A 56,699-nucleotide genomic window follows, 5' to 3' on the forward strand; every position below is an offset into this window, starting at 1 on the left:
TATTTCAACCCTAAGCGTTCTAGATCCAAAGCCCGACACCGCAGCTGGTGACGCTGTGTCAGGATGCTGGCGGTGGTGGGGGCTTGTCCCGCGGAGCTGGCAGTGGACGGCCGGGGGTTTCGGCTCGCCCCGCGAGCCGCCGGCCGGGAGCGGTGCCCGCGGGAGCATACGGTCCGCAGCTGACGCGGACCTGGGAAAATTCCTGTCTCGGATTGACCGTGCATTGTGGCCGCCTGCTATAGGGGAGCAGAGCAAAGGGAACCGCGGAAACCTCACCGACCCCTGGCCGCCGACCCGGGGTAGCTCGAAAATTCAGGCGGCCGGGCCGTTGGGGCTGATGGCGCGGTAGCGGGAGAGCCACGCGACGAGCTCGTCCGCGGGCATCGGGCGGGCGTAAAACCAGCCCTGCGCGACGTGGCAGCCCGCCGAGTGAAGGAGGCGCCATGTGCGTTCGTCTTCGACGCCTTCGGCGACCACGCGGAGGCCGAGCGCGCCGGCCAGCTCGATCACCGAGCGGACGATCGCGGCGTCGTCGGCGTCGGTGGCCATGCCCAGGACGAACGAGCGGTCGACCTTGACCTCGGCCAGCGGCAGGCGGCGCAGGTGTTGCATGGACGAGTAGCCGGTGCCGAAGTCGTCGAGGGCGATCGCTACGCCGATCTTGTCCAGGCGGGCGATGGTGGCGAGGACGCGCCTGGGGTCGGCCATCAGGGCGCCCTCGGTGATCTCCAGCTGGAGGCGGTCGGCGGGGAGGGCGTAGCGGGTGAGGCGCTCGGCGATCTGGTCGGCGATCTCGCCGTCGTGGAGGTCGCGGACGCTGACGTTGAGCGCGGCGCGCAGGTTGAGGCCGGCGGCGGTCCACTTGGCGACCTGCTCGACCACGTCGTCGACGACCCGGCGGGTGAGCAGGCGCATCACCGCGCTCTGCTCGGCGACCCGGATCAGCTCCTCCGGGTCGACCATGCCGTGCCGCGGGTGGCGCCACCGCAGCAGGGCTTCGACGCCGACCACCTCGCCGGTGTCGATCGCGATCTGCGGCTGGTAGTACATGTTGATCTGGCGGTCGCCGGGGTGCTCCAGCGCGCGGCGCAGGTCGGCCAGCAGGCTGAGGCGTTCCGGGGAGTTGTGGTCGGACTCGGGCGCGTACACGGTGATGGTGTCGCCCCGGTGCTTCGCGTCGTACATCGCCACGTCGGCGTGCCGCAGCAGCGTGGCGAAGTCTTCGCCGTGGGCGGGGTAGACCGCGATGCCCATCGAGCCGGAGACGTCGAGTGGCAGGCCGTCGAGCGCGACCGGCTTGGCGAGCGCGCCCACCACCCGGGTGGCCAGGTCGCGCGCCTCGTCGACGCTGTTCAGGCAGGGTGCCAGGATCGCGAACTCGTCACCGCCGAGGCGGGCGACGACGTCACCGGGGCGTACGGCGCCGATGAGGCGGCTGCCCACCTCGACCAGCAGCCGGTCGCCGACCGCGTGGCCGAGCGCGTCGTTGACGTGCTTGAACCTGTCGAGGTCGAGCACCAGCAGCGCCAGGTGGCGCTCGGCCGCGCCCTTGGCGCCCCGCTCGGCATGTGCGGGCAGCTGGTCGGCCACCTCGCCGAGCAGGCCCTTGCGGTTGGCCAGGCCGGTGAGCGGGTCGACGCGGGAGAGGTGCTCCTGCTCGGCGGAGAGGCGGGCCATCCGGTAGACGGCGTAGAGCGGCACCACGACCAGCGGGATCAGCGCCGCGCTCGCCTCCGCGGCGGCCAGCAGCACCGGGCTGAGCAGCAGCAACGCGCCGATCGAGAGCAGCTCGAAGGCCAGCCCCTGGCGGAACATCGCCCACCATCGGCCGCCGAAGAGCAGGCGCACCGCGACGGTGACCGTGCTGTACTTGACCGCGAACCAGGCCGCCGCTGCCGCCCCCACCACGAGCACGTCGCCCCACCCGATGCGGGTGAGGTCGGCAAAGCGGCTCACCCCGTACGCGGCGGTGAGGGCGAGCGCGTACTGCGCGATGTTGAAAGCGGCCCGCCACCACACGTGGCGCATGCGCCACGAGGACACCACGACCGCCGCGGCCTGCACCGCCACCGCCGGCGCGAGGCCCCAGCCCAGCATGATGGCGAACGTGAAGCAGATGGACGGGAAGACCGCCGAGCTCTGCCGCCGCCCCGGTGGAGTGAAGGGCCGCGAGTCGACGAGCACGGCGAGTCCCGCCATCACCCAGAACGCGGCCGGAAGGTCGGGCAACTGCTCCGGCAGGCGGGCGAGCGGCGCCGCACACAGAAGGGCGGCCACCGTGATGACCGCCAATACGAATGAGAAAAATGGGCGAGCCCGTTCAGGGGGAACGGAGTTCCGCGACGCTGCGGCCTCCATGCACTCCTCCCGCCGACGCGCCTGTCCATGGCCGTCCACCACGATAGGTGTGGGAGCGTACCTGGCAGGGACCTTTCCCCATCAGCGTGACTGATTTGAGATCCAGGCGCGTCCTATTCGGCAGGTTGTTGCGCTATTTCTCGTGCCGCCTCCGGCCCCCGCTCGAGCAACACATCGAAACCGGCCTCGTCGAGCACCGGCACCTTCAGCGATACCGCCTTGTCGTACTTTGAGCCTGGATTGTCGCCGACAACGACGAAATCGGTCTTCTTCGATACGGAACCGCTCACTTTGCCGCCGCGCGTGGCGATCTCTTCGGTGGCCCGGTCGCGCGAGTACGTCGAAAGCGTGCCGGTCACCACGACCGTGAGCCCTTCGAGCGGGCGCGGGCCCTCGTCGACCTGCTCCTCCACCATGCGCACACCGGCCCGCCGCCACTTGTCGACCACCTCACGGTGCCAGTCGACCGTGAACCACTCGCGCAGGCTCTCGGCGATCGTCGGCCCCACGCCCTCGACCCCGGACAGCTCCTCCTGCGCCGCCTTCTCCACCGCGTCCATCGAGCGGAAGTGACGGGCCAACGCCTGCGCGGCGGTCGGGCCCACGTGCCGGATCGAGAGGGCGACGAGCACCCGCCAGAGCGGCCGCTCCTTCGCCTCTTCGAGGTTTTCCAGCAGCTTGACCGCATTGCTGCCGAGCGAGCCGTCCTTGTTGACGAAGAAGTCGGAGCGCTGGAGGTCGTCGGCGGTCAGCCCGAAGAGGTCGCCCTCGTCGTGGATGATGCCGGACTCCAGCAGCGCCACCGCCGCCTTGTAGCCCAGCACCTCGATGTCGAACGCGCCGCGCCCGGCCAGGTGGAACACCCGCTCGCGCAGCTGCGCCGGACAGGAACGGTTGTTGGGGCAGCGGATGTCGATGTCGCCCTCTTTGGCCGGCGCCAGCGGCGAATCGCACTCGGGGCACCGCTCCGGCATCTCGAACGCACGAGCGTCGTCGGGCCGCAGCTCCATGACCGGCCCCAGCACCTCGGGGATCACGTCGCCGGCCTTGCGGAGCACGACTGTGTCGCCGATCAGCACGCCCTTGCGCTCGACCTCGCGGGCATTGTGGAGGGTGGCCAGCGCAACCGTCGAGCCGGCCACCCGCACCGGCTCCAGCACCGCGTACGGCGTGACGCGGCCGGTGCGACCCACGTTGACCCGGATGTCGAGGAGCTTGGTGTTGACCTCCTCGGGCGGGTACTTGAACGCGATCGCCCAGCGCGGCGCCCGGCTCGTCGAGCCGAGCCGACCCTGGATGCCCACCGGGTCGACCTTGACGACCACCCCGTCGATCTCGTGCTCGACGTCGTGGCGGTGCTCGCGGTAGTACGCGATGTATTCGCGTACCCCATCCATGTCCGGCTTGACCTGCCAGCGCTCGCTGACCGGCAGGCCCCAGCCCTTCATCACCTCGTAGGCGGTGCTCTGCGCGGTCGGCTGGAACCCGCGCCGCGCGCCGATGCCGTGCACGACCATGCGGAGGCCGCGGGACGCGGTGATCCGGGGATCCTTCTGGCGGAGGCTGCCGGCGGCCGCGTTGCGCGGGTTGGCGAACGGCGCCTTGCCCTGCTCCACAAGGCTCGCGTTGAGGTCGCCGAAGGCGGAGACCGGGAAGTAGACCTCGCCGCGCACCTCGACGAGCTCGGGCACGCCGTCGCCGGCCAGCCGCTCGGGCACGTCGCGAATGGTGCGCACGTTGGGCGTGACGTCTTCGCCGGTGCGCCCGTCGCCGCGGGTGGCGGCGCGCACGAGGCGGCCCTTCTCGTACGTCAAATTGATCGCAAGCCCGTCGACCTTGAGCTCGCACAGGTAGGGCACCGGCCCGCCGGCGTCCCGCTCGACCCGCTCGGCCCAGGCGGAGAGCTCGTCGTCGTCGAACGAGTTGTCCAGCGACATCATCCGCTCGGCGTGCTCGACCGGCGTGAACTGCGTCGAGAACGTGCCACCCACGCGCTGGGTCGGCGAGTCGGGGGTGCGGAGCGCGGGAAACTCCTCCTCGATCGCCTCCAGCTCGCGCAGCATCCGGTCGAAGTCGGCGTCCGAGATGGTCGGCGCGTCGAGCACGTAATACCGGTACTGATGGTCGGAGAGCTCGGCGGCGAGCGCGGCGTGGCGCTCGCGGACATCGGCCGGCGGCTCTTTGCCCGCCGCCGCGACCTGCTCCGGGGTGACCTGCTGCGGGATGACTTCCTCAGACACCTCTGCACCGTAACCGCTGGGTACGACTAACGTGACTCACCATGAGTGAGCCGACCAAGATCTTGCTCGACGAGTCGGAGCTGCCTCGTCGCTGGTACAACGTGCTCGCCGACCTGCCGAGCCCCCCGCCGCCGGTCCTGCACCCCGGCACGCTCCAGCCGGTCGGTCCGGACGACCTCGCGCCGCTCTTCCCGATGGACCTGATCCTCCAGGAGGTGGCCACCGAGCGGTACGTGGACATCCCCGCCGACGTGCTCGACGTCTACAAGCTCTGGCGCCCGTCACCCCTCTACCGCGCGCACCGGCTGGAGAAGGCGCTCGGCACCCCCGCCAAGATCTTCTACAAGTACGAGGGCGTCTCGCCCGCCGGCTCGCACAAGCCCAACACGGCGGTGCCGCAGGCGTACTACAACGCGGCCGCCGGCATCCGCCGCCTCACCACCGAGACCGGCGCCGGCCAGTGGGGCACCGCGCTCGCGTTCGCCTGCTCGCAGTACGGGCTGGACTGTGAGGTGTGGCAGGTACGCGCCTCGTACGACCAGAAGCCGTACCGGAAGATCATGATTGAGCTGTTCGGCGGCGTGATCCACCCGTCCCCTTCGGACCTGACCGCGGCCGGCCGCGCGGTGCTGGCCGCGCACCCCGACTCGCCCGGCTCGCTCGGCATCGCGATCTCCGAGGCGGTCGAGGTCGCCGCCCAGCACCCGGACACCAACTACGCGCTGGGCAGCGTGCTCAACCACGTTCTGCTGCACCAGACCGTGATCGGTGAGGAGGCGATCGCCCAGTTCGCCAAGGTAGGCCTCACACCCGACGTGATCGTCGGCTGCACCGGCGGCGGCTCCAACTTCGGCGGCCTCGCGTTTCCCTTCCTGCGCGAGAAGCTGGCCGGCCGCATGGACGTCACGATCCGCGCCGTCGAGCCGGCGAGCTGCCCGTCGCTGACCAAGGGCGTATACGCGTACGACTTCGGCGACACCGCCGGCATGACCCCGCTGATGAAGATGCACACGCTCGGCCACGACTTCATCCCCGACCCGATCCACGCCGGCGGCCTGCGCTACCACGGTATGTCGCCGCTCATCTCGCACGTGTACGAGCTGGGCCTGATCGAGGCGGTGTCGAAGACCCAGCGGGAATGCTTCGAGGCGGGCGTAAGATTCGCCCGCACCGAGGGCATCGTGCCGGCCCCCGAGCCCACGCACGCGCTGGCGGCCTGCGTCGAGGAGGCGCTGCGCTGCAAGGAGACCGGCGAGGAGAAGGTGATCCTGACCGCGCTCTGCGGCCACGGCCACCTCGACCTGGCCGCCTACGGCGCGTACCTGGCCGGCGACCTCGTCGACCACGAGCTCTCCGAGACCGAGGTGGCGACGTCAGTCGCCGCCCTGCCCAAGGTGCCCGCCTAGATCGTGGTACCTGGCTGTGGCCCTGGATACAGCCACATACCACGATCCGCTCTGGTCAGACCTCTTGGAGGCGTTGGGCGGCCTCGCGGACGGCGGTCAGCGCGCGGCGGGCCTCCGCCGGTGACGAGCCGGCGAGGCCGCAGGCCGGGGTGACCACGACCTGGTCGGGCAGGCGCTGCTCGGGAAAGCCGAGCTGCCGCCACACGCCGCGCACCTGGTCGGCGACAGCGGCCGACGTGGTCTGGGCGGACCCGGCGAAGAGGCCCAGCCCGGCGTCGATCGCCTCGCCGAGCGGGTCGAGCTTGTCCACAAGGGACACGTCCAGCGCGACGGCCGCCGCTCCGCTCGCCCGCACCACGTCGAGGGGCACGGCCGGGGCGCAGCAGTGCAGGACGACCGGCGCACCGGCCGCCTCGACCACCGTGCGGAGCAGTGAGCCGGCGGTCGACGGCTCGATCGAGCGGTACGTGTGCAGCCCGCTGTCCGTCGCGATCCGGCCGGCCAGTGCGTCCGGCAGCGACGGCTCGTCGAGCTGGAGCAGCACGGTGGCGGCCGGCAGCCGGCGGCGGACGTCGGCCACGTGCGCGCGCAAGCCGTCGGCCAGCGACTCGCTCACGTCGCGTACCGCACCGTGGTCGCGCAGGATGCGGCCGCCGAGCGCGAGGTCGATGTTGGCGGCGAGGGTGAGCGGCCCGGCCGCCTGCACCTTGAACGTCCCGTCGAACTCCGCCGCCTGCTCGGCCATCTGGTCGAGGTCGCGTTCGAGCAGGTCGAGGGCGCGTCGGCGGTCGCGACCCGGGCGGGCGGCCACTCGCCAGCGGGCCGCGTACAGCTCGACGGGCAGCTCCACGAGGAACGCGGCGCTCCGCCCGATGATGTCCGCGCCCGGACCGCGGGCCGGCAGCTCGGGCAGGTGTGGGAGGTCGGGCAGCTCGCCGAGCACGGTCTTCTGCGCCTCGGTGATGTCGGTGCCGGGCAGCGAGCCGATGCCCGTCGCGGATCCGCGCGGCCAGGGGTAACCGCCGGCGCGAGCGTGCGCGGACGGTGCTTGCCCACGATCGCGGTGAGCGAGCGGGCCAGGAATGTCAGTCACGGCTGCCAATCGTCGCCGAACCAAGGACCACGTCGCCGGCCGGGTCGGGACGGTACGCGACGAGCGCCTGCCCGGCCGCCACTCCCCGCGCCGGGCGCCGCAGCGAGGCGAGCATGCGGCCGCCGGCCAGCTCCACCGTCGCCGGCACGACCTCGCCGTGCGCGCGCAGCTGCACCTCGCACTCGATCGGCCCGTCCGGCGCCGGACCGCCCGTCCACACCGGACGGTCGGCGGCCACCTCCGAGACGTCGAGCATGTCGGCCGGGCCGACGGTCACGGTGTTGGTGACCGGCGTGATCGAGAGGACGTAGCGCGGCCGCCCGTCGGCCGCCGGCTCCTGGAGGGCGAGGCCGCGGCGCTGCCCCACCGTGTACGCGTACGCCCCGCTGTGCGCGCCGAGCACCGCGCCGGTGCGCGCGTCGACGATGTCGCCGGGCGTCTCACCGAGCCGGTCGGCGAGGAAGCGGCGGGTGTCGCCGTCGGCGATGAAGCAGATGTCGTGCGAATCCGGCTTGTCGGCCACCGCCAGCCCGCGCTCGGCCGCCTCCGCGCGCACCTGCGCCTTGGTCGAGTCGCCGAGCGGGAACATCGACCGGTCGAGCTGGTCACGGCGGAGCACGGCCAGCACGTACGACTGGTCCTTGGCCAGGTCGACGCTCCGCCGCAGCAGGCCGTCCGCCCCGAGACGCGCGTGGTGGCCGGTCACCACCGCGTCGAAACCGAGGGCCACCGCCCGGTCGAGCACCGCGGCAAACTTGATCTTTTCGTTGCAGCGCAGGCAGGGATTGGGGGTACGGCCCGCCGCGTACTCGGCCACGAAGTCGTCCACCACGTCTTCGTGGAAGCGGTCGGCCATGTCCCACACGTAGAAGGGGATGCCGATCACGTCGGCGGCCCGGCGGGCGTCGCGGGCGTCTTCCAGCGTGCAGCACCCGCGGGCGCCGGAGCGGTAGGTCTGCGGGTTGCGCGCCAGCGCCAGGTGTACACCGGTGACGTCGTGCCCGGCCTCGGCCGCCCGCGCGGCGGCCACCGCCGAGTCGACCCCACCGGACATCGCGGCCAGGACTCTCACCCGACAACCGTAACCGGACCCTCTTCTTCCACGAAGTCGAGGAAGGCCTTGGCGAGGGCGGAGGGGCGGCCGCCGGGGCGGTGACCGATGCGCACGACGCGGGGCGCGCGGGGGCGGAGCGGGATCGCCACGACGCCCGGCGGGTCGCCCTCGAGCATGAGCGAGGGCAGCATCGACACGCCCATGCCGGCGCGGACCATCGTCACGATCGTGCTGAGCTGGGTGACCCGGTGCGCGGAGCGAAATGGCAGCCCATGGCTCGCGAAGATCGACTCGACCACCGGCTGGCATCCGCTCTTGCTGGTGACGAAGGCGTCGTCGACAAGCTCCTCGACGTGCACGCTCGCCTCGCCGGCCAGCGGATGCTCGGGGTGCAGCAGCACGACGAACTCGTCCTCCGCCAGCACCGGCCCCTCGACCGTGCCGAGGCCGACGACCACGCAGCTCAGGTCGACGAGCCCGCGCTCCAGCCAGTCGACCATCTCGTCGTCGGTGCCCTCCAGCAGCGACACGCGCGCCGCGGGATGGCGCTTGGCGAAGCGGCGCTGGAGAGCGGGGAGCACGGCGAGGTTGGTGCTCGGCATGCCGCCCAGCCGCAGCTCGCCGACCAGCTCGCCGGCGCTGGCGGCGGCCCGCTCGGCGACCCGGTCGGCCGCCCGCACCGCCTCGCGCGCGTCGTCGACCACCGCCTTGCCCACGGCGGTGAGCACCGCGCCCACCCGGTCGCGGTCGACGAGGCGCTGGCCGAGCTCGCGCTCCAGCGCGGCGACGGCGTGCGAGACGGCCGACTGGGTCAGCCCCAGGTCGACCGCCGCCCGGGTGAAGCCGCCCCGGTCGGCCACCGCGACAAGGGCGCGCAGCTGGGCGAGGTGCATGCAGACTCCTCATGCTGGCTATGAGTCACATGAGTTTGACTTGTGGATGCACCACAGCGTACCCCTGAAGGCATGTCTCGCAAGGACCTGGCGATCCTGCTGTCGGTCGCCGCCGTGTTCGGCGCCTCGTTTCTGTTCATCCGGGTCGCCTCCCCGGTCCTCGGCCCGCTGCCGGTCTCCGCCGGCCGGGTGGCGCTCGGCGCGCTGGTGCCGCTGGTGCTGATCGCGGTGACCCGCCAGCGCCTGGCCGCCGAGCTGCGCGGGCGCTACCGCGACCTGCTGGTGGTCGGTTTCCTGCTGGCGGCGCTCCCGTTCACGCTCTTCGCCGCGGCCGAGCTGCGCCTGCCCGCCTCGCTGGCCGCCGTGCTCAACGCCACCACACCGATCTGGGGCATCGTGGTGGCCCGCATCTGGCTGGGGCAGGCGGCCAGCGCCCGGCGCCTGATCGGCGGCGCGGTCGGCCTGGCCGGGGTCGCCGCCGCGGTCGGGCTCGGCACGCTCCCGCTCGACGCCGGCACGCTGGCCGCCACCGGCGCCTGCCTGGTCGCCTCCCTCTCGTACGCGGTGGGCAGCGTCTGGACCTCGCGCCGGCTGGGCGGCACCCCGCCGTACGTGCTCGCCGCCGGCCAGCAGATCGGCGCCGCGGTGCTACTCGCCGGCCCGGTCACGGTCGCCGGCACCGCGCACCCGCCCACGGCCGAGGCGCTGGCGGCGGTGGCGGCGCTCGGGCTGGTCTGCACCGGGCTGGCGTTCGTGCTGTGGTTTCGCCTGCTCGCGCGGGTCGGCCCGGTCGCCGCCGTGACGGTGACGCTGCTCGCCCCGGTCTTCGGTGTGCTGTGGGGCGCCGCGTTCCTGGACGAGCCGGTCACTCCCGGCCTGGTGGGCGGCATGGCCGCGGTGCTGGCCGGCGTCTACCTGATCGTCGGCAAGCCGCCGGCGGCACCCGTGAAGGCCGCGCCCGAGCAGGCCGTGGCCGCACCCGCCGCTACGCGGTGATCAGACCTCCAGCGGCACCGGGTGGATCTCGTCGGCCGGGTGCCCGGCACGCTCGTGGATCCGCTGCACGGAGGCCTTGTCCGGCGCCTCCGACAGGCAGTAGACGACGCCGGACTCCGGGTCGGCCCAGGCGTGTTCGAAGCGGACCCCTTCCTGGTCCTGGATCCGCAGGTCGGCCTCGTGCGCCTCGTGGAGCTGGTCCGGCGTGATGCCGACCATGCCCCGGTGGACGTCCATGAACTTGGCCATCAGTCCGCCCTCCTGTGATAGACGTCACCCTGAGCGTAGGCGCAGGCATGATCTCGTGACGCCAGGTTTGGCGAACGGGCCTCAGCGCGCGGCGGCCCGCCGGGCCCGCTCCACGGCGCCGGGGAGGGCGGCGACCAGCGCGTCCACGTCGGCGCGGGTCGAGGTGTGGCCGAGTGTGAACCGCAGCGAGGACCGTGCCCGGTCGTCGTCGGCGCCCATCGCGAGCAGCACGTGCGACGGCTGGGCCACCCCCGCGGAGCAGGCCGAACCGGTCGAGCAGGCGATGTCCTGCGCGTCGAGCAGGAGCAGCAGCGCATCGCCCTCGCAGCCCGGGAACGACAAGTGCGCGTTGCCGGGGAGGCGCTCGGTCGGGTCGCCGTTGTAGACGACGTCGGGCACCGCGTGCCGTACCCGGGAAACCAGGTCGTCGCGGAGGACGCTGAGCTTGCCCGCGGTCTCCTGCTGGGTCTTGACCGCGGCCTCGACCGCGACGGCGAAGGCGGCGATGGCGGGCACGTCGAGCGTGCCGGAACGCACGTCGCGCTCCTGGCCGCCGCCGTGCAGCAGCGGCGTGCACGCGACGTCGCGGCCGAGCAGCAGCGCGCCGACGCCGGTGGGGCCGCCCAGCTTGTGGCCGCTGATGGTGAGCGCCGCCGCCCCGCTCGCGGCGAAGTCGACCGGCACCTGGCCGGCGGCCTGCACCGCGTCGGTGTGAAACGGCACGCCGGCCTCGGCGGCCAGCGCGGCGAGCGCGGCCACCGGCTGGAGGGTGCCCACCTCGTTGTTGGCCCACATGGCGGTGACGACCGTCACCTGGTCGCCGGCCTCCTCCAGCACGGAGTGGAGCGCCTCGACCGGCACACGCCCCTGTGCGTCGACCGGGAGCCAGGTGACGTCGGCGCCTTCGTGCTCCTCCAGCCAGCGCACCGAGTCGAGCACGGCGTGGTGCTCGACGGCGCTGGCGACCACCCTGTTACGACCGGCGGCGGCGTCGCGGCGGGCCCAGTGGATGCCCTTGACCGCGAGGTTGTCGCTCTCCGTGCCGCTGCCCGTGAAGATCACCTCCGACGGGCGGGCGCCGAGCGCGGCGGCGATCCGCTCGCGCGACTCCTCGACCGTGCGGCGGGCCCGCCGCCCCGGCGCGTGCAGCGACGAAGCGTTTCCTACGTCGCGGGCGGCGGCGACATATGCCTCGATCGCCTCGCTGAGCATCGGCGTGGTCGCGGCGTGATCCATGTAGGCCATCGCATATCAGCCTAATGCGCCGGGCCGGGGACTAGCCCCGGCCCGGCGTGTGACGTACGCACGTCCTATTTACGCTTGCGGATCTCCTCGGCCGCCTGCGGCACCACCTTGAACAGGTCGCCCACCACGCCGAAGTCGGCCAGCTCGAAGATCGGCGCCTCGGCGTCCTTGTTGACCGCCACGATCGTCTTCGAGGTCTGCATGCCCGCGCGGTGCTGGATGGCACCGGAGATGCCCAGCGCCACGTACAGCTGCGGGGACACCGTCTTGCCCGTCTGCCCCACCTGGAACTGGTGCGGGTAGAAGCCCGAGTCGACCGCGGCCCGGGACGCGCCCACCGCCCCGCCGAGCAGGTCGGCGAGCTCCTCGACGAGCTTGAAGTTGTCTTCGCTGCCCACACCGCGGCCGCCGGAGACGACCACCGACGCCTCGGTCAGCTCGGGCCGCGCGCCCTTGGGCTCGACCTTCCGCTCGACCACGCGGGCGAGCTTGGCCGAGTCGTCGAGCGCGACCTCCAGCGGCGCCACCTCGGCGGTGGCCGGGGCCGGCGCCGGGGTCAGCGAGTTGGGGCGCACGGTGACCAGCGGCAGCCCGCGCGTCACGCGCGACTTTACGATCGTGGAGCCGGCGAACACCGTCTGCGAGGCCACCCCGTCCGGCGACAGCCCGGTGATGTCGGTGAGCAGCCCGTTGTCGAGCTTCACCGCGAGCCGGCCGGCGATCTCCTTGCCCTCCTGGGTGGAGCCGAGCAGCACCGCCGCCGGCGACACCGACCGCACCAGGTCGGCGACTGCGGCGGCCTTCGGCGCGACAAGGTAACCGTCCAGGTCGGAGCTCTCGCCGGCGTAGACCTTCGCGGCGCCGTACTCGCTCAGCTTGTCGACCAGCGGCGCGGCCGCACCGGGGCCGCCGAGGACGACCGCCACGGGCGTGCCCAGCTCACGTGCCAGCGTGAGCATCTCGAGGGTGACCTTCTTGACCTCGCCGCCGGAGTGCTCGACGACGACCAGAACCTCAGCCATTGAGCTCTCCTCAGACGAACTTCTCGGAGGCGAGGAACTCGACCAGCTTGACGCCGCCCTCGCCCTCGTCGTTGATCTTCTGCCCACCGGAACGCGGCGGCCGCTTGCTGTGCTCCACCACGGCCGAGGTGGCGCCGTCGGTGCCCACCTCGCTCGTCGCGATGCCCAGGTCGGCCAGTGAGAGCGTCTGCACCGGCTTCTTCTTCGCCGCCATGATCCCCTTGAACGAGGGGTAGCGCGGCTCGTTGATCGTGTCCCACACCGAGACGATCGCGGGCGTCGAGGCGGCCACCACCTCGTACCCCTCCTCGGTCTGCCGCTCGATCGTGAGCGACGTGCCGTCGACGGTGAGCTTGCGGGCGCCGGTGAGCGCCGCGATGCCCATCCGCTCGGCCAGCATGTGCGGCATCACCTGCACCCGGCCGTCGGTCGACTCGGCGCCGCAGAGCACCAGGTCGGCGTTGAGCGTGCCGAGCGCGGCGGCCAGCACCTTCGAGGTGGCCAGCGCGCACGAGCCGTGCAGCGCGTCGTCGAGCACGTGCACCGCCCGGTCCGGGCCCATCGACAGCGCCTTGCGGATCGACTCGGACGCGCCCTCCGGGCCCATGGTGAGGATCGTTACCTCGCCGCCGTGCGCGTCCTGGATCCGCAACGCCTCCTCGATGGCGTACTCGTCCATCTCGTTTATGACGTTGCTCGCCGACCCCCGGTCGACCGTGTTGTCGTCAGCACGCAGGGAGCGCTCCGCGCTGGAGTCGGGCACCTGCTTGACGAGTACGACGATGTTCATCGCGCTTCCAGGACCTCCTGCTTGGGTTAACGCACGTTAACTGAAGTTACCCACCGTCTAACTTACTCGCCAGTAATAGTGGGATCCGACACGACCCCCACCGCCGCCTTGACCTTGGCCAACGCGTCTGCTTCGCGGGCGTTGACTCCGTGCGCGGCGTGGGCGGCCTGCTCGACCGCGGCGACCACCGCGGCCTGGTAGTTGTCCACCTCGGACGGCGCCTTGGCCCGCAGGATCGCCACCGACCGCTCCAGCGCGGGCAGGACGAACGCCTCCACCTCGGCCGTCGACGCGCGCGGGAGCTTGGGCAGCGGCCCGGTGGTCAGCACCTCCTTGACCAGCCCGGTCGCACCGGCCAGCGCGTCGGAGGCGGCGAAGCTCTCCTTGAGCATCGCGAAGAACCCCGGGTCGGCGTCGGAGACCAGGTAGACCGCGCCGAACGCGGCCATCTTGAGCGTGGACTTTTCCTCGGTGGTCAGCTCGGTCACGTCCACAGGTTACGGCCGTGGCCGCCGGGATAATCAGAGGCGTGCTGGGCGCGATCAAGCAGTGGTTCGACCCGGAGGAGGTGCGCCGGGTCGGCACGACGCCCGACTACCGCTTCTCGCTGGCCAACGAGCGCACGTTCCTGGCCTGGATCCGCACGGGTCTGGCGCTTGTCGCGGGCGGGCTGGCCACCGCGCAGTTCCTGCCGCCGCTGCCGATCGCCCATCTGCGCGAGGTGATCGCTGTCGCGCTGCTGCTGCTCGGCGGCGCCGTGGCCGTACGCGCGGTGGACCGGTGGGCGCGCACCGAGCGGGCCATGCGCCTGGGTCGCGACCTGCCCGCCTCCCGCTTCCCCGCGCTGCTCGCGATCCTCGTCGGCATCGGGGCCGCCCTGCTCGTGGTGGCCGTCCTAGTGCAGGCCTTCGAGTGAGCGATCCCGGGCTCTCGCGCGAGCGCACCGGGCTCGCGTGGTTGCGTACGCTCCTTCTCGCCGCCGGCGTGGCGATCCTCGCCGCCCGGATGGCCGCCACGCACGGTGACCCGCTGATCGTCGCGCTGGCCCTCGCCGGCTGGACCGCGCTCTTCGCCGTGGCGTTCCGGCGCTACCGGTCGCGACGCGCCGGCCCTGGCCCCGCCCTCCCCCTCTTCGCGCTGTTCACCGCCGGGTACGCGGCCCTCGGCACGCTGCTGGTGCTGGACAGTTAGCCAGGGTGGCCATCAGGGGCCATCATTGCGGGATGGCCCGCCTGTACGTGCTCCTCTTCCTGGTGCAGATCGTCCTCGCCGTCATCGCGCTCATCAGCTGCCTGTCGGCCGAGGAAGACGAGATCCGGGCGCTGCCGCGCCTGGTCTGGGTGCTGATCATCCTGTTCTTCCCGCTGATCGGTTCGATCGCCTGGTTCCTGGCCGGCCGGCCGGCACGGGAGAGAGCACCGGGCGGCGGATGGCACGTGGGCGGTCACGAGCCCAGGCGGCGGCCGGCGGCGCCCGACGACGACCCGGAGTTTCTCAACTCGCTCGACGCCGGCACGTCGCAGCAGGACCGCGAGCTGTTCGAAAAGTGGGAGGAAGATCTGCGCCGCCGGGAGGACGAGCTGCGCCGACGCGACACCGGCGAGGAGAGCACCTCGTAGGAGCGCCTGGCCACGGGGGGAGAATCGTTGTCGTGCAGATCGCGCTGCTTGGTCCGCTCGAGGTGCGCGCCGGCTCCGGCGCGCCGGTCGAGGTCGGTGGCGCCCGCCTGCGCACCCTGCTGATCCGGCTCGCGCTCGACCCCGGCCGGGTGGTCACGACCAGCGCGCTGATCGACGCGCTGTGGGGCGACGAGCCGCCGGCGGGCGCGGCCAACGCGCTCCAGGCCCTGGTCTCGCGGCTGCGTCGGGCCCTGCCCGAGGGCGCGGTCGAGTCGACCCCGGCCGGATACCGGCTCGCGGTGCCACCGGAGGCGGTCGACGCCTGTCGCTTCGAGCGCGATGTCGCCGCCGCGCGCGCCCGACTTGCCACCGATCCCGGGGGTGCGGCACAGCTGCTAGCCGGCGCGCTGGTCCTGTGGCGCGGGCCGGCCCTGGCCGACGTGGCCGAGGCGGACTTCGCGCGGGCACCCGCGGCCCGCCTCGACGAGATGCGGCTCGCCGCGATCGAAGACCGGGTGGATGCCGCGCTCGCGCTCGGCGACGGCGCGGCTTTCGTGCCCGAGCTGGAGTCCCTCGCGCTCGCCCATCCGCTGCGCGAGCGCCTGGCCGGGCAGCTGATCCGGGTGCTGCGGGGTGCCGGGCGGCCGGCGGAGGCGCTGTCGGCGTACGACCGGCTGCGGGCCGCGCTGGCCGACTCGCTCGGCACCGACCCTTCGCCCGAGCTCGCGGCGTTGCACCTCTCCCTGCTCAAAGAAGACACCACTTCGCCGGCGCCGGAGGCGCTGCCGGTCACCAACCTGGCGGCCACCCTGACCAGCTTCGTCGGCCGCGACGACGACGTGACCAAGGTCACCAAGGTCGTCGCGGAGTCGCGCCTCACCACGCTGATCGGACCGGGTGGCGCGGGCAAGACCCGGCTCGCCATGGAGTCCGGCCGGGCCATGTTCGACCAGGCGCCCGACGGCGTGTGGCTGGTGGAGTTCGCGCCCGTGACCGACGCCGCCGAGCTGGCGTCGATCGTGCTGGCCACGCTCGGCCTCCGCGAGTACCCGCTGGTCACCCCCGCCGGCCGCGGGCGGGTGCCGCAGGAGACCGTCGACCCGCTCACCCGGCTGCACGGCGCGCTGGGCGGCCGGCGGGCGCTGCTCATCCTCGACAACTGCGAACACCTGGTCGGCGCGGCCGCCGCGCTGGCCGAGAGCCTGCTGGTCCGCTGCCCGCACCTGCGTGTGCTCGCCACCAGCCGCGAGCCGCTGGGCATCACCGGCGAAGCGCTCTTTCCCGTCGAGCCGCTCGCCCTGCCGCCCGACGGTGTCGACGCCGGCGACGCGCTCGCCTACCCGGCCGTGCGCCTGTTCGCCGACCGGGCCGCCGCGGTGCGCCCCGGCTTCGCGGTCAACGACGCGGTGGTGCGCATCTGCCACGCCCTCGACGGCATGCCGCTCGCCATCGAGCTGGCCGCCGCCCGCCTGCGCGCGCTCACACCCGAGCAGGTCGCCAGCCGCCTCACCGACCGGTTCCGGCTGCTCAACGCGGGCAGCCGCACCGCGCTCCCCCGCCACCAGACGCTCCGCGCGGTCATCGACTGGAGCTGGGAGCTGCTCGACGAGTCCGAGCGGGCGCTGTGGCGGCGGCTGGCCGTGTTCTCCGGCGGCGCGACGCTGGAGGCCATCGAGGAGATCTGCGGCGGCGACGCGCTCGACCAGCTCGCCGCGCTGGTCGACAAGTCGCTCGTCGTGGCCGACCCGGACGGCCGCTACCGGATGCTGGAGACCATCAAGGCGTACGGGCTTGAGCGGCTCGACGAGTCCGGCGCCACGGCCACCGCGCGGGCCGCGCACGCCCGATACTTCCTCCGCCTGGCCCGCCGCGCCGACCGCCGGCTGCGCACCGCCGACCAGCTGGAGTGGCTGGCCCGCCTCGACGCCGACCACGACAACCTGCACTCCGCCATGCGGTGGGCGATCGCCGCCCGCGACGCGCGGCTGGCGGTGGGCTTCGCGGCCGCGCTCGGCTGGTACTGGTGGATGAGCGGCCGCCGGGCCGAGGGCGGTGAGCTGGCCCTGGAGGCATTGGCCCTGCCGGGCGGCACGCCGCCGCCGGTCGTCGCCGCGGCCATGTCGGTCGCCGCGCTCAACGTCGTCGCCGGCCTCTTCCAGATGGAACGGGGACAGGAGCTGCTCCGCCGGAGCGCCGAGCTGGCCCGCGGCTACGAGCACCTGCACCCGATCCTCGGCCTGATCGGCCCGATCGCCGAGCTCTTCGGCCACTCCCGGACGATGGAGAGCGAGCGGGCGATGGCCGGCCTGGCGGAGCTCTTCACCAACCCCGACCCCTGGGTGCGCGGTGTGGCACGCATGCTGTACGGCCACTCGGAGGTCAACATCGGCCGCTACGACCGCGACTCGGAGGAGCATTTCACCGTCGCGCTGGCGGAGTTTCGCGCGCTCGGCGACCGCTGGGGCGCCGCGACCACCCTCGCCGGCCTGGCACACATGACGTCCGCGGACGGCGACCACGGCCGGGCGGCGGGCTACTTCGAGCAGGCGCTGTCGGAGCTGATCCCCCTCGGCGCCGCCGAAGACGTGCCGGAGATGCAGGCGCGGTACGCGTACGAGCTGTGGATGCTCGGCGAGCGGGAGAAGGCGTTCGCGACGCTCGACGAGGCGCGGCGTACCGCCGAGCGGGTCGGCACCGACGAGGGCCGGGCGGCCGTCGCGTACCACCACGGTGAGATCCTCCGCTCGATGGGCGAGTTCGCGCGGGCCCGCACGGAGCTGGTCCAGGCACACACCGTGGCGTCCGGATACACCTCCGCACCGCAGTGGGTCGCGCTCATCACCGCCGCGATCGGGCAGCTCGACGCCGCGGAGGGCGACCTCGACGCCGCCCGCACGCGCCTCGACGCGGCGCTGGAGCTGGCCATCACCTCGCGCGACATGCCCGTGGTCGGGCAGGTGCTGACCGGGTACGCCGACCTCGCCCTCCACATCGGAGCGCCGGAGCGCGCCGCCCGGCTGCTCGGCGCCGCGTTCAAGGTGCGGGGTGGCCCCGATCGGTCCACTATGGACGCGGGCCGGGTGGAGCAGACCGCGTGGGAACGCCTCGGCGAGGAGCGCTTCGCCGAGGCGTTCGAGGCGGGCCGCACGGCCGCGACGGCCGCCGAGGTGCGCGAGGTGGTGGCTCGGTCACTTTTGGAGACGGATAGGAGCCGCGTCGACCGCGACGGCGCCTGACCCGAATTCCGATTTGGATCTATACTCGGCGCTTGAAGGTGCGGACCGCGATCGGGGCGAAGACCGCCGCGATCGCCGCGGCCCACAGCAGTGACTGGCCCACGTGGGTCGCCGCCGGGCCACCGGAGAGCAGCCCGCGTACGGCGTCGGCCAGGATCGTCACCGGGTTGACGTCGACCCACTTCTGGAGCCAGCCGGGCATCGTGTCGGTCGGCACGAACGCGTTGCTGGTGAAGGTCAGCGGGAAGACCACCACGAAGCCGAAGATCTGCACCTTCTCCGGCTCGCTGGCGAGCAGCCCCACCAGCACCGCGATCCAGGACACCGCCAGGCTGAAGACGAGCAGCAGCAGGAACGCGCCGAGCAGGCCGGCCAGCCCGCCCTCCACGCGAAAGCCCATGACGATGCCGAGGCCGAGGATCAGGGCGATGGACCACGCCTGCTTGACGGTGTCCGCGACGATCCGCCCGGCCAGAGGCGCGGAGCGGGCGATCGGCAGCGACCGGAGCCGGTCGAAGACGCCCTTGGTCAGGTCGGTGTTCAGGCCCACGCCGGTGGTCAGCGAGGCGAAGAGCGCGTTCTGCACGACGATGCCGGGTAGGGCGAACGTCAGGTATTCGCCGGTGTTGCCCGAGATGGCACCGCCGAAGACGTACGTGAAGAGCAGTACGAACATGATCGGCTGGATGCTCAGGTCGAGCAGCTCCATCGGGTTGTGCTTGAGCTGCACGAGGCTGCGCCACGCGAGCGTGAGCGTCTGCCGCAGCCCTTCGGCCGGGTTCACCCGGCGCGGCAGATCGACGGCGAGGGTGGTCATGCGTGGATCCTCTCGGGCTCGTTCTGGTCTTCGGCGCGGTGGCCGGTGAGGGCGAGGAACACCTCGTCGAGGCTGGAGCCGCGCAGCGCGAGCTCACCGATCGCCACTTCGGCGTCCTCCAGCCGGCGTACGACCGCCGGCAGCACCGCCGAGTCCGTCACCGGTACGACGAGCAGCCCGCCCTGCGTCTCGGGCGCGCGGCCGGTCACCTGCGCCACGATCGACTCGACGATGGGGGCGTCCAGGGCGTGCTTCGGGCGGACGGCGAGGCTCTGCGCGCCGACCCGGCTCTTCAGCTCGTCCGGGGTGCCGGTGGCGATGACCTGCCCGTGGTCGATCACCACGATCTCGTCGGCCAGCAGGTCGGCCTCTTCCAGGTACTGCGTGGTGAGCAGCACGGTGACGCCGTCCGACACGAGGTCGCGGACGATGTCCCACATCTCGTTGCGGCTGCGCGGGTCGAGGCCGGTGGTCGGCTCGTCCAGGTAGAGCACCTGCGGGCGGCCGACGAGGCTCGCGGCCAGGTCGAGCCGGCGGCGCATGCCACCGGAGTACGCCTTGGCCGCCTTGTTGGCCGCGTCCTCCAGGCGGAACTCGGCGAGCAGCTCCCGGCCCCGGCTCCGCGCGTCGGCCCGGGACAGGCCGAGCAGGCGGCCGATGAGGATGAGGTTTTCCAGGCCGGTGAGGGTCTCGTCGACCGAGGCGTACTGCCCGGTGAGCCCGATCAGTCGGCGCACCTGGTGGGCGTCGCGGACGACGTCGTACCCGCCGACGGTGGCCCGCCCGGCGTCCGGCCGCAGCAGGGTGGCCAGGATGCGCACGGCGGTGGTCTTGCCCGCCCCGTTCGGGCCGAGCAGACCGAGCACGGTGCCACGGCGCACGGCGAGGTCGACCCCGTCCAGCGCGGTGGTGTCGCCGAAGCGCTTGATCAGCCCTTCGGCGAGGATCGCGTGAGTGGTCAGTTCGCTCATGACACCACCGTGCGGCGCGGCGCTGACGACCGGCTGACGGTGGGACGGGGGCGCTGACAGACCGCTGACAGCGCCCCCGCGTGCCTGTCAGGTGGTGGCGGTGCAGGTGGCCGTGGGTACGGCGTTCGTGCCGGTCGACGAGCCGATCAGGCCGAACGTCGTGCTCGCACCGGCGCCGAGGCTGCCGTTGTAGGCGGCGTTCGTGGCGGTCACGCTCGACCCGCTGGACGTTACCGTGGCACCCCACGACTGGCTTACGGTCTGCCCGTTCGCGTACGTCCACCGCACCGTCCAGCCGCGGATCGCGGCCGAGCCGGCGGTCACCCTGACCTCGGCCTGGAAGCCACCGCTCCACTGGCCGGTGATCGCGTACGACACCGAGCAGCTGCCGCTACCCGGCCCCGGCGTGGTCGGCGGAGGGGTGGTGGGCGGCGCGGTCGTGGGCGGAGGGGTGGTGGGCGGCGGCGTGGTGGGATCCGCCACCCCGCCGAAGTTCACGTCGCTACAGAAGTAGTAGTTCTGGTCGGCGTGGCTGGCCTTCCAGATCGCGTACACGATGTGCCGGCCGCTGCGGCCCGGCGCGGTGACGTTGGCGGAGATGGTGACGCCTTGGAGCACCGGGTCGTTCGGCTCCCGGGTACCGACGCCGGGCAGGATCCTGCCGGTGTCGTGGCGCAGCTCGAGGTCGGACCAGCGCAGGCGGGTGGTCAGCGGGTTGTAGCCCTGCCGCGAGACGTAGATCCGGATGTAGTCGGCGCCGTGCAGCGCCTGGTCGTGCATCCGCCAGGTGAACGAGGTGCCGATGTTCGCGGCCCGCCAGTTGCCCGGGTTGTCCAGGGCGGCGTACCGCGTGCCGCCGGTCTCCCCGGCACTGCACAGCTGGCCGTCAGGCACGTGCGCCTGGTGGTTGCCGGCGACCCCTTCCCGGTAGAGCCCGTTCCAGTTCCACATCGCGTTGGGGTCTGCCTGCCAGGCCTGCCAGCACATCGGGTCCTGGGTGGCCATGGCCGGGTTCTGGAAGTCGCTGCCCCAGCGCTTCCAGCAGCCGTAGTTGCGGGACTCGGGGCCGATCGCCGAGCCGTGTGCAGAGGCGGTGCCTGGCGTGCTCACGAGTGCGGTCGTGAGCAGGATCAGGGCGGCAAACACGACCGTCGCGGTGCGGCGCGCGTGCTTGACTGTCGACATTGGACCTCCACGGTAGACAAGAGGCGCGGAGAGTGCCCTTCTCCCCACGCCAGCTACGTTTCAGCTCCCACGCCGCGTGCGTTAACAATAGTTTGACGTATCGACAAACTCAAGTATTTAACTTGAGCAGATCAAGCCAGGTTGGAGGAGCGGGGGTAGGCGTCCGCGGGGTCGGTGAGCACGTTGACCAGATACGGCACGCCGGCGTCGAAGGCGCGGGTCAGCGCCCCGCCCAGCTCGCTCGCCTTCGCGACCGTCTCGCCGGCGCCGCCCAGCGCCTTCACCACGTCGTCGTAGCGCAGCTCGGGCTGGAGGTCGGCGGCCACGTCGTAGCCGTACATCGCGCGCATCGGGTGCTTCTCCAGGCCCCAGATGCCGTTGTTGCCGACCACGATCACGACCGGCAGGCGCTGGCGGGCCAACGACTCCACGTCCATCAGCGAGAAGCCGGCGGCGCCGTCGCCCATCAGCACGCAGACCTGGCGATCGGGGTACGTGACGCGGGCACCCATCGCATAGCCCATGCCGGTGCCGAGGCAGCCGTACGGGCCGGGGTCGAGCCAGGTGCCGGGCTCGGCGGGCTCCAGGTACTTGCCGGCGTACGACACGAAGTCGCCACCGTCGCCGATCGTCACCGCGTCGCGGGCGAGCACCTTGCGCAGCTCGCCGTAGACGCGGGCCGGGCGGATCGGGTCGGTCTCGGCGGCCATCTCCTCGGCGTCGCGGGCCTTGGCGGCGTCTTCGGCCGTGCGCAGGGTGGCGATCCACCCGGCGTGGTCCTCGCGCACACCCTCGTAGTCGGCGAGCGCGGAGAGGATCAGCCGCAGGTCGCCGGCGGGCGAGGCGGCCGGCGTCACGTGCGTCGCCCGCTGGGTGGGCGCGTCCACGATGTGCACGACCTGGGCACCGCCGAAGTCGCCGAAGCTGAGCCGGAAGTCGAGCGGCGTGCCGATCACCACGATCACGTCGGCGCCCTTGAGCGCGGTCCGGCGTGACTTGGCGAACGCGAGGTCGTGCTCGGGCGGCAGCGCGCCACGCCCCATGCCGTTGGTGAAGACGGGCACGTGGAGGGTCTCGGCCGCCTCGCGGAGGGCGGCGACCGCGTCACCGGCGTACACGTCGGAGCCGGCGATGATCAGCGGACGTTCGGCGGAGGCGATCAGCTGCGCGGCCCGCGCCACCTCGTCGGGGTCGGGCTCCACCAGGGGTACGTCCGGCGCGGCGGGCGCGTCCGCATCGGTGGCCGAGAAGATCACTTCGAGCGGCAGGTCGAGGAAGGCGGGCCCGCGGTGCGCGGTGAGCGCGGCGGTCAGGGCGGCGGCGACCGCACCCGGGATCTCTTCGCCGGCCCCGACCGTGGCCGCGTACTTGGTGACGGGCGCGACGAGCGGCAGGTGGTCGATCTCCTGGAGGCTCCCCGCGCCCCACCGGAACGCGGGCGCCCGGCCGCCGATCACCAGCACCGGCGAGCCGTTGAAGTACGCGCTGGTCAGCCCGGAGACGCCGTTGGTGACACCCGGACCGGCGGTGAGCACGGCGAGACCCGGCCGGCGCTGGAGCTTGGCGACCGCCTCGGCCGCGAAGACCGCCGACTGCTCGTGGCGCACGTCGTAGAGCGGGAAGCCGGTCTTGTGCGCCGCGTCGTAGAGGGGGAAGACGTGGCCACCCGAGAGGGTGAACATCTCCTTGACGCCGTATGCCCGCAGGGCCGCCAGCGCCAACTCGCCGCCGTGTCCCTCGATCCGCTCGGGTGATGTCATGGGGGGAAGGTTACCGCCCAGTAGTCAGTCCCGGACGGTGTGGGCCTGGATCCAGTCGACGATGCTCTGGACGACGTCGGCGGGGCTCTGGTTACGGGCGGCGGCGAAGGCGAAGATGCCCGCACCGACCGGCACGATGATCAGCAACGCGGTGATCACGAGCGCCCGGAAGGTGCGCACGATGAACCCTGGCCGCCGCCGGGCGCGCGCCTCCCGCGGCACCGGCTGCGGGCTCCGCGGCGCGACAAGCGGCACCTGGGGCGCGGGCGGCGGCGAGTAGCGAGGCTGGCCGGCGGCCGGATATCGCGGCGGCGCCGGCTGGTAGGGCCGCGGCGAGTACGGCTGGACGGGCGGCGCCGGTGGCGAATGGGGATGGCTGGACGGCGAAGGCGCCGCGTAGCCGCCACTGGCCGGGGTAAACCCGCCACTTGCCGGCACGAAGGGCGGCGCGGACGGCTCCTCGTACTGCGGAAGCGGCTTGGTCGCGGACGGCGGCGGCGCCTGGGCGCGCGGGCGGCCGGACGGCGGCTGCGCCCCCGGCACGATCACCCGCCCGACGTTCCGGACGGGCTTCTCCGGCGACGCCGCACCAGCCGGCTGTGCCACGACGCCCGCCGCAGCAGCACCCGCTGATCCCACTGCGACACCGCCCGGCGGCGTCGAGGCCGGCGATGCGGATCCGGCCGGGGGGCCGCTGGACGGAGTGGACGGGATCTCCTCGGGCGGCAGCACGCGCGTCGAGCCGGGCTGGAGGGTAGGCCCGGCCGGAGAGACCGGCCGCGAGCCACCGGACAGGTCACCGAGCCGCATCTGCGAGGTCGCCGGCCCCGGCGCGGGCGGCGCGGTCGCCAGCAGCGCCTCGCCGGCCAGGATGCTCCCCTCGGCCACCACGAGCTCGGGCTGCTCGATCACCTCGGGCGCCGCGCCGAGCGCCCGGTGCAGCAGCGTCGCCATCAGCGGCATACGGCTGGAGCCGCCGACCAGGAACACCCCGGCCACCTGCCCCTCGGGCAGCTTGGCCCAGCGCATGACGCCCTGCGTCACGCGCACGGTCTGCTCCAGGATCGGCGTCGCGAGCTGCTCCAACTCGGCCCGGGTGAGGTGCACCTCCAGGTCGAGCAGCGGCAGCATCAGGTCGGCCGACGGGCTGCGGGAGAGCCGCTCCTTCGCGACCCGCACGTCGTCCCACAGCTGGCGCTTGGCCCGCCGTTCCTCGGCGGTCGACGGGTTTTCCAGGCGGCCCCAGGCGGCCCGGTCGCGGTCGGCGTACGTCTTCTCGAGGTGCGTGATGATCGCCGCGTCGACGTCGAGCCCGCCGATGTCGTCCCGCCCGTCGACCGCCAGCACCTCGAAGCCGGTCGCCTTGCGGGCCACCACGCTCGCGTCGAACGTGCCGGCCCCGAAGTCGTGCACCACCACGACCGACCCGATCGGCACCTCGCGGCCGAGCACCTTGGCGAAGTATGTGGCGGCGGCGACGGGCTCGGCCACCAGGCGTACCCCGTCGAAACCGGCCCTCGCGGCGGCGTCGGCGAGCAGTCGGCGGCGGGTGGCCGCCCAGTTGGCCGGGCAGGTCATCGTGATCTCCGGCCGCACCCGGCCGACGGTGCGGTCCCACTCCTCGGCCACCCGGGCGAGCACGGCGGTGACCAGGTCGCCCACCGGCACCTCGCGGTCGCCGAGCAGCACCATGCCGTCGTCGATGCGGCGCTTGGGGTTGGGCTCGAAGCGGGCCGGGTCGAGGCGGGCGCTGTGCACCGCGTCGCGCCCCACGATCAGGGCGCCGCCCGGCTCGGCGTAGACGGCGGAGGGGAGCAGCGGGGAGCCGTCGAGCAGCAGCGGGCGCCCCCGCCCGTCCGGCCACCGCACGACGGCGACGGTGTGCGAGGTCCCGAAGTCGATCCCCAGGGCATGACCCGAGGTCGGCGTCCGGTCCGCTGGCATGGCGATCAGCCTACAAGCCGCCCACTACGGTCAGCGTCCGCTGAATCGCGGCTTGCGTTTCTCCACGAAGGCGGACATCCCCTCCCGCTTGTCGTCCGTCGCGAAGAGCGCCGCGAACAGCTGGCTCTCCCAGGCAAGAGCCGAGGTGAGATCCATGTCCAGGCCGCCGTCGATGGCCAGCTTTCCGGCGCGCAGGGCCTGAGCGGGACCTTCCGTGTACGGGCGGACGAGCGCGACGGCCGTCTCGTACACCTCGGCGGCGGGCACCACCCGGTCGGCGAGCCCGATGCGCAGCGCCTCCTCGGCGTCGACCATGCGGCCGGAGAGCACCAGGTCCTTGGCCCGGGCCGGGCCGACAAGGCGGGCCAGCCGCTGCGTGCCGCCGGCGCCGGGGATGACGCCCAGCTTGATCTCCGGCTGGCCGAGCTTCGCGTCGTCGGCGACCACCCGCCAGTCACACGCGAGGGCGAGCTCGCACCCGCCGCCGAGCGCGTACCCGGTGATCGCAGCGACCACCGGCTTGGGGATGCGCGCGAACACGCCGAGCGCGGAGGAGAGGTCGGCGGCGCGGGCGGCCATGTCCACGTACGACATGTCGGCCATCTCCTTGATGTCCGCGCCGGCCGCGAAGACCCTCTCTCCGCCGTACACGATGACCGCGCGGACCTCGGGGTCGCCGGACGCCGCGGTGGCGGCGGCGCGCAACTCCTCCTGCACCTGGATGTTCAGCGCGTTCATGGGCGGGCGGTCGAGCCGGATGGTGCCGATGCCGTCCTTGATCTCCACGCGCACAAAGTCAGCCATGCCAGTAGGCTAGTTGTGCCATGGTCACGTACTACAGCGACAAGTCGGTGCAGATCACCTCGGATGCCATCCGCATCGGTGGTCGCCGATACCCGTTGCGCGAGCTGGCCCGCGTGTGGCACTCCAAGGGCGCCCGCTCCTGGCGCGCGATCGCCGGGCGCGGGGCCATCGGCATGGTGCTGCTCGGCCCGCTTGTGGCGGCCGCGTTCGGCTTCGCCATCGCGCTCACGCTGCACACCTCGGTCGACGTGACCATCGCGATCGTCGGCGTGTCCTGCCTGGTCGGGCTCGGCGTGGGGCCGCTCGCCGACTTCATGCTGGAGCGCATGGACCGGTCGTACGCGCGGGGCTCGCGCTCCCTGGAGATCTGGGCGACCTGGCGCGGCCAGCAAGTGCTGCTGCTACAGACGGGCGACGCGCTCCGCTTCGGCCAGATCTACCGCGCTCTCCAGCGCGCGCTCGAGGGCTCCACGGTCAGATAGCCGCGGCTATCGCTTCTTCCCACGATCGGATGAACTCCGGGTAGTGCGCGTCGAACCCGGCCAGCTCGGCCGCCGCGGTCTCGTTGAGCGCGGTCAGCTGGTAGGTCACGGTGACCTCGCTGCCGCCATCCGCCTCGCGCAGCACGACCTCGACCGTGCCGGCGGTCTTTTCGGTGGCTATCCGGGCGTAGCGCAGCCGCCGCCCCGGCTCGCGGTCGACGACCACCCACGTGGTGGTGCCGCCGTCGTGGCCGGCGGTGCGGAAGACGGTGCCCGGCGCCGAGTCGTCGTCGACCGGGTCGGGAAAGTGCGGGTCCCAGTGGTCGACCCACTCCCGCTCACCCAGTGGAGTGAAGAGCCGGAAGGCCTCCTCCGGCGGCAGTGCCACGGTCAGCTGTCCAGTGCGAATCATGCGGCTCCTCTGCGTAACACTGGGCGAGTGACCGTTTACTATCGCGACGACACCGTGCGTGTCACGTCGTCGTGGGTGCAAGCGTACGGACTCACGTACCCGCTTTCAGATCTTTCTTATGTGTGGCACAGGCGCACCAGGCGCGACCTCCGCGTGGGTGGGCGGATCGCCGGCCGGTGGGCGCTGGTCACGCTGCTCGCCGCGCCGGTAGCGGTCGGTGCGCTCTGGCTCCTCACCGACTGGGGCAGCAAGGTGGGCCTCGCCCTGGTCGGGCTCGCGCTCGTGGTCGGCCTTGTCTTCACGCTCACGCCGCTGTCCGAGTTTCCGCTCATGGCGCTCGAACGGTCATACGACCGCGGCTCGGCCGTGCACGAGATCTGGGTGCAGTGCGACGGCGCGGACGTCCTCCTGCTCCGCACGGACGACGCCTTACGTTTCGGGCAGATTTACCGCGCGTTACAGCGCGCCTTGGAGCAGACTGAGTAATTCCACGAGTTGGACATGTCATGATGTGGACCCCCATGATCCAGGAGGTCCCACATCCCATGAGCCGAGGCATCGCGCTCGTGCGGCGGCCCAGCAGCCGCCTCGCCGAAGGGCTGGTCACCCACATCGAACGGTCGCCCGTGGACGTCGACCTCGCCCGGCGCCAGCACGACGCGTACTGTGCCGCCCTCTCCGACGCCGGCTGGAGCGTGCTCGACGTGGTGCCCGCCGACCACTGCCCCGACTCGGTCTTCGTCGAGGACACGGTCGTGGTGAGCGGCACGCGGGCCATCCTCGCCCGCCCTGGCGCGCCGGGTCGCCGCGCGGAGGTGGCCGGCACCGAGTCGGCCGTACGCGCGGTGGGGCTCGAGGTCGAGAAGATCGCGTCCCCCGGCACGCTCGACGGCGGCGACGTACTCCAGATCGGCGACACCGTCTACGTGGGCCAGGGCGGCCGCACCAACGGCGCGGCCATCCGCCAGATGCGCGGCCTGCTCGGCGACCGCCGCGTGGTGGCCGTGCCACTGGGCCGCGTGCTCCACCTCAAGTCGGCGGTGACCGCCCTCCCGGACGGCACGGTGCTCGCCTCCCCCGGCCTCGTCGACGTGGGCATCTTCCCCGCGGTACGCACGGTCGACGAGGAAGCCGGCTGCCACGTCGTCTGCCTCGGCGGCGACAAGGTGATGATCAGCGCCGCCGCGCCGAAGACCACCGCGCTGCTGGAAGACCTCGGCTTCGCGCCGGTCGTGGTCGACGTGAGCGAGTTCGAAAAACTCGAAGGCTGCGTGACCTGCCTGAGCGTCCTCGTCCCCGGTGTCACCGGCCCGCGGCATTAGAGGGGTCGCTGCCGCTTCGAGACATTTCAAGTCTTTTGAGCTACCGCGATGTCCGCGGCGGTCCAGACCGCTGCTCCCGCGGCCTCACCCGTCCGCCGCTGGTCGCGCTCACCCTCGCGTTCGGTCGCGGTTACTCCCTCGACGGATGCGCGGCCCGCGCCACGCGGTGCGGCGTTGTTTGTCCACAATGCTCGTTTGTCGAACAGACGGCGAGAGATCGAAACCGGGGTTCGTCGCCGTGAGTAACCGCCGTCGCCGTGGCCCTTGCCGGTCCTGTCACCCTCGCGTCTCGGAATGCTCAGTTGAGCACTTGATCAACTTGGGTGCGTGGCATTGGGTCCAGACCGCTGCTCCCGGGCCTCACCCGTCTGCCGCTGGTCGCGCTCCAACTTGGTTTCGAACTGCCCCGTTCGTGCGAGCAGGTCGACAGCCTCGCCGGGGGTTGGTGGCCGCCCGCACGCGCCTCCGCCCGTGCGTCCTGATGGCCGGAGCGCTCCCGCCAGAGGGGGTAACCGCAACCAACCGCGGACGGGTGAGGCCGCGGGAGCAACGGTCTGGACCACCGCGGACATCGCGGTAGCCCAAATCTATTAAATCAATGTGCCGCGGCCCGTAGGCCGTGGCAATCCCCGACCTGGACGCGCTCCTAGGTGCTGTAGCGGGCGGCCAGGTCGATCAGTCGGCGGGCTTCGCCGAGCATCGCGCGGTCGGCGAAGCGGCCGTCGGGCAGGAGCAGCGGGCCATCGCCGGATTGGGCCAGGCCGGCGAGCAGGGCCTCCGCCCGCGCCACCTCCGCCGGCGACGGCCGGAAGGCGGCCTCGATCACCGGAAGCTGCCGCGGGTGGATGGCTGCCCGGCCGAGGAAGCCCTGCCGCCGGCCGAGCCGGCACGAGGCCGCTAGGCCGTCCACATCGGACACGTCGGGGTAGACGGACATGGCCGGGGGTGGCAGACCGGCCGCCCGGGCCGCGACCACCAGGCGCCCGCGTGGCCAGGCCAGCGCGGCCTCGTCGGTCACGCCGAGGTCCGAGCGGAGGTCGGCCTCGCCGAGGCCGATGCCGGCCACGGCCGGGTGTGCGGTGGCGATCGCGTAGGCGTGTTCCACGCCGAGCGCCGACTCGACGATTGGGTGCAGCTCGGCTTCGGTCAGCGCGGCCACCGCCCGCACCTGCTCGGCGGACTCCACTTTGGGCAGACGCAGCCCGGCCGCGCCGGTCGTGGCGGGCAGGTCCTCTGTGGAGGCGATCCGCACGTGCACCGGGACATCGTGCGCCGGCTCGGCGAGGAACTCCGCGACCGCCGTGCGCGCGTAGGCCTTGCGGGGCAAGGGGACCGCGTCCTCCAGGTCGAGGATCACCGCGTCCGCGCCGGAGGCGACCGCCTTGGCGAACCGGTCCGGGCGGTCGCCGGGTACGTAGAGCCAGGTGAGCAGCATCAGATCACCCCGCGCTCGCGCAGCCCTTCGATCTCCTCGGCGGTGTAGCCGAGCGACCTGAGCACCTCGACGGTGTCCTGCCCGTGCGCCCGCCCGGCGTGGCGGATCGCGCCGGGCGTGGCCGACATGCGGAAGGGGACGTTCTGCATCCGCACCGCGCCGAAGTCGTCGTCGGGCACCGAGACGGCGGTGCCCAGCGCGGTGTACTGCGGGTCGGCGAGGATGTCGCGCACGTCGTACACCGGCGCGACCGCCGCCTCCGCCGCCTCGAACGCGGACACCACCTCGTCGCGGTCGCGGGCGGCGACCCAGGCGGCCACCGCCGCGTCGAGCTCGTCGGCGTGGGCGGCCCGGCCCGAGCCGGTGGCGAACCACGGCTGCGCGACGAGGTCCGGCCGCCCGACGAGGCGTACCACCCGCTCGGCGATGCTCAGCGCGCTCGTGGAGACGGCGACCCACCGGCCGTCGGCGCACCGGTACGTGTTGCGCGGCGCGTTGTTGTCGGACCTGTTGCCACGCCGGGGTTGTACGTAGCCGAGCTGGTCGTACCAGGTGATCTGCGGCCCGAGCATCGCCATGATCGGCTCGATGATGGCGAGGTCGACGACCTGGCCGGCGCCGGTGCGCTGGCGGGCGTGCAGGGCGAGCATCACCGCGTACGCCGTGGCGAGCGCGGTCACCGAGTCGGCCAGGCCGAACGGGGGCAGCGTCGGCGGGCCGTCCGGCTCACCGGTCGCGGCGGCGAAGCCGCTCATCGCCTCGGCGAGCGTGCCGAAGCCGGGCCGCCGGGCGTACGGGCCGATCTGGCCGAAGCCGGAGATCCGCGCGATCACCAAGCCGGGGTTGGCCTCGTGCAGGACCTCCGGTCCGATCCCCCAGCGTTCCAGCGTGCCGGGGCGGAAGTTTTCCACGAGCACGTCCGCGCCGGCGACGAGCCGCTTGAGCACGGCGGCGCCCTCGGCGGCCGAGAGGTCGAGCGTGACGGTGCGCTTGTTGCGCCCCAACACCTTCCACCACAGGCCCTGGCCGTCCTTCGCGGGGCCGTGGCCCCGGGACGGGTCCGGCTTGGCCGGGTGCTCGACCTTCACCACGTCGGCCCCGAAGTCGCCGAGGAACGCGGTGGCGAGCGGGCCGGCGAAGAGGGTGGCCGTCTCGACGACCCGCACGCCGTTGAGCGCAGGGTTCACGGCGTGACCTCGGTGAGGAACACGTCGCCGCTCGTCAGGCCGGTGACGAGCAGCCGGTCCCCGGAGCGGACCGCGTAGAGGTTTTCCTCGCCGAAGTCGTCCGCGCCGTCGTTGCGGGCGGTGCCGAACTGGGCCGCCGACTGCTGCCGGCCGCGGCCGTCGAGGCGCACCGCGAAGACGTCCGTGCCACCGGCCGGCACGCCGAACGTGCTGCCGGTGAAGCCGACCACCGCGACCGCGCCGCCGGGCAGCGCGACCACTTCGGCGCCCGCGTCGACGCCCCGGCCGCCGCTGACCGTGCGCCAACGCTGGGTGCCGCCGCTGGTGAACGCCGCGGTGAGGGCGTCGCCGCCGGCCGCACCGGTCGCCACGACCAGCCCGGCGGTGGTGACGGCCACGCCGCCGAAGATGTCGCCGTCGGCCTTGACCCACCGCTGCGTACCGTCCACATCGAACGCCGCCAGGAACCCGCCGCCGGACATCACACCGGCGACGTAGACCCCGCTGGCACCGGCGGCCACCGCGTACGCCTTGTCCTCACCCACCCCACCGAGCTGGCGGGTCCACGCGACCGCGCCGTCCGCGCGGATCCGGGCCAGCACCACGTCCTTGTCGCCGGCGCTCGGGGCGGCAAGCGCACCGCTCGTGTACCCGGCCACGTAGGCGCCACCGTCCGGTGCGGCGGCGAGGCCGTAGAAGCGGTCCGCCTTGGCGGCGTCGCCGAGCTGGGTCAGCCAGGCCCGCTCCCCCGTGGCCGTGAACCGGGCCACGAAGGCGTCGTCGGCCGGGCTGCCCGGGTGCTTTCCGTCCAGGTCGCCGCGCGTGTACCCGGCGACGATCACCCCGCCGTCGGAGGTGGCCACCGCGCCGTAGAGGCGGTCGTTGGCGGGAGTGCCGAACTCGCGGGTCCACTGTGGCGCCTGCACCACCGCGTCGAGCCCGCCCGCGTACGGCTGCCCGTCGACCGAGCCCGACGCCGCGTAGGCGAGGACGCCGCCCGAGGTGACGCCGCCCGCCCAGTCGGTGCCGGGCGTGCCGCGCAGCGGCCCGGGGATCCCGGTCGGCGGTGTGGCGCTGAGCGTGGGGCTCAGCTCGGTCAGCCCGGCCACGAACGCCGGCCGCCACACGCCCCAGTCGTGCCCGCCGTCGAGGACCCGGAACTGCGCGGCCACCGCGCCCGAGCGCCGCACGTTGTTGTAGAGCGTCGCCGCCTCGTAGTCGAGGTCGTGCTTGGCGTCGGCCGGGTCGGGGTTGGCCCACTCGTCGTCGCCGACCGCGATGAACATCCTGACCGGCAGATCAGGGTCCAACGTGGGCAGTAGGGCCGGGTAGTTGAGCCGCTGGTACACGTCGTCGGCGAAACGCTCGCCGCCTTGGCCGAACGCGCCGAACTCGCGGGCCGAGGAGTCGGCCGGCGGCAGCGGGTTGTACACGGCCGGGCTGAGCACGAGCGCGTTGGCGAACAGGTCCTGGTGGGCGAGGGCGTACCGGAGCGCGCCGTAGCCGCCCATCGAGTAGCCGCCGACGAGCCGGGCGCCGCGGTGAGCCGCCGTGCGGTAGGTGGCGTCCACATGGGAGACGAGGTCGCGGGTGAGCATCGTCTCGACCGCGCTGCCACCGTCGTACGCCGAGTCGACGTACCAGCTGCCGCGCTCGCTCCACGGCGCGTCGGGCAGCACCGCGATGACCGGCGCGATCGTGCCGTCGTCGATGAGCTTGTCGAGGTCGGCCTTGACGCTCGTCCACGCCTGCATAGTGTCGCCGCGCCCGTGCAGCAGGTACAGCACCGGGTAGCGGACCTTCGCGTTCTTCCGCGCGCTGTACCCGTGCGGCAGGTAGACGGTGTAGTCGATCGCGCCGGCCTTCGCGGTGGTGAGCGTGCCGGCGTGGGTGCCACCGGCCGAGGCGGCGCTGGACATGCCGACGGTCAGGAGGGTGAGGACGGCGACGAATGCTCTCTTCATTGGGCGTCTCCGGTCAGGTCGACGGCGCAGCGAAAACCGATGTTCGGCGAGCGGGTCAGCCCGGCGCCGGCGATCAGCAACTTGACGGAGACCTCGGGTGGCCGCGGACCACCGTCGAGGTACCAGTCGGAACCCTCGGCGCGGAAGTCAGAGCCGCCCTTGAGGATCGCGAAGCGGGTGCGGCCGTCGGTGTGCTCGCTCTCGGTCAGCTCCCACACCAGGGGCGCGGTGCGGCGCAGCAGCCCCGCCTCGGCGGCCACCTGCCACTCGTCTTCGGTCGGCAGCCGCAGCCCGGCCCAGTCCGCGTACGCCCGCGCGTCGGCAAGGTCCACATTGGTCACGGGTCGATCCGCGGGCCCCCGCCCGGCGGTGAAGCGCTCCGGGCGCACGGGCCGGTAGCCGGTGGCGGCGAGGAAGGCGGCGTATTCGCCGTGCGTCACCTCTCGCTCCGCGACGGCGAACGGTCTCAGGTGGACGCTGCGACGTAGCGTTCCGACGCTGTGTAGCCGGGGCGGGAGCGGCTTCCACTCGTCCACGTAGGGCGCCTCGCCGTAGAGGCCGGTCTCCCGGACCCGGTGCCGGACCAGGAGCTCCCGCCGCCCTCCGTCGACGGCGCGCATCCCCTCCGGTGCGGCGCGGTGCGGCGCGACGGTCGCCGGGACGCGGACCGCCGCGCGGGCGGGGAACGCGGGGTCGCCGGTCGCCGGCTCGTGCCGGGGCGTCGGCTGGGCCCACACCACCGCGGCTATCCCGCCGGCCGGCAGTGGTCCCCCGACCGCCACCTTGCCGCCCTCGACCGGCGTCACCGCCAGCGCCTGCCCGGTCAGCAGGTCGACGAACCCGGGTGCCGGCTCGGTCACCAGCCACGGTCCGTCCACGTCGCCGCCCCGGTTGACGACCGTCCACAGTGGGGTGCCGTCGTGCACCCACCGCGACGCGTAGACCTGGCCGCCGGCGTGGTCGGCGAGCGGGGTCCAGTCTTCGGCGCGCAGCCAGGCGGCGTGGCCGCGATGCACGCGCCGCATCGCCCGCAGCAGCGCGCGGTCGCGGTCGCTCCAGCCGACCCAGACGCCGAAGACGCTCTCCCACACCAGGATGCCGGTGCCGTTGAGCCAGGCGGAGTGCAGCTCGTCGAGGTGGCTACGGTGCCACCGGCGGGTGTGGTGCAGCACGTGCCGCCGCTCGAACCACTTGGCCCGCAGCACGCCCGGCACGTCCGAGTCGGCGAACCACTGCGCCCACGACATCGCGTGGTCCTCGATGCGCGCGAGCGGCACCCTCGACTCGCCGGCCAGTACGACGTGCGGCGGCAGCGCGGCCCGCAGCTTGCCGGCGCCCTCCTTGAGCGTGTCGAGGAAGACGCCGTCGGCGCCCAGCCAGGTGACGATCGCCGCCACGGCCTCCTCGTCGCTGACCGCCTCGCGGCGGGTGCCGGTGTCCCAGGGGTTGTAGTCGACGAAGACGCGCACGCCGCGGGCCTGGAACGCGTGGACCACCTCGGGCAGCTCCGGCACGTCGCGGTAGAAGTCGAACTGGTTGCGGTCGTCGAGCCCGATGACCGGGTACGCGTGCCAGAGCACCACCCCGTCGAAGCCGCCGAAGTCGCGCTCCGCCGCGTCCAGGAAACTGTCCACGGTGAACTCGCCGCGCTCGTGGTCGTACAGCGTCTCGTCCCAGAGCCAGGCGAGGCAGACGCTGAGGCAGTCGCCGGGCACCTCGTCGTAGTGCCGGCCGTCGTAGCCGAGGCGGCGCCGCGCGTCCGCCCGCCACTGCGCGAGCCGCTCCCGCCAGGCCGGCCACAGCGCCGGATCGTCGGGCGCCGCGAAGATCTTCGCCTCGTCGAGGTCTTCGAGATCGGCTCCCAGTGCCTCGGTGGGCAGGTCGATGGGGCGCGGCACGTACGGGTTGAAGCTCACAGTGCTGCCTCGATCTCGGCGCGGGTGGGCAGCGAGCTGGAGGCGCCCGGCCTCGTCGCGCAGACGGCGCCAGCCGCGCAGGCCCAGCGGACCGCCTCCTCGACCGGGCGCCCCTCCGCCCAGGCGACGGCGAGCGCCCCGGTGAACGCGTCGCCCGCGGCGGTGGTGTCCACGGCACGCACCTTCGGCGCGGCCACTTCGAGCCGCAGTCCGGCACGGTCGGCGTACGCGGCACCGCGCGCGCCGAGGGTCGTCACCACGCGAGGCACCAGGTCGAGAAGATCACCGGCCTGGGCGAGCACCTCGGCTTCGCCCTCGTTGACCACGAGCAGGTCCACGGTGGACAGCACGCCGGCCGGGAGCTGGCGCGCGGGCGCCGCGTTGAGGACCGTGAAGGTGCCTGCCGCCGCCGCCTGAGCGACCGTCTCCACCGGGATCTCCAGCTGGCACAGCAGCACGTCGGCGCCGGCGACGGCGGTGAGGTCTTCGGCCGACAGGTCGGTGAGCGCCGCGTTGGCGCCGGGTGCGACCACGATGAGGTTTTCCGCCTGCTCGTCGACCGCGATCAGCGCGACGCCGGAGGGGCCCGGCACGGTGCGCAGCCGGCTCACGTCGACACCTGCCGCGACGAGGTTGTCCCGCTGTGGCCGGGCGAAGTCGTCGTCGCCGACCGCACCGACGAAGCCGACGTGGCCGCCGGCCCGGGCCGCCGCGACCGCCTGGTTGGCGCCCTTGCCGCCCGGCACGGTCGTGAACTCGCCGCCGAGCACGGTCTCCCCCGGCCGGGGCAGGGCCGGCGCGGCCACCACGAGGTCGAGGTTGGCGCTGCCCACGACGACGATCCGCGCGGTCATCGCGTTACCTCCGCGGTGCGGGCGGCCAGCTCCTCGAACGTCACCCCGTCGAAGCCGCCGACGCTGCTGCGCAGCCGCCCCTTCAGCGGCGCGGTCCACTCCGGACGGATCGCCGAGGCACCGCTCAGCGCGCCGAGGATCGAGCCGACCGTGGCGCCGTTGGAGTCGGTGTCCCAGCCGCCGCTCACCACCGCGCAGATCCCCCGGTCGAAGTCGCCGCCGCTGTGCGCGAGCGCGGCGGCCACGAGCGCGGCGTTGTTGCGGGCGTGCACCCAGTGCAGGTGGCCGTGCCGCTTTTCGATCGCGTCGACGACCGACTCCCAGTCACCGGCCAGCGCCCGCGCCTCGGTGACCGCCGCCGCGAACGGGCCGCCGGACAGCACCGACTCGCCGGCGTCGAGCACCTCGTCCACGGTGGACGCCACGACAGCGGCGGCGGTCAGCGCGGCCACCCACATCGCCCCGCTGACGCCGTCGCCGACGTGGCTGACCACCGCGTCCCGGTACGCCAGCGCCGCCGCCGCCTTCGGCCGGCCCGGTGCGGCCCAGCCGTAGACGTCGGTGCGGATCTGGGCGCCGATCCACTCCCGGAACGGGTTGTGGTGCAGTGCGGTCTGCGGCGGTGTGAAGCCGAGCAGCAGGTTGCGGTACGCCGCCCGCTCGGCCGTGAAGACCCGCCCGGCCGGCAGCCAGTCCAGCCATGCCTGCGCCACGTCCGCACTGGTGAAGTCGCGCCCGTGCCGCTCCAGCAGGCGGAGCGCGAGCAGCGCGAAGTTGAGGTCGTCGTCTTCGGGGGTGCCGTCGATGTTTTCGGCGAGGCTGTCGACCGCGCTGCGCCTGTTCCACGGCCACCGCTCCGCGACGTCGGGCGGCAGGCCTTCGGCGGTGAAGTATCCGCTCAGTGGCCAGCGGCCGCTCGCGCGAAGGATCTCCCGGATGCCGCGGCGCGGGATCTTCTCCACCGGCTTGCCGAGCACGCACCCCACGGCCCGTCCCACCCACGCGCCGCGCAGCCGGTCGGGATCGGGGCGCGGCCCCGGCGACGGCTCGGGCGTCACGGTCAGCGGCGGCGTCACCGGCGCGGGTACGGCGTCGAGCAGCTCCAGCGCCAGCCCGCGGAGGGCCGGGTCGCCGGGCACCGAGGCGCCCTCGACAGGCGCGGCCAGCCGGCCGCCCGCCGCCGCCCACCGGGCCTCCACTTCGGACACGTCGTGTCCTTCGTCGCGGAGGGCCATCAGCTCGTACGGCAGCAGTTCCTCGGGCAGCGTCCAGGTCAACCTCATGCCAACCCCTCGAAGCGGTCGGCGCGTTGGGCGAAGCGGGCGGCGTCGGCCTCGTACACCTCGGCGGCGACGGCGGCCAGCACCCGGGCCGGCTCCGCCAGGTCCACCCTGGACGCTTCGGCCACGGCGGTGGCCCATTCGGCGGGGACGGCCGGCGCGCCCCCCAGCGCGCCGGCCAGTGCCCCCGCCATGGTGGCGGTCGAGTCGGCGTCCCGGCCGTAGTTGACCGCCCCCAGTACCGCCTCCCGGTACCCCCCGTTGGCGATGACGAGCATCCCGAGCGCGACCGGCAGCTCCTCGATGGAGTGCAGCCGGCTCGGTCGTCGCGCCCCGAGCCCCGGGTTGCGGTAGTCCTCGCCCACCGTGTCGTACGGTGCCACCGCCGCGCGCAGGGCCGGGATGGCGGTACGCGTCGCGCGGTACCCCCTGGCCTCCTGGACCACGGCGGCGATCGCGCCGCGCGTACCGTCCCGGGCCAGGTCGAGCGCCGCGTCGACGACGTCGGTGGCCGTCGCGCCCGGCGCCATCGCGGCGGCGACCGCGGCGGCGAAGACCGCGGCCGCCTCACGGCCGTAGCTGTGCTGGTGGGCGCCGCCGATCTCGACCGCCTCGGCGTACGCGCCGGCCGGGTCGCCCGCGTTGACGACACCGACCGGGGCCATGTACATCGCGGCGCCGCAGTTGACGATGTTGCCCACCCCCGCCTCGCGCGGGTCGACGTGCGCGTGGTGCAGCCGGGTGACGAGCCACCGCTCGGCGGCCGCGAGGCGGTGGAAGGCCACCGCCTCGCGCTCCAGGTCGGGGATCCAGACCTCCCGCTCGATCAGGTCGGGCACGAGCAGCTCGACGACGTCGAACGCGTCGAGGTGGTCGCGCTTCTTCGCGTAGGCCCGGACCAGCGCGTGGGTCATCAACGTGTCGTCGGTGATGTGCCCGTCGCCCTTGTGGTACGGGGCGAGCGGCCGGTTCGTGGCCCAGTTCTCGTGGAACGGGGGCACGATGCCGTCCACCCAGCCGCCGTAGCGCGTCCGGATCTCCTCGGGAAGGGCGGTCTCGGTGGCACCGCCGAGGGCATCGCCCACCGCGGCGCCGACGAGGCAGCCGACCGACTTGTCGAGCAAGACCTGCATGGTTACCTCAGAACCTGCTTCCCACCGTCGACCAGCTGCGTGCCGAGCTGGTCGAGCGTGATCTTGTTGGCGAAGTACTGCTGGAGCGCCGGCGTGGCGAACTTCGTCTTCCACTCCGGGTAGCCGCTGACCGTCTGGAATGGAGCGATCGTCAGGTCGGCCGCGCTGGCCACCGCCACGTCCCAGCCTTGCTTGCCGCCGGTCGCCTTGACCAGCTCCTCGCCGGCCTTCTTGCCGGTCGGCACAAGCCAGTCGCCCTGCGCCAGGCGGGCCTGGTTGGCCGGGTTGAGGAAGTACTCGATGAACTGCGCCGCCTGCTTCTTGCCCGCCGAGTCCTCCGAAATAGACAGTGTCTGCGGGTTGGCCGCCTGGTTGGCGCTGTTGCCCTTGATGGGCGGCAGCGTCACCCATTCGAAGCCGGCCGGCGCCTGCTCGACCATCTGCTGGCGGAGGAAGACACCGCCGGGCAGCATCGCGTACTTGCCGGCGAAGAAGCCGGGCAGCGGGTCGGTGCCACCCATGCCGACCGCGTCCGGCGAGGCCGTCTTCGACACGTAAATCATGTCGTGGATGCGGCGCGGGATCTCCTTCTCCGCGTCGCCGACCCGCACCTCGGTCTTGCCGCCGTCGGTGTAGAAGAACTTGCCGTCGAAGTTGAGCGACAGGTTCATCACCCGGTTGGTCGGCGACTTGAGCGCCCACGCGACGCCGTACGTGCCGCCCTTGGTGAGTTTCTGCGCGTTGGCCTGGAACTCGTCCCACGTCCACGCCTGGCCCGCCGCCGGCACCGTCACGCCGGCCGCGTCGAGCAGCTTCTTGTTGGCGAGCACGACCTGCGACTCGAGCAGGAACGGCGCGCCGACCACCTTGCCGTCGACCGTGACCGTGTCCCAGATGCCCTGGCTGACCTCCGACTTGAAGCCGTCACTCAGGAGGCCGGACAGGTCGGCCAGGTAACCCTGCTTGGCGAACTCGCCGATCGACGCGCTCTCGTACTGGAAGATGTCCGGCGCGTCGCCACCCTCGAACGAGGTGAGCAGCTGGTCGTGCACGGAGTTCCAGTCGCCCTGCACGTACTCGACCTGGATGTCGGGGTGCTCGGCGTTCCACTTGTCGACGAGCTCGCGGTTGGCGGCCAGCGAGTCCTTCTGCCACGCGAGGCTGAGGAAGCGAAGCTTGACGGGGCCTTCGGACGATGTGTCGTCGTCGCCACTGCCGCATCCCGACAGTCCGATGAGGAGCGCCGCGGAAACGGCGACCAACTTTCTCAACATGGGGGTGTACTCCTAACCCTTGACGGCACCAGCGAGCGAACCGGACGTCAGCCGGCGCTGTAGGAACGCGAAGAAGAGGAGGCTCGGGATGGTCGCCAGCAGCGAGCCGGCGGCGAGGGGGCCGAGCCGGGCGATGCCCTCCACCCCGACAAACCTGGCCAGCGTCACCGGCAGGGTCGCGAGGTCGGGGCTCTTGAGCAGCACGAGCGCGAAGAAGAACTCGTTCCACGCGGAGATGAAGGCGAACAGGGACGTGGCCACCACACCGGGGGCGAGCAGCGGGGCGACCACCCGGCGCAGCGTCTGCAAGCGGGTGGCACCGTCGACGGCGGCGGCCTCCTCCAGCTCGCGCGGGATGTTGCGGACGAAGCCTTGCAGCATCCACAGCGCGAACGGGAGTGCCCACACGACGTAGACCAGGACGAGGCCGGCGTGGGTGTTCACCAGGTCGACCTGTCGGAGGATGAGAAACAGCGGGATCACCAGCAGCACGAACGGAAACAGCTGGGACAGCAGCACCCAGCCGAGCGCGACCGTGCCGAGCCGGGTCTTGAAGCGGGCCAGCGCGTACGCGGCGGGCAGCGCCACCAGCACGGTCAGCACCGCCGTCGCCAGCGACACCTGGAGGCTGTTGAGCGCCGCCCGGCCGAGCTCCTGCTCGGTGAACGCGTCGACGTAGTTGTCGAGCGTCGGGTTGTGCGGGACGAGCGTGGGGTGGATCTCCACCATCTCCCGCGGCGGCTTGAAGCTCGTCGACAGCATCCAGACGAGCGGAAAGCCGAGGAAGACGAGGTATCCGAGGAGCGCGATGTATTGGAGGGTGCGCGTGGTGCGGCTGGCTTTCATGCGTTCGCCTCCCGCAGCCGCCGCCTGAGGTACAGCGCGAGGAGCGCGACGATGATGACCACCATCACGTTGCCCAGCGCGGCGGCGTAGCCGTAGTTGCCGTAGCGGAACGCCTCCTCGTACGCGAAGAGCATCGGCAGCATCGTGCGGCCACCCGGCCCGCCGGCCGTGAGCACGTAGACAAGGCCGAACGAGTTGAAGTTCCAGATGAAATCGAGCGACGTGATGGCGATGATGACCGGCATCAGGTTGGGGATCGTGACGCTGCGAAAGCGCTGCCACGCCGACGCCCCGTCGACCGCGGCCGCCTCGTGCAGCTCGCGCGGCACGCCCTGGAGGCCGGCGAGCAGGACGATGGTGGTCTGCGGCATGCCGGCCCAGATGCCGACCAGGATGACGGCGGGCAGCGCGGTGCTGAAGTCGCCCAACCAGTTGTGCCGCAACCCTTCCGCGCCGCCCCGGTAGAGCACCTCGTTGAGCAGGCCGGCGTCCGGGTGGTAGACGAGCCGCCACATGATGCCGACGATCACCGGCGGCATCGCCCACGGCACGAGCGCCATCACCCGGGCGAAGCCGCGGAAGCGCAGCGGCTGGTCGAGCAGCAGGGCGAGCCCCAGCGCGAGTACGAACTGGAGGATCGTCACGCCGAACGACCACACGAGCCCGATCCGGAACGCGCTCCAGAAGAGGTCGTCGCTCATCAGCTCGCGGTAGTTTTCGACGCCGGTGAAGCTCGTGTCGACGTTGCGGCCGGCGCGCGCGTCGGTGAACCCGAGGTAGATGCCGCGCAGCAGCGGCACGACGGAGAGCACGAGCACCGGCAGGAGCGCGGGCAGCAGCAAGAGGTAGACGGTCGTCCGGTCCGACCGCCGGCGGGCCTCGGCGAATGTCGTCATTGGACGGTGCTCGACGATCGGACGGCCAGGCTGGGTGCGACGTGCTCCCGCCGGGGCTTCAGCGTGCCGTCCGCGATGCGGTCGAGCAGCAGGCGCGCGGCCAGCTGGCCACGCTCGCCAGAGCCGAGCGAGACGGACGAGATCTGCGGAAACGACATCTGCGCGAGCTCGGTGTCGTCCATGCCGACCAGCGCCACGTCCTCGGGCACCCGACGGCCGGAGACCAGCAGCGCGTGGAGGGCACCGACCGCGATCAGGTCGTTGGCGCAGACGATGGCGTCCGGGTTCGCCCGTGCCAGGAGTCGCTCGGCGGCGGCTCGCCCCGGCGCGTACTGGAAGTCGCCGACCTCGACCATCGCCGGGTCGACGTCGAGCCCGTGGCGTGCCATCGCGGCGCGGAAACCGGCGTCGCGGGCGGCACCCGGCACCGTGTCCAGCGGGCCGTTCACAAACCCGATCCGGCTACGGCCGACGCCCACCAGATGGTCCACGGCGAGCGCGACGCCGGTGCGCGAGTCGGCCCGCACGTTGTCCACGGGCACGTCCTCGGGCAACTGGCCGACGACGACCACCGGCACCGGGCTGGCGGTCAACGCCTCCACGTGCGCGTCGGTGATCCGGATCGGAGAAATGATCATGCCATCGACGTAACGGTGCGCGAGCCGCCGCAGTAACGCGGTCTCGCCGGGCACGTCGCCGCCCGTGGCATGCACCAGCAGCTGGTGTCCCGACTCGGCGACCACGGCCTCGATCGCCCGCATCATCGCCACGTACACCGGGTTGCCGATGTCTTCGACGGCCAGCGCGATCAGCCCGGTCCGCTGCGACTGGAGGGACCGCGCGATCGCGTTGGGCACGTATCCGACCGCGGCCGCCGCCTCCCGCACCCGCCGCGTGGTCTCGGCGCTGCCGCCGAGCCCGTTGAGCACCCGGGAGGCCGACGCGATCGACACGCCCGCCCGAGCGGCGACGGTGTGCACCGTCGGCCGCCCGTCGGCAGCATCTTGTAAACGTTTACGACCCACAGGTCGTACCTCCGGAACTCAGCTGTAAACGTTTCCAGCAGCCTGCCCCGAGATCACCTCGCGAGTCAACCCTTCGTTACGATCTCGTTTCCAACCGACCCGCGCCGGACCGCCCCGGCCGACCTCCGTGGTCTCGAGGGAGATCCAGATCGGAAGAGAGATTTGGGCTACCGCGACGTCCGTCGCGGTAGCTCAAATGCCTTTGAAAGAGCGCGCCCTACGGGCGGAGGGTCAGTCGAGCTCGACGACCTCGCGGCCCAGCGGCCAGAACGCGGCCGGGACCAGCTTGAAGTTGGCGATGCCGAACGGAATGCCGATGATCGTGATGCACAGGGCGATACCCGCGGTGATGTGCATCAGGGCCAGCCACCAGCCGGCGACGATCACCCACAGCACGTTGGCGATGCCGGATGCCAGGCCGGCGCTCGGCTTGGTCACCAGCGTCCGACCGAAGGGCCACAGCGAGTAGTAGGCCAGCCGCAGCGAGGCGACGCCGAACGGGATGGTCACGATCAGGGCGAAGCAGATCAGCGCGGCCAGGCCGTAGCCGATGGCCAGCACGATCCCGCTCCCGAAGATCAACCACAGCAGGTTGAGGATGAAGCGGAGCATGCCACCAGGATGCCTGAGCCTGCCAAGTTCGATCGCACGTGCGGCGCCAAAGGCGACGCCACCCCGAAAGCCCGACTGCGTCGGCGGGCGGCTCAGTCCGGACGCCGCCGCGCCAACTCGCTCCTCACCTGAACGGATCAAGCGGCGGCGGTGAAAAGCGCGTCGATCTCGGCGCGCTGCGGCAGCGACACCGACGCACCCAGCCGCCGTGCGCAGGCGGCGCCGGCCGCGCAGGCCCAGCGCACGGCCTCGACCATCTCGCGGCCCTCGCCCCACGCCACGGCCAGCGCACCCGTGAACGCGTCGCCCGCCGCCGTCGAGTCGACCGTCTCCACCTTGACCGCGGGCACGTGTGCCGACGTGCCGTCGCGGTCGCCGTACCAGGCGCCCTCGTCGCCCATGGTGACCACCGCGCGCGGCACCACCGAGAGCAACGCGCCCCGGTCGTCGCGGCCCCGGCCGCTGATCGTGAACGCCTCGCCCTCGTTGACGACAAGCAGGTCGACCGCGTCGAGCAGCTCGGCGGGGAGTGCGCGGGCGGGCGCGGCGTTGAGCAGCACCCGCACGCCGGCCGCCCGGGCCGCCAGCGCCGCCTCGGTCACCGTCTCGACCGGGATCTCCAGCTGGGTCACGAGCACGTCCGCGCCGCGGATCGCCGCCAGCTCGGCCTCGGTGAGCGACGTGAACGCGGTGTTGGCGCCCGGCGTCACGACGATGGTGTTTTCCCCCTCGCCGTCGACGACGACGAGCGCGACGCCGGACGAGCCGTAAACCACCCTCGCATGTGCACTGTCTACTCCGGACGCCGCGAGGCGCGCCTTGAGCGTGACGCCGAACGAGTCGGAGCCGATCGCGCCGAGAAACGCGCACGAGGCGCCGGCGCGGGCGGCCGCGATGGCCTGGTTGGCGCCCTTGCCGCCGGGCACCATCGCGAAGTCGTGGCCGAGCACGGTCTCACCCGGCCGGGGCAGCACCGGCGCGGTGGCGACGAGGTCCATGTTGGCGCTGCCGGCCACGACCACCCGAGGCGCACGCATAGCAGGAAGCTAAGCAGCCCGCGCCGTGAAGCGCGAACCCGAGCGCTCCAGCGTCAGCGGCACGTCGAACGTCTTCGAGAGGTTTTCACTCGTCACCGTGTCGCCGATCAGGCCCTGCGCCACCACCACGCCGCCGCGCAGCAGGAGCGCGTGGGTGAAACCGGGCGGGATCTCCTCGACGTGGTGGGTGACGAGCACGAGCGCCGGGGCGTCCGGGTCGTACGCCAGCTCGGCCAGCCGGCTCACCAGATCCTCCCGCGCGCCGAGGTCGAGGCCGGCGGCCGGCTCGTCGAGCAGCAGCAGCTCGGGGTCGGTCATGAGCGCGCGGGCGATCTGCACCCGCTTGCGCTCGCCCTCGGACAGCGTGCCGAACGCCCGGTCGGCCAGCCCCGCCACGCCGAACTGCTCCAGCAGCGCCCGCGCGCGGATCTCGTCCATCGCCTCGTACCGCTCGCGCCACCGGCCGACCACGCCCCACGACGCGGTCATCACGACGTCGGCGACCCGCTCCTCGCCGGGGATCCGCTCGGCCAGCGCCGCGCTGGCGAGGCCGATGCGGGTGCGCAGCTCGTTGACGTCGGTGCGGCCGAGCTGCTCGCCGAGCACGCGCGCGGTGCCCATGCTCGGGTAGAGGCGGGCGGAAGCGATGTTGAGCAGTGTGGTCTTGCCCGCCCCGTTGGGCCCGAGGATGACCCACCGCTCGTCCAGCTCGACCTTCCAGTTGAGGTCGTGCAGCAGGTGCGAGCCGGTGCGCACGACACCGACGCTGTCGAGGTCAACCACGAGATCTTCGGACGAGGCCACGCGACCATCCAACCACGTCCGAACGGCCGCCCCCCATGGATGTGACCAGCACCGTATGGTTCTGGCCCATGACGGCCGTCATCCAGATCGAGGGGCTACGCAAGACGTTTCGCACCTTCCGGGGCGGCGCGCGGGTGGCGCTCGACGGTTTCGACATGACGGTCGAGGCGGGCCAGGTCCACGGGTTCCTCGGTCCCAACGGCTCTGGCAAGACCACCACGTTGCGCACGCTGCTCGGCCTCGTCCGCGCCGACAGCGGGCACATGTCGATCCTCGGCCAGCCCGCGCCCGACGCGCTGCCGGAGGTCGCCCCGCGGGTCGGCGCGATCGTGGAGAGCCCGCAGTTCTTCGGCAACTTCACCGGCCGCCGCACGCTGCGCCTGCTCGCCCGCGCCGGCGGCGTGCCGGCCGAGCGGGTCGACGCGGTGCTCACCCAGGTCGGGCTCCGCGACCGGGGCAACGAGCGGGTGAAGGGCTACTCGCTGGGCATGAAGCAGCGGCTCGCCGTGGCCTCCGCGCTGCTCAAGCAGCCCGAGCTGCTGATACTCGACGAGCCGGCCAACGGCCTCGACCCGGCCGGCATCCGCGAGATGCGCGACCTGATGCGAGAGCTCGCCGCGGCCGGCATCACGGTGCTCGTCTCCAGCCACATCCTGGCCGAGATCGAGCTGATCTGCGACCACGTGACGATCATTTCGCGCGGCCGGCGGGTGACGACCGGGCCGGTGGCCGCGGTGCTGTCCGGCTTCGACCGGGGCGAATACCGGGTACGCGTGGGCGAACTGGACCGCGCCGCCGAGGTGCTCACCAACGCCGGCCTTCCGGTGACGAGAAACGACGACCATCTCGTGGTCGCCGACGTCGGCGACTCGGCGTGGATCAGCGAGCAGCTCGGGCAGCGCGGCATGTGGGTCTCCGAGCTGACCCCGCTCACACCCGACCTCGAAAGCGTCTTCCTCCAGCTCACCGGCACCACGCCCGAGCCGGGCGCGCCAAAGCAGGTGGACGAGGTGCCCCCGCCCGGCCAGATCGACCTGGGAGAGCAGCCGTGAACCTGGCGCTGGCGGAGCTGAGCCGGCTGGTCGCCCGCCGGTTCGTGCAGCTGATGGCGGTGCTGCTGATCGCGGCGTTCAGCATCACGGTGGCGACCACCGTCGCCGGCTCGCACCAGCCCACCTCCGCGGAGTGGCAGCAGGCCGAGCGGGAGGTCATGCTCGCCGAGCTGCGGCTGGAGCAGCTCCGGCAACAGTGCGAGGACCAGCAGATCAGCCCCGCCTTCTGCGACGACTACGTAGGGCGCGATCCGCGGATCGAAGACTACCTTTTCGGCGTGTTCGTGTTCTCCGAGGAGATCACCGAGCTGCTCTACTTCATGGTCGCCTTCCTCGCGCTGTTCGCGTTCCTCGTCGCGGCGTCCTTCGTCGGGGCGGAGCTGACCTCCGGCGGCATGACCAACCTGCTGCTGTGGCGACCCCAGCGGACCACCGTGCTCGGCACCAAGCTGGCCACGGTGCTGGCGGGCGTGCTCGCCGTCTCGGTCGTGGCGAGCATCCTCTACGTCGGCGCGTTCTACGCCATCTCCGAGGTGACCGGTGTCCCCGGCGACCTCGACACCGAGTTCTGGAGCGACCTCGCCCTCACCCTCGTGCGCGGCATCTGCCTGGTGCTCTACGCCGCGGCGATCGGCTTCGGCGCCGCCACGCTCGGCCGCCACACGGCGGCGGCCCTGGGCCTCATCGCCACGTACGCGATCGTGTGGGAGATCGGCGCCCGCATCGTCTTCGAGGTGGTCGAGGCCGGCCGCCCCGACCAGTACATGCTCAGCAGCTACATCGGAGCGTGGATGGACGGCGAGGTGTCCTTCTACGACCGGTACATCAGCGGGCAGTACACGCTGACCTGGGTGCATGCGGCGGCGGTGTTCGCGATCACGCTCGCACTGATCGTCGGTGGCGCGTTCGCGACCTTCCGCCAGCGGGATCTGGCGTAGGACGTTGCAGATTTACCCCGGTCCGCGTCAGCTGCGGACCGTATGCTCCCGCGGGCCAGCGGGTTCGCGGTTCAAGCCCGCCTTCGCCCGGCGCCGTCCTTGGTTGCGGTTACCGCGCCTCCGGCGGGCTTTCGGACGGGGCCGGGCGCTGGCAGTGACTCGCCGCGGGGCTTCACTGTGGGGACCCCGCGCATACGGTCCGCGGCTGACGCGGACCGGGGCGAATAAGAACCAGAGATCAGCCGACGGTGGAGCCGAACACCTCGTCGCGGACGGCGTTGAGGGCGGTGCGGAGGGCGCCGGTGAGCACCGGGTCGCCGCTCACCTCGGTCGCCACCACGCGCGGGGAGACGAGCGTGATCGCGGCAACCTCGTGCTGCACGCGTTCGGCCAGGGCGGTGCCGCCGGCCTGGCCTACCTCGCCGGCCAGCACCACCAGCGGGGGGTCTAGCACCACGCAGGTGCTCGCCACGCCTAGTGCCAGCCGGCGGGCCAGCTCGTCGAGCAGTGGGCCGCCGCGGGTGCCGGCGGCGATCGCGGCCTTGACGGCCTCGGCCGCGCTGCTGCCGCGGAAGCCGTGCTCGCGAGCCACCGCGCGCACCGCGTCGGCGCCGGCCACCTGCTGGAACGCGCCCTTCGACCGGCGGTAGGTGTCGCGCGGGATGGGGGCGCCGGGCACCGGGAGGTAGCCGATCTCGCCGGCCGCACCGGTGCTGCCCTCGTGGAGCCGCCCGCCGAGCATGACCGCCAGGCCCATGCCGCCGCCGGCCCAGATCAGCACGAAGTCGTCGACGCCTTTCGCCGCGCCCTCGTGTGCCTCGGCCACGGCGGCGAGGTTGACGTCGTTGCCGAACATGACCGTAGTGTTGAGGTCTTCGCGGAGCGCGGCGAGCAGGCCGCGGTGCCAGCGGGGCAGGTTCCACGCGAAGGTGATGTCGCCGGTGCTCGGGTCGACCAGGCCGGGCGTGCCGAGCACCACCCGGCGCACCGAGCTCAGGTCCGCGTTCGCGTTATCAGCGGCCTGCACGACGGCGCTGTGTACGACCTTGACCGGCTCGTCGGTGTCCTTGGTGGACAGTTCGGCGCCGCCGAGGACGTTGCCGGTGATGTCGGCGCAGGAGGCGACCACGCGATCGGCTTCGACCACCGCGCCGATCACGTGCGCGCTGCCGGGTGTGACCGCGTACAGCTGGGCGTTGGGACCCCGGCCGCCGGCCTGCTCACCCACCCGGGTGACGAGGCCGCGCTCCTCCAGCCGTTCCACAAGCTGGGACGCGGTCACCTTGCTGAGCCCGGTGAGCTCGCCGAGCTGAGCACGGGTGAGGGGGCCGCGGGAAAGCAGGAGCTCCAGCGCGGCGCGGTCGTTGAGCGCGCGCAGGAGCCGAGGCGTGCCGGGCAGGCGTGGAGACCCCATCTACCGTCCTCTAGTATTTAGGAGACTTAACAGTTAAACCTTACTCACTTAACCGGGTAGGCGTAGCGTAATCGGCTATGGCCGCGCGAGCGGTCAGCCGGCTGGACAGAAGGGGTTCCCACCATGTCGCTCGATCCTGGGCTGCGCCGGCTTGCCCTGCGTACGCTGCTCGCCGCCTTTCCCGGGACAAGCGCGCCACCCTGGGCCGTCGACCTCGTCGGCGAAGGGCTGGCCGGTTACACGCTGTTCGGATACAACATCGCAGAGCCTACGCAGGTCGCGGCCATTACCGCCGCCCTGCGCGCGGCCCGCCACGACGCGCTGATCGCCATCGATGAAGAGGGTGGTGACGTCACCCGCCTCGCCCACGCGACCGGCAGCCCATATCCCGGGAACGCCGCCCTCGGTGCGGTGGGTGACGCCTCGCTGACTCAGCGGGTATACGAGGCGATCGGCGGGGAACTCGCCGCGCTCGGCATCAACCTCGACCTCGCACCCACCGTCGACGTCAACACCGCGGACGAAAACCCGATCATCGGGACGCGTTCCTTCGGCTCCGACCCCGAGCAGGTGGCCGCGCACGCCGCCGCGGCGGTCGCCGGGCTTCAGGAGGCCGGCGTGGCGGCGTGCGCCAAGCACTTCCCGGGGCACGGCGCGACCGTCGCCGACTCGCACCTCGAACTACCCACTGTGGACGCCCCGCTCGAGCTGCTGCGCGCCCGCGACCTGCCACCCTTCGCCGCGGTGGTCGAGGCCGGCACCAAATCGATCATGACGGCGCACATCCGGGTGCCCGAGCTGACCGGCGACGGGCCGGCCACGTTCAGCCGCGCGGCGCTCGTCGACCTGCTCCGCACCGAGCTCGGCTTCGGCGGCGCGGTCATCACCGACGCGCTGGAGATGAAGGGTGCCGCGCTCGCGGCGGGCGGCACCGCACGCGCCGCCGTGCCCGCCCTCGCCGCCGGCGCCGACCTGCTCTGCATCGGCGCACGGGTGGACGCGGCCCTGGTAGAGGAGGTCGCCGCCGAGATCGTGGCCGCGATTTCCGACGGGCGCCTCCCGCTCGCGCGGGTCGAGGAGGCCGCCGCGCGCGTCGACGCACTCGCCGCGTGGGCGTCACGCTCCGCGCCGGCCCCGGTGTCCACCACCGACCTCGGGTACGCGGCCGCGCGGCGCGCCGTGCAGGTCGAGGGCAGCCTCGACGGGCTTGGCGCTCCGCTGGTCGTGCAGCTCGTCGCCACGTCGACCATCGCCGAGGGGCCGGTGCCGTGGGGGCTGGGTCCGCACATCAACGGCACCGAGCAGGTGCGGGTGGCGGCCGCCGACGCTGTTGCCGCCGACCTGCTCGTCCGCGCCGGCGCCCGGCCGATCGTGGTGGTCGGGCGGCACGCCCACCGGCTGCCCGAGGCACGCGCGCTGATCGAGACGCTGGCCGCCGCACACCCGGTGACCGTGGTGGAGATGGGCTGGCCGTCCCGGTGGCGGCCGGCCGGCGCGCGGGCGTTCGTCACGACATACGGGGCGAGCCACGCCAACGGCCGCGCCGCCGCCGAGGCACTCGGGCTCGCGTAACTCTGCGTAGTCGCGTGCTACTCGGCCGAACGGACCATTTCCGCCCTTCTCCTCTTGAAAGGCCATTTACGCGCACGTAGCGTTTCGAGCACGTCGCAGACCACGGCCTGGGGAATCAAGCGAACCGCGGGCCCGGCATCCCCCCACCGGGCCCGCGGTTCGTGTTTGATCCACTTCGGGGTTAGGGTGCCTCGCATGCGGCTGGCGAATCATGACGGACGGCTCGTCATCGTGACGGGCGACGAGGTTGTCGACGTTGCCACGGCGAGCGAGGGCCGGTTCGGGCCCGATCCGCAGGCGGCGTACGACGCGTGGGACGACTTCACGGCATGGGCGGCGCAGCGGCCCGCGCCCACCGGCAAGCTCGAAGAGGCCACACTCGGCCCGGTCTCGCCCCGCCCGCGGCAGGTCTTCGCGGTCGGGCTCAACTACGCCGACCACGCGGCCGAGTCCGGGCTTCCCCTGCCCGAGTACCCGATGATCTTCACGAAGTTCGTCTCCGCCATCGCCGGGCCGTACGGCGACATCGTGCTGCCAAGCACCACTGTGGACTGGGAGGTCGAGCTCGTCGCGGTGATCGGCCGGGCCGCCAAGGCGGTGCGCCCCGACGACGCGTGGAGCCACGTGGCCGGACTCACCGTCGGGCAGGACCTCTCCGAGCGGGAGGTGCAGCGGCGCGGCCAGCCGCCACAGTTCAGCCTCGCCAAGTCGTACCCCGGCTTCGGCCCGGTCGGCCCCTACCTGGTGACGCTCGACGAGGCCGGCGACCCGGGCGACCTCGCGTTGGGCTGCTCGGTCAACGGCGAGGTCATGCAGGACGGCAGCACCCGCGCGATGGTCTTTTCGATCCCCGAGCTGATCGGCTATCTCTCCGGTGTCTGCACGCTGCTGCCGGGCGACCTCATCTTCACCGGCACACCGCCGGGCGTCGGCCAGGGCCGTACGCCACAACGCTTCCTGGCGCCGGGCGATGTGCTGGAGACCACAATCGAGGGTCTCGGCACGATGCGACACCGATTGATCTCCCCGGCCGGCTGACACACCGGGACACGTTCGCGACATTGCGGTTGACGAGGCTTCGTGACTCTGGGATCCCGGAGTGCACGACTCCTTAGCATCAGAGGGTGACAGTCGGACAGCTCCTGCGCCGGTGGCGCCAGACGAGGCGGCTCAGCCAGCTGGAGCTGGCCATCCAGGCCGAGGTCTCGACGCGGCACCTGAGCTTCGTCGAGACCGGCCGCGCGGCGCCCAGCCGGGAGATGGTGCTGCACCTGGCCGAGCACCTCGACGTGCCGCTGCGCGACCGCAACGAGCTGCTGCTGGCGGCCGGGTACGCGCCCGCGTACCCGGCCGAGGCGCTCGACTCGCCCCGCCTCACCGCGGTGCGGGCCGCGATCCGGCAGATCCTCGCCGGCCACGAGCCCTATCCGGCGGTGGTGGTGGATCGGGCCTGGCGGCTCGTCGACGCCAACAGCAGCGTGGCCGTGCTCACCGAGGGCGTCGCGCCGGAGCTGCTCGCCCCGCCGATGAACGTCCTCCGGGTCACCCTCCACCCGGACGGGATGGCACCCCGTGTCGCCAACCTGCCCGAGTGGCGGGCCCACCTACTCGAACGGCTGCGCCGCCAACTGGTCACGGGTGACACGGAGCTGGCGGCGCTCTACGAGGAGCTGCGCGGCTATCCCGGCGGCCAGGCCGGCCCACCCAGCCCCGGCGACTTCGCGGTGCCGCTGCGGCTCCGCCTCCGGGAGCGGGAGCTCGCGTTCTTCAGCACCACGGCGACGTTCGGCACGCCGCTGGACGTGACCGTGGCCGAGCTGGCCATCGAGAGCTTCTTCCCCGCCGACGACGAGACGAGGAAGTTTCTACAGTCACTGTGACGCGGGCACCTTGTCGAGGAAACCGAACACACCCTTGATGCGCCCGTCCCCGTCGACGACCGCCACGTCCGAACCCTCCACAACGGACTCACCACCGGCCTCCGGCACCAGCTCCCACGCGAACCGGCCGATGTCGTGGTGGCCGTCGACCGGCCCGAGCAGCCGGAACGTGAAGCCGGGAAACTGCTCGCGGGCCGCGGCGATGAGCGCGGCGATGGCGTCGTGCCCGGCGACCGAGGCGAGCGGGTCGGTGTATGTGCCGTCGTCGGCCCATAGCGAAGCGACAGCGGCACGGCGCGCGTTGGCGTCCGGCTCGTTCCACGTGGCGATGTAACGCTCGGCGAGATCCTTGAAATCACTCATGTTTCGACCCTGTCACGCCTTCCCCGACCCGTCGATTACCCGCCAGGTAAAGCGATGGGCGACGTGCCGTGCGGGCGCGGCCACCCGCCTCGGGGAGGCTGTCGACCTGCTCGCACAAACGGGGCAGCTCGACAGCACGGGGTGACCAACAGCGGACGGGTGAGGCCGCGGGAGCAACGGTCTGGACCACCGCGGACGTCGCGGTAGCTCAAATCTTGAAATGGCCTCACGGCCACAGCGACCTCGAACCTGAAACGTCGCTAGAGGCCGTAGACGGTCCAGCCGCGTTCGGGGAAGCCGGCGGCTTCGGCGACCTTGGCGGAGGCGGTGTTGTCGGGGGCGTGCAGATAGGTCGGGACGGCGCCCTCGTCGAGCACGCGGCGGGCGGCCTGGGCCACCAGCCGGCGGGCGAGGCCGCGGCCGCGGGCGGCCTCCTCGGTGCCGACGGAGAGCTCGTTGCCGTAGGCGTCGTGGCGCTTGATGCCGACGCCCGCGAGATAGGCCCCGGTGTCCGGGTCGCGGGCGATGAGCACGTCGCCGCCGAAGGGCCACAGCCAGCGGGGCACCACGGGATCGTCGTGCGGCAGCCACTCGCCGGCGTCGGGCATGCGCTCGGGCTCCAGCGAGTAGCGGAATACCCCACCGAAGGCCCGGCGGCCGGCGTCGAGGCCGAGCGCGGTGGGGAGCTTGGCGAGGAAGTCGTCGAGGGGCTGGTCGGCGAGCACCCGCGCGGCCGCGGCCCGGGGCGGCGGCACCGAGATGACGGTGCCACCCGGGGCGCCGACACCCACCATCGGGTAGACCCGGCCATCCCACGCCGGCTGGGTGCGACGGTCGGAACCGACGACGACCAGCGGCTGACCGGCGGGCCACTGGCCCAGCCAGGTCACAAGGTGGTGGTATAGGCGCTTGTCGAGCATCGCCACGACTTTACCTGTCCGGCCGCCGCCTTCGCGCGCATCGCTGTGGTGCGGATCACGCGGCGGAAGCGGTGCGGACGAGCGTGCGGATCTGGCGCAGCAGCACCGAAAGCGCCGCCAGGTCGGCCCGCGAGTCGCCGAACTCGCCGAGCGCGTTGCGGGTGCGGGCGATGGACGACGCGTTCGCCTCCTCCCAGGCGCGTACCCGTTGCGGGGCGGGCAGGTCCGTGGGCGTGGAGTTGAGCACCTCGGCGGTGAGCGCGGCGAGCGCGGCGTACAGGTCGTAGCGGAGCGCCATGCGGGCCAGCGTCTCCCAGCGGTCTGCCCGGGGCAGCAGCGAGATCTTCGAGAGCAGCTCGTCAACCCGGAACTGTTCGGACAGGACGAAGTAGACCTCCGCCACCCGCTCCAGCGGATGTCCGGTCTTGTTGGCCACCTCGACGACGTCGAGCAGGCCGAAGCCGTACACCAGGCGGGTGGTCTGCTCGGCCAGCGGCGCGGGCAGGCCGCGGGAGGCGAGCCCGGTCGCGTGGGCGCGCAGCGTTTCCCGCTCCGTGCCCCGGAAGAGCGTTTCCAGCTTGGGCAGGAGGTCGGCGATGCCGGCGCGCAGCCGCTCGATCTCGCCCGGCACGTCCAATGGGGACCGTCGAGATGAGACCAACCACCGCACCGCGCGGTCGAGCAGCCGGCGGGTCTCCAGGTAGATCATCGTCTGTGCGGAGGTGGGCACCTGGTTGTCGAGCCCTTCCACGGCCGCCCAGACGTCGCGCAGGCCGAAGATCTCGCGCACCACCACGTACGCCCGGATGATGTCGGAGGCCGAGGCACCCGACTCCTCGATGGCACGAAACACAAAGGACGTACCGCCGCGGTTGACCACCTCGTTGACGAGCTGGGTGACGACGATCTCGCGGCGCAGCCGGTGCCCACGCATGCGGCCGGCGCAGCGCTCGCGCAGCGGCGTCGGGAAGTACTCCTCCAGCACCTCGGCCGCCCACTCCTCGTCGGCGATCGGGTCGGCGAGCAGCTCCTTTTCCAGCGCGATCTTGACGTAGGCGAGCAGCACCGCGAACTCCGGCGTGGTCAGGCCGCCCTCACGCTCGTCGAGCTCCTCGTCGGCGGGGAGCCCCTCGATCTGGCGGTCGAGCCCGCCGGAACGCTCAAGCTCGCTCAGCATCCGCCGATGTACCGGCAGCAGCGAGTCGGCCTGCGCCCGCGCGTTGCCCAGCGCGCACGCCTGGTCGTAGTTGTCCCGCAGCACCAGATCGGCGACCTCGTCGGTCATCTCGGCGAGCAGCGCGTCGCGTTCCGGCGTGGTCATCTCGCCGTCCGCGATCGCACCGCCGAGCAGGATCTTGATGTTGACCTCGTGGTCGGAGCAGTCGACGCCGGCCGAGTTGTCGATGAAGTCGGTGTAGATGTGACCGCCCTTGAGCGCGAACTCCACCCGCCCCCGCTGGGTCAGGCCGAGGTTTCCGCCCTCGCCGACGACTTTGGCGCGCAGCTGCCCGCCGTTGACCCGGATCGCGTCGTTGGCCTTGTCACCGACCTCCACATTGGATTCGTCGGTCGCCTTGACGTAGGTGCCGATCCCGCCGTTCCACAGTAGATCGACCGGCGCCAGCAGGATCGAACGCATCAGCTCCGGCGGCGAAAGTGCCCGCACACCCTCGTCGATGCCGAGCGCCGCGCGCATCTGTGGCGTGATTTGGATGGACTTGAGGGTACGCGGGAAGACGCCACCGCCCTCGGAGATGAGCTCGCCGTCGTAGTCGGCCCACGACGAGCGCGGCAGGTCGAACAGTCGCTTGCGCTCCACATAGGAGCGTTCCGGATCGGGCGTCGGGTCGATGAAGATGTGCCGGTGGTCGAAGGCGGCCACGAGCTTGATGTGGCGGGAGAGCAGCATGCCGTTGCCGAAAACGTCGCCGGACATGTCGCCGACCCCGACCGTGGTGAAGTCTTGCGTCTGTGAGTCGACGTCCAGATCTCTGAAGTGCCGCTTGACCGACTCCCACGCGCCGCGGGCGGTGATGCCCATCTTCTTGTGGTCGTAGCCGGCCGAGCCGCCCGAGGCGAACGCGTCGCCGAGCCAGAATCCGCGCCGCACCGAGATCTCGTTGGCGATGTCGGAGAACGTGGCGGTGCCCTTGTCGGCGGCCACCACGAGGTAGGTGTCATCCGGGTCGTGGCGCACCACGTCACGCGGCGGGGTCACCTTGCCGCCGACGATGTTGTCGGTGACGTCGAGCAGCGCGCCGATGAAGCGCTTGTAGCACTCCACCGCCTCCTCGCGGTCGCCCACCTTCTTTTTCAGGACGAAGCCGCCCTTGGCGCCCACCGGCACGATCACCGCGTTTTTCACCATCTGCGCCTTGACCAGGCCGAGCACCTCGGTGCGGTAGTCCTCACGCCGGTCGGACCAGCGCAGCCCGCCGCGCGCGACCGGCCCGAAGCGCAGGTGCACGCCCTCGAAGCGGGGCGAGTACACGAAGATCTCGAACTTGGGACGGGGCGCCGGCAGGTCGGGGATCGCCTGCGGGTCGAGCTTGAAGGCGATGTACGACTTCGGCCGCTGGTCGCCGCCCCGCTGGAAGAACGAGGTGCGCAGCGTGGCCTGGATCAGCGTGAGGTACGAGCGGAGGATCCGGTCCTGGTCGAGGCTCTCCACCGCGTCGAGCTGCTTGCGGATCTCCTCGATCAGCTCGGCGCTGCGCTCCGCCCGCTCCTCGTCGGTGAGCGCCGGGCGGGGCGCGAAGCGGGTCTCGAAGAGCCGCACCAGCAGCCCCGCGATCACCGGGTTTTCGATGAACGTGGTCTCCATGTACCGCTGCGTGAAGAACGTGCCCGCCTGGCGCAGGTACTTCGCGTACGCCCGCAGCACCACCACCTGCCGCCAGGTGAGCCCGGCGCGCAGCACCAGCTCGTTGAGCCCGTCGACCTCGGCCTCGCCCCGCCACGCGGCCGCGAACGCGTTTTCCACGTGCGGTCGCACTTCGGCCAGGGCGCGGTGCGCCTCGGGCAGCCGGAGCCCGAAGTCGTACAGGTAGACGGCGGCGTCGGGGCGGCGCAGCTCGTACGGCCGCTCGTCCATCGCCTGCACACCGAGCGAGTGCAGCACCGGCAGGACGGCGGAGAGCACCATCGGCTCGCCGTAGCGGTAGATCTTGAAGCGGACGTCGTCGCTGTCTTCGTCCTTGCGGTAGAGGTGCATCTCCAGCTGGCCCAGCTCGTCGAGCAGCTCCAGCTTGGCGAGGTCCTTCACCGCCTCGAACGGGGCGTGCTCGTCCTTGTAGCCCTCCGGGAAGGCGTCCGCGTACCGGTGGTAGAGGCGCTTGGCCTGCTCGTCGCCGAGCTTGCGCTCCAGCACCAGGCGGAAGTCGTCTTCCCACAGGCGGGTGGCGTCGGCGAGCTGCTCGGCGAGCGCGTTCGGGTCGACCTCGCCCGGCGGGTTGCCCGGCTCGGTGCGCACGATGAAGTGGATCCGGGCCAGCGTCGACTCGGTCACCCGGGTGGTGTAGTCGACGCCGATGCCGTTGAGCTCGCGGAGGAGGATCTCCTGCATCTTGAGCCGGTTTTGCGTGGTGAAGCGGTCGCGGGGCAGGTAGATGAGGCAGGAGATGAACCGCCCGTACCCGTCGCGGCGCAGGAAGAGGCGCAGCTGGCGGCGGCCGGCCATGCGCAGCACGCCGATGACCGCCTGGTACAGGTCGTCGGTCTTGATCTGGAAGAGCTCGTCGCGCGGGTACGTCTCCAGGATCTGGAGCAGGTCTTTGCCGGAGTGGCTGCGCGGCGAGAGGCCGGAGCGGTCGAGCACCTCGGCGACCTTGCGGCGCACCACGGGCAGGTCGCGCACGCTGGTGCGGTAGGCCGCCGTGGAGAAGAGCCCGAGGAAGCGGCGCTCGCCGACCACGTCACCGGCCACGTCGAAGATCTTGATGCCGATGTAGTCGAGGTACGCCGAGCGGTGGACCGTGGCCCGCGAGTTGGCCTTCGTGATGATCAGGAGGCGCTTTTCCAGCACCTTCGCGTACGCCTCCGGCGTCATCGAGGAGATCACCCGGGGCGCGGTCTGATCCTGCCGGAGGATGCCGAGGCCGGTGCCCATGACCGCCTCCAGCAGCTTTTCGTCGCCCTCACCCTCGACCAGCCGGTACTCCCGGTATCCCAGGAACGTGAAGTGGTCGTCGGCCAGCCACCGCAGCAGCTCGACCGAGTCGGTGATGTCCTTTTCGGGTACGGGCGGGCGGTCCGGCGTGTTGCGCGCGGCGGCGAGCTGGTCGGCGATGGCCGTCGCCCGGCGGCGCATCTTCGGCCAGTCTTCGACCGCCTCGCGCACGTCGGTGAGCACCCGCTGGAGCTCGCGCCGCAGCTGCTCGCGGGCCACCGCGTCACGGAC

49 protein-coding genes (1 of these 49 running past the window's edge) are annotated in these 56,699 nt (G+C 72.2%); 14 read left to right on the forward strand and 35 right to left on the reverse strand.

Going from position 1 to position 56,699, the window contains the following annotated elements; all coding sequences use genetic code 11:
- Positions 1-312: 312 nt before the first annotated feature.
- Positions 313-2,358 carry a putative bifunctional diguanylate cyclase/phosphodiesterase gene (locus AC5L36_RS41035; protein WP_441224223.1) on the reverse strand — a complete coding sequence of 682 codons (2,046 nt, stop codon included), beginning with the start codon at positions 2,356-2,358 and terminating at the stop codon, positions 313-315.
- A gap of 113 nt (positions 2,359-2,471) precedes the next feature.
- On the reverse strand, positions 2,472-4,598 hold the full coding sequence (gene ligA, locus AC5L36_RS41040; RefSeq protein ID WP_441224224.1) for an NAD-dependent DNA ligase LigA: 2,127 nt from the start codon (positions 4,596-4,598) through the stop codon (positions 2,472-2,474).
- A gap of 41 nt (positions 4,599-4,639) precedes the next feature.
- Between ligA and AC5L36_RS41045 the strand changes: the two genes are divergently transcribed.
- Positions 4,640-6,004, forward strand: a complete 1,365-nt coding sequence (locus AC5L36_RS41045; RefSeq protein ID WP_441224225.1) for a TrpB-like pyridoxal phosphate-dependent enzyme — start codon at positions 4,640-4,642, stop codon at positions 6,002-6,004.
- A 55-nt stretch (positions 6,005-6,059) separates the two neighbouring features.
- Here AC5L36_RS41045 and AC5L36_RS41050 read toward each other — a convergent pair whose 3' ends face one another.
- The 3 genes from AC5L36_RS41050 to AC5L36_RS41060 all read right to left on the reverse strand — a co-directional run bounded on the left by AC5L36_RS41050 (position 6,060) and on the right by AC5L36_RS41060 (position 9,044).
- The gene (locus tag AC5L36_RS41050; protein ID WP_441224286.1) at positions 6,060-6,992 is read right to left on the reverse strand and encodes a uroporphyrinogen decarboxylase/cobalamine-independent methonine synthase family protein; all 933 of its coding nucleotides are present in this window, start codon (positions 6,990-6,992) and stop codon (positions 6,060-6,062) included.
- Between the two features lie 97 nt (positions 6,993-7,089).
- A complete protein-coding gene (gene mnmA / locus AC5L36_RS41055; RefSeq protein WP_441224226.1) occupies positions 7,090-8,169 on the reverse strand; it encodes a tRNA 2-thiouridine(34) synthase MnmA in 1,080 nt (359 codons plus the stop codon).
- Positions 8,166-9,044 (reverse strand): LysR family transcriptional regulator, encoded by an 879-nt coding sequence (locus AC5L36_RS41060; RefSeq protein WP_441224227.1) that lies wholly within the window; start codon positions 9,042-9,044, stop codon positions 8,166-8,168. Before AC5L36_RS41060 ends, mnmA begins: the two co-directional genes overlap by 4 nt.
- A 72-nt stretch (positions 9,045-9,116) precedes the next feature.
- Here AC5L36_RS41060 and AC5L36_RS41065 point away from each other — a divergent pair, with 72 nt between their 5' ends.
- The gene (locus AC5L36_RS41065; RefSeq protein WP_441224228.1) at positions 9,117-10,040 is read left to right on the forward strand and encodes a DMT family transporter; all 924 of its coding nucleotides are present in this window, start codon (positions 9,117-9,119) and stop codon (positions 10,038-10,040) included.
- Here AC5L36_RS41065 and AC5L36_RS41070 read toward each other — a convergent pair whose 3' ends face one another.
- From AC5L36_RS41070 to AC5L36_RS41090, 5 genes are all read right to left on the reverse strand, one after another.
- On the reverse strand, positions 10,041-10,289 hold the full coding sequence (locus tag AC5L36_RS41070) for an SCO4226 family nickel-binding protein (protein ID WP_441224229.1): 249 nt from the start codon (positions 10,287-10,289) through the stop codon (positions 10,041-10,043).
- A gap of 81 nt (positions 10,290-10,370) precedes the next feature.
- Positions 10,371-11,534 (reverse strand): cysteine desulfurase family protein, encoded by a 1,164-nt coding sequence (locus tag AC5L36_RS41075; protein ID WP_441224230.1) that lies wholly within the window; start codon positions 11,532-11,534, stop codon positions 10,371-10,373.
- A gap of 65 nt (positions 11,535-11,599) precedes the next feature.
- The gene (locus AC5L36_RS41080; protein WP_441224231.1) at positions 11,600-12,556 is read right to left on the reverse strand and encodes an electron transfer flavoprotein subunit alpha/FixB family protein; all 957 of its coding nucleotides are present in this window, start codon (positions 12,554-12,556) and stop codon (positions 11,600-11,602) included.
- 10 nt (positions 12,557-12,566) lie between these two features.
- Positions 12,567-13,346 carry an electron transfer flavoprotein subunit beta/FixA family protein gene (locus AC5L36_RS41085; protein WP_441224232.1) on the reverse strand — a complete coding sequence of 260 codons (780 nt, stop codon included), beginning with the start codon at positions 13,344-13,346 and terminating at the stop codon, positions 12,567-12,569.
- A 62-nt stretch (positions 13,347-13,408) separates the two neighbouring features.
- Complete coding sequence (locus tag AC5L36_RS41090) at positions 13,409-13,795, reverse strand: hypothetical protein (protein ID WP_441224287.1); 387 nt, start codon at positions 13,793-13,795, stop codon at positions 13,409-13,411.
- Between the two features lie 80 nt (positions 13,796-13,875).
- Here AC5L36_RS41090 and AC5L36_RS41095 point away from each other — a divergent pair, with 80 nt between their 5' ends.
- From AC5L36_RS41095 to AC5L36_RS41110, 4 genes are read left to right on the forward strand one after another with little or no spacing between them, the layout of a single operon-like run.
- Positions 13,876-14,262 (forward strand): YidH family protein, encoded by a 387-nt coding sequence (locus tag AC5L36_RS41095; protein ID WP_441224233.1) that lies wholly within the window; start codon positions 13,876-13,878, stop codon positions 14,260-14,262.
- Positions 14,259-14,537, forward strand: a complete 279-nt coding sequence (locus AC5L36_RS41100; RefSeq protein ID WP_441224234.1) for a DUF202 domain-containing protein — start codon at positions 14,259-14,261, stop codon at positions 14,535-14,537. The genes AC5L36_RS41095 and AC5L36_RS41100 overlap by 4 nt, the downstream gene beginning before the upstream one ends.
- Before the next feature lie 32 nt (positions 14,538-14,569).
- Entirely contained in the window at positions 14,570-14,965 is a 396-nt protein-coding gene (locus AC5L36_RS41105; RefSeq protein ID WP_441224235.1) for a PLD nuclease N-terminal domain-containing protein, read from the forward strand.
- Between the two features lie 32 nt (positions 14,966-14,997).
- On the forward strand, positions 14,998-18,201 hold the full coding sequence (locus tag AC5L36_RS41110) for an AfsR/SARP family transcriptional regulator (protein ID WP_441224236.1): 3,204 nt from the start codon (positions 14,998-15,000) through the stop codon (positions 18,199-18,201).
- A 19-nt stretch (positions 18,202-18,220) separates the two neighbouring features.
- Here the strand turns inward: AC5L36_RS41110 and AC5L36_RS41115 are convergent, their stop codons facing one another.
- From AC5L36_RS41115 to AC5L36_RS41140, 6 genes are all read right to left on the reverse strand, one after another.
- A complete protein-coding gene (locus tag AC5L36_RS41115; protein WP_441224237.1) occupies positions 18,221-19,018 on the reverse strand; it encodes an ABC transporter permease in 798 nt (265 codons plus the stop codon).
- Positions 19,015-19,989, reverse strand: coding sequence for an ATP-binding cassette domain-containing protein (locus AC5L36_RS41120; protein ID WP_441224238.1), 975 nt, complete (start codon positions 19,987-19,989; stop codon positions 19,015-19,017). The genes AC5L36_RS41115 and AC5L36_RS41120 overlap by 4 nt, the downstream gene beginning before the upstream one ends.
- A gap of 87 nt (positions 19,990-20,076) precedes the next feature.
- Positions 20,077-21,174 (reverse strand): lytic polysaccharide monooxygenase auxiliary activity family 9 protein, encoded by a 1,098-nt coding sequence (locus tag AC5L36_RS41125; RefSeq protein WP_441224239.1) that lies wholly within the window; start codon positions 21,172-21,174, stop codon positions 20,077-20,079.
- A 131-nt stretch (positions 21,175-21,305) separates the two neighbouring features.
- On the reverse strand, positions 21,306-22,934 hold the full coding sequence (locus tag AC5L36_RS41130; protein ID WP_441224240.1) for an acetolactate synthase: 1,629 nt from the start codon (positions 22,932-22,934) through the stop codon (positions 21,306-21,308).
- 24 nt (positions 22,935-22,958) lie between these two features.
- The gene (locus AC5L36_RS41135) at positions 22,959-24,878 is read right to left on the reverse strand and encodes an Hsp70 family protein (RefSeq protein ID WP_441224241.1); all 1,920 of its coding nucleotides are present in this window, start codon (positions 24,876-24,878) and stop codon (positions 22,959-22,961) included.
- Positions 24,879-24,908: 30 nt separating this feature from the next.
- Entirely contained in the window at positions 24,909-25,682 is a 774-nt protein-coding gene (locus AC5L36_RS41140) for an enoyl-CoA hydratase/isomerase family protein (protein WP_441224242.1), read from the reverse strand.
- 20 nt (positions 25,683-25,702) lie between these two features.
- On the opposite strand from AC5L36_RS41140, the gene AC5L36_RS41145 reads away from it, so the two are divergent.
- A complete protein-coding gene (locus AC5L36_RS41145; RefSeq protein WP_441224243.1) occupies positions 25,703-26,164 on the forward strand; it encodes a DUF6232 family protein in 462 nt (153 codons plus the stop codon).
- Here the strand turns inward: AC5L36_RS41145 and AC5L36_RS41150 are convergent.
- A complete protein-coding gene (locus AC5L36_RS41150; protein WP_441224244.1) occupies positions 26,157-26,576 on the reverse strand; it encodes an SRPBCC family protein in 420 nt (139 codons plus the stop codon). The genes AC5L36_RS41145 and AC5L36_RS41150 overlap by 8 nt on opposite strands.
- A gap of 27 nt (positions 26,577-26,603) precedes the next feature.
- Between AC5L36_RS41150 and AC5L36_RS41155 the strand changes: the two genes are divergently transcribed.
- Both AC5L36_RS41155 and ddaH read left to right on the forward strand, forming a co-directional pair.
- A complete protein-coding gene (locus tag AC5L36_RS41155; RefSeq protein ID WP_441224245.1) occupies positions 26,604-27,062 on the forward strand; it encodes a DUF6232 family protein in 459 nt (152 codons plus the stop codon).
- Between the two features lie 59 nt (positions 27,063-27,121).
- Positions 27,122-27,898, forward strand: a complete 777-nt coding sequence (ddaH, locus tag AC5L36_RS41160; RefSeq protein ID WP_441224246.1) for a dimethylargininase — start codon at positions 27,122-27,124, stop codon at positions 27,896-27,898.
- 646 nt (positions 27,899-28,544) lie between these two features.
- Here ddaH and AC5L36_RS41165 read toward each other — a convergent pair.
- From AC5L36_RS41165 to AC5L36_RS41230, 14 genes are all read right to left on the reverse strand, one after another.
- The gene (locus AC5L36_RS41165; protein ID WP_441224247.1) at positions 28,545-29,333 is read right to left on the reverse strand and encodes an HpcH/HpaI aldolase/citrate lyase family protein; all 789 of its coding nucleotides are present in this window, start codon (positions 29,331-29,333) and stop codon (positions 28,545-28,547) included.
- Positions 29,333-30,520: a CaiB/BaiF CoA transferase family protein gene (locus tag AC5L36_RS41170; RefSeq protein ID WP_441224248.1), complete on the reverse strand. Its 1,188-nt coding sequence runs from the start codon at positions 30,518-30,520 to the stop codon at positions 29,333-29,335. Before AC5L36_RS41170 ends, AC5L36_RS41165 begins: the two co-directional genes overlap by 1 nt.
- The gene (locus tag AC5L36_RS41175) at positions 30,517-32,484 is read right to left on the reverse strand and encodes an alpha/beta hydrolase-fold protein (RefSeq protein WP_441224249.1); all 1,968 of its coding nucleotides are present in this window, start codon (positions 32,482-32,484) and stop codon (positions 30,517-30,519) included. Before AC5L36_RS41175 ends, AC5L36_RS41170 begins: the two co-directional genes overlap by 4 nt.
- On the reverse strand, positions 32,481-34,400 hold the full coding sequence (locus AC5L36_RS41180; protein WP_441224250.1) for an SUMF1/EgtB/PvdO family nonheme iron enzyme: 1,920 nt from the start codon (positions 34,398-34,400) through the stop codon (positions 32,481-32,483). Before AC5L36_RS41180 ends, AC5L36_RS41175 begins: the two co-directional genes overlap by 4 nt.
- Positions 34,397-35,254 (reverse strand): ribokinase, encoded by an 858-nt coding sequence (locus tag AC5L36_RS41185; protein WP_441224251.1) that lies wholly within the window; start codon positions 35,252-35,254, stop codon positions 34,397-34,399. The genes AC5L36_RS41180 and AC5L36_RS41185 overlap by 4 nt, the downstream gene beginning before the upstream one ends.
- On the reverse strand, positions 35,251-36,537 hold the full coding sequence (locus AC5L36_RS41190) for an ADP-ribosylglycohydrolase family protein (RefSeq protein ID WP_441224252.1): 1,287 nt from the start codon (positions 36,535-36,537) through the stop codon (positions 35,251-35,253). Before AC5L36_RS41190 ends, AC5L36_RS41185 begins: the two co-directional genes overlap by 4 nt.
- Positions 36,534-37,667, reverse strand: coding sequence for an ADP-ribosylglycohydrolase family protein (locus AC5L36_RS41195; RefSeq protein ID WP_441224253.1), 1,134 nt, complete (start codon positions 37,665-37,667; stop codon positions 36,534-36,536). The genes AC5L36_RS41190 and AC5L36_RS41195 overlap by 4 nt, the downstream gene beginning before the upstream one ends.
- 2 nt (positions 37,668-37,669) lie before the next feature.
- Positions 37,670-38,941 carry an ABC transporter substrate-binding protein gene (locus AC5L36_RS41200; RefSeq protein ID WP_441224254.1) on the reverse strand — a complete coding sequence of 424 codons (1,272 nt, stop codon included), beginning with the start codon at positions 38,939-38,941 and terminating at the stop codon, positions 37,670-37,672.
- A gap of 12 nt (positions 38,942-38,953) precedes the next feature.
- Positions 38,954-39,787: a carbohydrate ABC transporter permease gene (locus AC5L36_RS41205; protein ID WP_441224255.1), complete on the reverse strand. Its 834-nt coding sequence runs from the start codon at positions 39,785-39,787 to the stop codon at positions 38,954-38,956.
- Positions 39,784-40,683, reverse strand: a complete 900-nt coding sequence (locus AC5L36_RS41210; RefSeq protein WP_441224256.1) for a carbohydrate ABC transporter permease — start codon at positions 40,681-40,683, stop codon at positions 39,784-39,786. Before AC5L36_RS41210 ends, AC5L36_RS41205 begins: the two co-directional genes overlap by 4 nt.
- Positions 40,680-41,663 carry a LacI family DNA-binding transcriptional regulator gene (locus AC5L36_RS41215; RefSeq protein ID WP_494909649.1) on the reverse strand — a complete coding sequence of 328 codons (984 nt, stop codon included), beginning with the start codon at positions 41,661-41,663 and terminating at the stop codon, positions 40,680-40,682. Before AC5L36_RS41215 ends, AC5L36_RS41210 begins: the two co-directional genes overlap by 4 nt.
- Positions 41,664-41,939: 276 nt before the next feature.
- The gene (locus tag AC5L36_RS41220; RefSeq protein ID WP_441224258.1) at positions 41,940-42,320 is read right to left on the reverse strand and encodes a YccF domain-containing protein; all 381 of its coding nucleotides are present in this window, start codon (positions 42,318-42,320) and stop codon (positions 41,940-41,942) included.
- Positions 42,321-42,457: 137 nt separating this feature from the next.
- Positions 42,458-43,357: a ribokinase gene (locus AC5L36_RS41225; protein ID WP_441224259.1), complete on the reverse strand. Its 900-nt coding sequence runs from the start codon at positions 43,355-43,357 to the stop codon at positions 42,458-42,460.
- A gap of 9 nt (positions 43,358-43,366) precedes the next feature.
- On the reverse strand, positions 43,367-44,161 hold the full coding sequence (locus AC5L36_RS41230) for an ABC transporter ATP-binding protein (RefSeq protein WP_441224260.1): 795 nt from the start codon (positions 44,159-44,161) through the stop codon (positions 43,367-43,369).
- Positions 44,162-44,229: 68 nt separating this feature from the next.
- Here AC5L36_RS41230 and AC5L36_RS41235 point away from each other — a divergent pair, with 68 nt between their 5' ends.
- Entirely contained in the window at positions 44,230-45,213 is a 984-nt protein-coding gene (locus AC5L36_RS41235) for an ABC transporter ATP-binding protein (protein WP_441224261.1), read from the forward strand.
- Positions 45,210-46,151 carry a DUF2705 family protein gene (locus AC5L36_RS41240; protein ID WP_441224262.1) on the forward strand — a complete coding sequence of 314 codons (942 nt, stop codon included), beginning with the start codon at positions 45,210-45,212 and terminating at the stop codon, positions 46,149-46,151. Before AC5L36_RS41235 ends, AC5L36_RS41240 begins: the two co-directional genes overlap by 4 nt.
- 238 nt (positions 46,152-46,389) lie before the next feature.
- On the opposite strand, the gene AC5L36_RS41245 is transcribed toward AC5L36_RS41240, so the two are convergent.
- Positions 46,390-47,565, reverse strand: coding sequence for an ROK family transcriptional regulator (locus AC5L36_RS41245; RefSeq protein ID WP_441224263.1), 1,176 nt, complete (start codon positions 47,563-47,565; stop codon positions 46,390-46,392).
- A gap of 123 nt (positions 47,566-47,688) precedes the next feature.
- Here AC5L36_RS41245 and AC5L36_RS41250 point away from each other — a divergent pair, with 123 nt between their 5' ends.
- The 3 genes from AC5L36_RS41250 (at position 47,689) to AC5L36_RS41260 (ending at position 51,017) form a co-directional block, all read left to right on the forward strand.
- Positions 47,689-49,137: a glycoside hydrolase family 3 N-terminal domain-containing protein gene (locus AC5L36_RS41250; protein ID WP_441224264.1), complete on the forward strand. Its 1,449-nt coding sequence runs from the start codon at positions 47,689-47,691 to the stop codon at positions 49,135-49,137.
- Positions 49,138-49,332: 195 nt separating this feature from the next.
- Entirely contained in the window at positions 49,333-50,175 is an 843-nt protein-coding gene (locus AC5L36_RS41255; protein WP_441224265.1) for a fumarylacetoacetate hydrolase family protein, read from the forward strand.
- Positions 50,176-50,261: 86 nt separating this feature from the next.
- Positions 50,262-51,017 carry a helix-turn-helix domain-containing protein gene (locus tag AC5L36_RS41260; RefSeq protein ID WP_441224266.1) on the forward strand — a complete coding sequence of 252 codons (756 nt, stop codon included), beginning with the start codon at positions 50,262-50,264 and terminating at the stop codon, positions 51,015-51,017.
- Here AC5L36_RS41260 and AC5L36_RS41265 read toward each other — a convergent pair.
- From AC5L36_RS41265 to AC5L36_RS41275, 3 genes are all read right to left on the reverse strand, one after another.
- The gene (locus AC5L36_RS41265) at positions 51,009-51,380 is read right to left on the reverse strand and encodes a nuclear transport factor 2 family protein (RefSeq protein ID WP_441224267.1); all 372 of its coding nucleotides are present in this window, start codon (positions 51,378-51,380) and stop codon (positions 51,009-51,011) included. The genes AC5L36_RS41260 and AC5L36_RS41265 overlap by 9 nt on opposite strands.
- A gap of 260 nt (positions 51,381-51,640) precedes the next feature.
- Entirely contained in the window at positions 51,641-52,300 is a 660-nt protein-coding gene (locus AC5L36_RS41270; protein WP_441224268.1) for a GNAT family N-acetyltransferase, read from the reverse strand.
- Between the two features lie 55 nt (positions 52,301-52,355).
- Positions 52,356-56,699, reverse strand: partial view of an NAD-glutamate dehydrogenase gene (locus AC5L36_RS41275; RefSeq protein ID WP_441224269.1) — the 3' portion only. The gene runs 567 nt beyond the window's last position; 4,344 of the gene's 4,911 nt are visible here — the last part of the coding sequence; its start codon lies off the right edge, out of view — the gene reads right to left on this strand; its stop codon occupies positions 52,356-52,358.

The organism is Phytohabitans sp. LZ39 (genome assembly GCF_059359075.1).

What these genes read in the sequence shown, in the direction of transcription:
- AC5L36_RS41035 (WP_441224223.1), bottom strand. Translation starts at nt 2,358, where the DNA reads ATGGAGGCCGCAGCGTCGCGGAACTCCGTTCCCCCTGAACGGGCTCGC.
- AC5L36_RS41045 (WP_441224225.1), top strand. Translation starts at nt 4,640, where the DNA reads ATGAGTGAGCCGACCAAGATCTTGCTCGACGAGTCGGAGCTGCCTCGT.
- AC5L36_RS41060 (WP_441224227.1), bottom strand. Translation starts at nt 9,044, where the DNA reads ATGCACCTCGCCCAGCTGCGCGCCCTTGTCGCGGTGGCCGACCGGGGC.
- AC5L36_RS41065 (WP_441224228.1), top strand. Translation starts at nt 9,117, where the DNA reads ATGTCTCGCAAGGACCTGGCGATCCTGCTGTCGGTCGCCGCCGTGTTC.
- AC5L36_RS41070 (WP_441224229.1), bottom strand. Translation starts at nt 10,289, where the DNA reads ATGGCCAAGTTCATGGACGTCCACCGGGGCATGGTCGGCATCACGCCG.
- AC5L36_RS41075 (WP_441224230.1), bottom strand. Translation starts at nt 11,534, where the DNA reads ATGGCCTACATGGATCACGCCGCGACCACGCCGATGCTCAGCGAGGCG.
- AC5L36_RS41080 (WP_441224231.1), bottom strand. Translation starts at nt 12,556, where the DNA reads ATGGCTGAGGTTCTGGTCGTCGTCGAGCACTCCGGCGGCGAGGTCAAG.
- AC5L36_RS41085 (WP_441224232.1), bottom strand. Translation starts at nt 13,346, where the DNA reads ATGAACATCGTCGTACTCGTCAAGCAGGTGCCCGACTCCAGCGCGGAG.
- AC5L36_RS41090 (WP_441224287.1), bottom strand. Translation starts at nt 13,795, where the DNA reads ATGGCCGCGTTCGGCGCGGTCTACCTGGTCTCCGACGCCGACCCGGGG.
- AC5L36_RS41105 (WP_441224235.1), top strand. Translation starts at nt 14,570, where the DNA reads ATGGCCCGCCTGTACGTGCTCCTCTTCCTGGTGCAGATCGTCCTCGCC.
- AC5L36_RS41115 (WP_441224237.1), bottom strand. Translation starts at nt 19,018, where the DNA reads ATGACCACCCTCGCCGTCGATCTGCCGCGCCGGGTGAACCCGGCCGAA.
- AC5L36_RS41120 (WP_441224238.1), bottom strand. Translation starts at nt 19,989, where the DNA reads ATGAGCGAACTGACCACTCACGCGATCCTCGCCGAAGGGCTGATCAAG.
- AC5L36_RS41125 (WP_441224239.1), bottom strand. Translation starts at nt 21,174, where the DNA reads ATGTCGACAGTCAAGCACGCGCGCCGCACCGCGACGGTCGTGTTTGCC.
- AC5L36_RS41130 (WP_441224240.1), bottom strand. Translation starts at nt 22,934, where the DNA reads ATGACATCACCCGAGCGGATCGAGGGACACGGCGGCGAGTTGGCGCTG.
- AC5L36_RS41135 (WP_441224241.1), bottom strand. Translation starts at nt 24,878, where the DNA reads ATGCCAGCGGACCGGACGCCGACCTCGGGTCATGCCCTGGGGATCGAC.
- AC5L36_RS41140 (WP_441224242.1), bottom strand. Translation starts at nt 25,682, where the DNA reads ATGGCTGACTTTGTGCGCGTGGAGATCAAGGACGGCATCGGCACCATC.
- AC5L36_RS41145 (WP_441224243.1), top strand. Translation starts at nt 25,703, where the DNA reads ATGGTCACGTACTACAGCGACAAGTCGGTGCAGATCACCTCGGATGCC.
- AC5L36_RS41150 (WP_441224244.1), bottom strand. Translation starts at nt 26,576, where the DNA reads ATGATTCGCACTGGACAGCTGACCGTGGCACTGCCGCCGGAGGAGGCC.
- ddaH (WP_441224246.1), top strand. Translation starts at nt 27,122, where the DNA reads ATGAGCCGAGGCATCGCGCTCGTGCGGCGGCCCAGCAGCCGCCTCGCC.
- AC5L36_RS41165 (WP_441224247.1), bottom strand. Translation starts at nt 29,333, where the DNA reads ATGCTGCTCACCTGGCTCTACGTACCCGGCGACCGCCCGGACCGGTTC.
- AC5L36_RS41175 (WP_441224249.1), bottom strand. Translation starts at nt 32,484, where the DNA reads ATGAAGAGAGCATTCGTCGCCGTCCTCACCCTCCTGACCGTCGGCATG.
- AC5L36_RS41185 (WP_441224251.1), bottom strand. Translation starts at nt 35,254, where the DNA reads ATGACCGCGCGGATCGTCGTCGTGGGCAGCGCCAACCTCGACCTCGTG.
- AC5L36_RS41190 (WP_441224252.1), bottom strand. Translation starts at nt 36,537, where the DNA reads ATGAGGTTGACCTGGACGCTGCCCGAGGAACTGCTGCCGTACGAGCTG.
- AC5L36_RS41195 (WP_441224253.1), bottom strand. Translation starts at nt 37,667, where the DNA reads ATGCAGGTCTTGCTCGACAAGTCGGTCGGCTGCCTCGTCGGCGCCGCG.
- AC5L36_RS41200 (WP_441224254.1), bottom strand. Translation starts at nt 38,941, where the DNA reads ATGTTGAGAAAGTTGGTCGCCGTTTCCGCGGCGCTCCTCATCGGACTG.
- AC5L36_RS41205 (WP_441224255.1), bottom strand. Translation starts at nt 39,787, where the DNA reads ATGAAAGCCAGCCGCACCACGCGCACCCTCCAATACATCGCGCTCCTC.
- AC5L36_RS41210 (WP_441224256.1), bottom strand. Translation starts at nt 40,683, where the DNA reads ATGACGACATTCGCCGAGGCCCGCCGGCGGTCGGACCGGACGACCGTC.
- AC5L36_RS41220 (WP_441224258.1), bottom strand. Translation starts at nt 42,320, where the DNA reads ATGCTCCGCTTCATCCTCAACCTGCTGTGGTTGATCTTCGGGAGCGGG.
- AC5L36_RS41225 (WP_441224259.1), bottom strand. Translation starts at nt 43,357, where the DNA reads ATGCGTGCGCCTCGGGTGGTCGTGGCCGGCAGCGCCAACATGGACCTC.
- AC5L36_RS41235 (WP_441224261.1), top strand. Translation starts at nt 44,230, where the DNA reads ATGACGGCCGTCATCCAGATCGAGGGGCTACGCAAGACGTTTCGCACC.
- AC5L36_RS41245 (WP_441224263.1), bottom strand. Translation starts at nt 47,565, where the DNA reads ATGGGGTCTCCACGCCTGCCCGGCACGCCTCGGCTCCTGCGCGCGCTC.
- AC5L36_RS41250 (WP_441224264.1), top strand. Translation starts at nt 47,689, where the DNA reads ATGTCGCTCGATCCTGGGCTGCGCCGGCTTGCCCTGCGTACGCTGCTC.
- AC5L36_RS41255 (WP_441224265.1), top strand. Translation starts at nt 49,333, where the DNA reads ATGCGGCTGGCGAATCATGACGGACGGCTCGTCATCGTGACGGGCGAC.
- AC5L36_RS41265 (WP_441224267.1), bottom strand. Translation starts at nt 51,380, where the DNA reads ATGAGTGATTTCAAGGATCTCGCCGAGCGTTACATCGCCACGTGGAAC.
- AC5L36_RS41270 (WP_441224268.1), bottom strand. Translation starts at nt 52,300, where the DNA reads ATGCTCGACAAGCGCCTATACCACCACCTTGTGACCTGGCTGGGCCAG.